This is a genomic window from Streptomyces sp. NPDC088762, from assembly GCF_044750905.1.
Classification (GTDB): domain Bacteria; phylum Actinomycetota; class Actinomycetes; order Streptomycetales; family Streptomycetaceae; genus Streptomyces.
The window spans coordinates 226055-281843 of sequence record NZ_JBIVKT010000010.1 but is presented as its reverse complement, the minus strand read 5'-3'; the positions used below and the strand labels follow the sequence as shown (position 1 = coordinate 281843).

Below are 55789 nucleotides of genomic sequence, written 5' to 3'. Positions count from 1 at the left end.
GCGGGAGGATCATCCTGTGGAACTCACTCTGCTCGGCACCGGCACACCCGAGGGCCTGCCCCGCCCCGGCTGTCCCTGTGCGGCCTGCGCGCTCTCCGTCGGCGTCCGCTCCCGCGCCGCCACGGCCGTCCTCGTCGACGGGGCGCTGCTGCTCGACCTGACCCCGGGGGCGGTGCTGGCCGGCGCCCGGGCGGGACATTCGCTGACCGGCGTACGGCAGGTCCTGCTGACGCACCCGCACGGCGGCCCCGCGGTGGAGCTGCCGCCCGGGCTGCCGGCCGCGGGGCGGGTGCCCGACGGGCGGGAGCTGTCGGTGATCTCCGGCCACCGGGTGCGGGCGGTGCCGATGGACGCGCCGGGCACCGGGTACGAGGTGACCGGCCCGGACGGCAACCGGCTGCTGTACCTCCCGCCGGGCGGGGCGCCCGCGGGAACGAACGGGGCGACCGGGCAGCGGCCGTACGACGTGGTCCTCGCGGACGTGCTGGGCCGGCCCGAGGCCCTGGCCAGGCTGCGGGCGAGCGGCGCGGTGGGCCCGGCCACGGACGTGATCGCCGTCCACCTCGACCACGACACCCCGCCCGGCCGGGAGCTGGAGCGCCGGTGCGCGGCCGCCGGGGCCCGGGCGGTGCCGGACGGGACCACCGTGACCGTCGGGGAGTACGAGGCGGCGGCCGACCTGCCGCGCCGCACCCTGGTGCTGGGCGGGGCCCGCTCCGGCAAGTCCCACGAGGCGGAACGACGGCTGGAGGCCTTCCCCGGGGTCGTCTACGTGGCCACCGGCGGCACCCGCGATGGGGACGCGGAGTGGGCGCAGCGGGTCGGCCTGCACCGGGAGCGCCGGCCCGCGAGCTGGCGTACGGCGGAGACCTGCGATCTGGTGCCGCTGCTGGCCGAGACCGGTCCGCCGCTGCTGATCGACTGCCTGGCGCTGTGGCTGACGGACGCGATGGACCGGGCGGGGGCGTGGGACGACGCGGTCTGGGCCGCGCACGGGCAGACCGAGCTCCGCAAGCGGATGGCGGAGCTGGTGGCGGCGGTGCGCGCGACGCGCCGTCAGGTGGTGCTGGTCAGCAACGAGGTGGGCTCGGGCGTCGTCCCGGCGACCGCCTCGGGACGCCGCTTCCGCGACGAGCTGGGCCGGCTGAACGCGACGGTCGCGGGCGAGTGCGAGCACGTGCTGCTCGTCGTCGCGGGGCAGGCGACCGTACTCAAGGACTAGCCGAGCAACGGCGGGGGTGATCCCGTGGATGCCGCGAGGACGAGCGCAGAGCGCGCCGGGCTGGCCGCCTTCGCCGGGTGCTGCCTGCTGAGCGGCGGCAATGCGATCGGCGTGCGGTTCAGCAACCGCGAACTGGACCCGCTGTGGGGCGCGTCGCTGCGGTTCGGGGCGGCCGCGGTGGTGCTGCTGGCGGTGACGGCCGTCATGCGCCTCGCGCTGCCGCGCGGACGGGCGCTGGCCGGCGCGGTCCTGTACGGGGTCCTCAACTTCGGGGTGACCTTCGCGCTGGCCTACTACGCGCTGGTCCGCGTCCACGCCGGGCTGGGGCAGACGCTGCTGGCACTGGTTCCGCTGGTGGCGCTGCTGCTGGTGGTGGCGCAACGGCAGGAGCCCTTCCGGAAGCCGGCGCTGGTGGGCACGCTCGTCGCGGCCGCCGGGGTCGCGCTGGCCTCGCGGGCTCCGCTGCAGGGCGGAGTGCCGGTGCTGTCGCTGCTGGCGGTGCTGGGGGCCGTGCTGTCCTTCGCCGAGGCGACCGTGCTCGTCCACCGGCTGCCGCCGGTCCACCCGGTGGTGATGAACGCGGTGGGCATGACCGCCGCGACGGTGGTGCTGCTCGCCGGTTCGCTGGCCGCCGGGGACACCTGGCGGCTCCCGCAGCGGACGGCGACGTGGTGGGCGCTGGCCTACATGGTCGTGGCGGGCTCGGTGCTGACGTTCGTCTTCTACCTGGTGGTGGTGCGTCACTGGGGCGCGTCGCGCGCTGCGTACGTCTTCGTCGTCATCCCCGTGGTGACGATCCTGCTCTCCGCCTGGCTCGACGACGAGGAGCTGACGGCGGGTCTGCTGCTGGGCGCGCCCCTGGTGATGGCGGGCGTCCACCTCGGTGCGCTGAGGCCCGGCCGGCACCGGGACACCCCCTGAGGGGAGGGCCTCACCGGCTGTACGCTTCGGCAGATGAGCACGCTGAATCTCGACGACTTCTCCGATCTGATCGAGCGCCCCGACGGGGGCGTGCGACGTGATGCCGAGGAACGCCGTGAACGCCTCTCGGTGCCGCCCGGCGCGCTGGGCCGGCTCGACGAGCTCGCCGAGTGGCTCGCCGCCGCTCAGGGGCGGGTCCCGGTCACGCCGGTCGAGCACCCGCGCGTGGTGCTGTTCGCCGCCGACCACGGGATCGCCTCCGAGGGCGTCTCCGCCCGGGCCGCGTCCACCGGCCACGAGCTGGTGCGGGCCGTGCTCGACGGGACCAGCCCCGTCGCCATCCTGGCCGGCCGGCTCGGCGCCACGGTGCGGGTCGTCGACGCAGGCCTGGACTGCGACCCGGAGCTGCTGCCCGAGGACGTGACCCGCCACCGGGTGCGGCGCGGCAGCGGCCGGATCGACCGGGAGGACGCGCTGACGGTCGAGGAGGCGCAGGCCGCGCTCCGGCTGGGGATGCGGATCGCCGACGAGGAGGCCGACTCCGGTACGGACCTGGTGGTCCTCGGCGATCTGAGCGTCGGCGGCACCACCGTCGCCGCCACCCTGGTCGCCGCGCTGTGCGGCACCGACGCCTCCGTGGTGACGGGCCGCGGCGGGCTGCCCATCGACGACCTCGCCTGGATGCGCAAGTGCGCGGCGATCCGCGACGCGCTGCGCCGGGCCCGCCCGGTCCTCGGCGACCAGGTCGCGCTGCTGGCCGCGGTGGGCGGCGCCGACGTGGCCGCCATCACCGGTTTCCTGCTCCAGTGCGCGGTGCGCCGTACGCCGGTCATCCTCGACGGCGTCGTTTCGGCGGCCTGCGGACTGGTGGCCCAGCGTGCGGCGTTCCGGGCGCCCGACTGGTGGCTCGCCGGCCAGGCGAGCGGCGAGCCCGGCCAGGCGAAGGCACTGGACCGGATGGCACTCAACCCGGTGCTCGACCACGGCGTCACAGTGGGCGAAGGTACCGGGGCATTGCTGGCACTCCCCCTGGTCCAGGCGGCTGCCGCACTCGCGGCGGAACTCCCGGAGCAGGCGGCGCAGGAGCCGACGGCATGAGCCACCGGGGCCCGCGGTCCTGACCAGGCCGCAGTCCCCGGACAGGCCCACCATGGATCGCGACGCCCCATATGATCGCTTTTTATGGGAGAGGTCCGTTTGACCAGCGTAGAGACCGACCGCGGCGCCGTACCGGTGCCGGGACCGGCATCCGGCAGGAAAGAGACCGGCGGCGATTCCGCCGGAAAGGCGGCGGGGGGCGGCCGGGAGACCGGCCGGGGGAGCACCCGCTCACGGCGCAGCGCCGCGCTCGCGGTCTGGTACCTGCGCGCCGTCACCTTCGTCAACTTCCTCAGCGCGGTGTGGGTTTCGCTCGGCCAGGACTTGCGCCGGCACAACATCGAGGACTTCTACACCCCGTACCTGCTCACCGCGGGCTTCGCGTCCGGCCTGTTCTCGCTGATGCTGGCCGTCACCATGGGCCGCCGCAAACGCGCCGCGTGGATCCTGAACCTGGTGCTGGGCGGGATGCTGCTGCTGGCCTTCCTGCGGGCGGCCTTCGCCCCGTGCGTCCAGTGGGGCGACTTCAACCTGTGCTACCCGGAGTTCCGCGAGCACACGCAGAACTGGGTCTCGCTCGTCCTGACCGCCCTGTTCGTCGGCGCCCTGCTGCTGGGCCGCCGGGAGTTCTACGCCAAGGGCGACCGCTCCAACCCGGCGCTCGCCACCGTCGTGGCCGCCACGGGCCTGCTGGTCACCTCGCTGATCGCGGCCCTGCTCGTCGGCGCCACCAACACCGCCGAGGCCGGGGCCGAGGCCACCTTCCTGTCCCGCTGGCGGTACGGGGTGATGCGCCTGATCACCCTGGACCCGGACGCCCAGGCCTACCGCACGATCACCACCCCCGCCTGGGTGGACGTCTTCATCAACGTCATGTCGATGCTCCTGCTGCTCGCGGTGCTGTTCGCGGCCTTCCGCTCGCGCCGCGCCGTCGACCCCCTCTCCGAGGAGGACGAGGAGCGGCTGCGGGCCCTGCTCGCCAAGCAGGGCGACCGCGACTCGCTCGGCTACTTCGCGCTGCGCCGCGAGAAGTCCGTCATCTGGTCCCCCACCGGGAAGGCCGCCGTCACCTACCGCGTCGTCGGCGGGGTCTCGTTGGCCTCCGGCGACCCGATCGGCGACCCCGAGGCCTGGCCCGGGGCCATCGAGCCCTGGCTGGCCGAGGCCCGCGAGCACGGCTGGGTACCGGCCGTGATGGGCGCGAGCGAGGAGGCCGGGCAGATCTACGCCCGGCACGGACTGGACGCGCTGGAACTGGGCGACGAGGCGATCGTCGAGACCGCCGACTTCACGCTGGAGGGCCGCGCCATGCGGACCGTCCGGCAGGCGTACAACCGCGTCAAGCGGGCCGGCTACACGGTGCGGATCCGCCGGCACGCCGACATCCCGGCCGAGGAGATGGACGAGCTGCTGCTGCGCGCCGACGACTGGCGCGACGGCGCGACCGAGCGCGGCTTCTCCATGGCGCTGGGCCGACTGGGCGACCCGGGTGACGGCCAGTGCGTGATGCTGGAGTGCACCGACGGCAACGGCGAGCTGCGGGCCGTGCTGTCCTTCGTACCGTGGGGGCCCAAGGGCCTGTCGCTGGACCTGATGCGCCGTGACCGGGACTCCGAGAACGGCCTGATGGAGTTCATGGTCATCGAACTCCTCGAACGCTCCAAGGAGATCGGGGTCACCCAGGTCTCGCTGAACTTCGCCATGTTCCGGTCCGTCTTCGAGCGCGGTTCGCGGCTCGGCGCGGGTCCGGTGCTGCGGATGTGGCGCTCGCTGCTGAGCTTCTTCTCCCGCTGGTGGCAGATCGAGTCCCTCTACCGGGCCAACGCCAAATACCGGCCGATCTGGGAACCGCGGTTCATGCTCTTCGAGAAGAGTTCGGACCTGCTGCGTATCGGTATCGCGGCGGGCCGGGCCGAGGGCTTCCTGGAAGCACCCGGCCTGCCGAAGTGGCTGCACCGCAGACACCTGGAGACCCGCCGTTGACAGCGTGGACCACCTCCTCACTCGCGGAGTTCGCCCGCCGCGAGTGGGGGCCCCTGTTCCGGACCGTCCGGGACGCGCTCGTCCACGACACGTGGCGGGCGGTCCCCATGACCCTCGGCGCCGTCTGCCTGACCTCGGTCTTCCAGGTCGTGCAGAACACGCCGTGGGGCTTCCAGCCGGTCCAGAACCTGGGGTCGGTCAAAGCGGCCGACCCCCTGTGGCTGGCCCTGCTGCGCACCCCGCTATCCCTGTTCGTGCCCGCCCTGGACCTGCCCGTGTGGGGGGCGCTCGCGCAGATCCTCCTCGTCTTCGGCATCTGTGAGATCTGCATCGGCTGGTGGCGCACGCTGCTGATCGGCTACGTCGCCACGCTCGCCGGGACCACGTACGCCCGGATCGGGCTCTCGCTCGGCCCCGACCACCCCTTCGGCCTGCCCGTGTCCGACCGGATCGTCAACGACACCGGGCCCTCGGCGGCGGTAGTCGGCCTCGCGATCTACGTCTGCTGGCGCTACCGCGCCTACCTCACCGGCACCGCCGTGGTCCTCGTGATGATCGGCGAGGTGCTGATCAAGGACAACCTGGCGGGCAAGGAGCACCTGGCGGCCATCGCCGCGGTCATGGCGGTGTGCGTGGTCCGGGCGCAGTGGGGCCCGGAGCGCTCCCGGCAGCCGCTGGGCCGGCGCCCTCCGCCGGTGGACAGCCGGTAGCCGGTGGCCCGGTGTCCGGTGGGCAGCCGGTAGCCGCCGGCCCGGTGTCCGGTGGCCAGCCGGTAGCCGCCGGCCCGGTGTCCGGTGGCCAGCCGGTAGCCGCCGGCCGGCGCGCGGGCAGGCCGTACCGTATCCGCGTGACGACAGACCTCGGGCGGTTCGCGCCCACCCGGCAGTGGATGCGGGTGCACCCGCTCGCCACCGATGCCGTGCTCGCGTTCGGGGCGCTCGTCGCCATGGTCGTCGGGTCCTTCGCCGATCCGCACGGCCCGCACGGGCCCACCTTCGGAACGCGCACCCCCGAGCCGTTCTCGCTGCTGCTGATGCTGCTCGGGGCGGCCGCCCTGGTCTGGCGGCGCCGGCGGCCGCGCACCGTACTCGCCGTGACCTGCGGGCTCTCGCTGCTGGAGCTGACCACCGGGGAGCCGCGGGCGCCCGTCGCCATGTGCACGGTGATCGCCCTGTACACGGTGGCCTCGCGCACCGACCGGCCCACCACCTGGCGGATCGCGCTGCTCACCATGACGGGGCTGACGGGCGTGGCCATGCTGGCGGGGCCGATTCCCTGGTACGCCCAGGAGAACCTCGGGATCTTCGCCTGGACGGGCATGGCCGCCGCCGCCGGTGACGCCGTGCGCAGCCGGCGGGCCTTCATCGACGCCATCCGGGAACGGGCCGAGCGGGCCGAGCGGACCCGGGACGAGGAGGCACGGCGGCGGGTCGCCGAGGAGCGGCTGCGGATCGCCCGGGACCTGCACGACGTGGTGGCGCACCACATCGCCCTGGTCAACGTGCAGGCGGGGGTGGCCGCACACGTCATGGACAAGCGGCCGGACCAGGCGAAGGAGGCCCTCGCGCACGTACGGGAGGCCAGCCGGTCGGCACTGAACGAACTGCGCGCCACGGTCGGGCTGCTGCGGCAGTCCGGCGACCCGGAGGCGCCGACGGAGCCCGCGCCGGGGCTGGCCGTCCTGGACGAGCTGGTGGACACCTTCCGGCACGCCGGTCTGCCGGTGGAGGTCATCGTGCAGCTGGGGCCGGCGGAGCAGCCGCTGCCCGCGGCGGTGGACCTGGCGGCGTACCGGGTGGTGCAGGAGGCGCTGACCAACGTACGCAAGCACGCGGGCCCGGGGGCCCGGGCGGAGGTCAGCGTGGTCCGGGTCGGCCCCTCGGTGGAGGTGACGGTCCTGGACGACGGCGGCGACTCCGCCGACTCGGCCCCCTACCCCTCCGCCCCCGGCGGCGGCCACGGCCACCTCGGCATGCGCGAACGCGCGGGCGCCCTCGGCGGCTCCTGCTTCACGGGGCCGCGGTACGGGGGCGGGTACCGGGTGCATGCGGTTCTGCCGCTGGGGTAGCGGTGGTCGGTCGGGGGCTCGGCCCGGCTTGTTGCCCGGGCGGGCTTTTGCCCCCTCGAGCCGCCGGGGGCCGGTCGGCGGCTGCCCACCCACCTCCCGGCGGGTCGGGGCGGAGAGCTGGCGGGGCCCGGCGGGGCGGACGGGGACGGCTGGGCGGGACCGGGGAGGCCGGGGCCCCGGCGGGGCGGACGGAACAGCCGGGCGGGACCCGGGGAGGCCGGGGGCCCCGGCGGGGCGGGAGCGGACAGTCGACCGGAACCAAGGAGGTCGGGGCCCCGGCTGGGCGGTCTCAGAGAAGGTATGGGGCTTCCCGTCAGCCTCATCGTCCTTCCGCGTCGGGCCGGCCTGTCAAGGGCGCTCCCTGCGGTCGCGTCGCTTCGCGATCGCCCTCGGCGACCCTTGACAGACCGACCCGCCACGGAAAAACGAAGACTGCCGGGAAACCCCCAAAAGAACGGGCCGGTCGAAGGAGCAGGGACGGCCGTAGTCAGAGATGCGGCGGGCGGCCGGGCGTCGGCCCACCAGGCAGCCGGGCCCGTTTCCGAGCCGCCGGGGCCGATCCACGCATCAGATCGCTACGCGCTCCTCATTTTTCAGCGTCCGGCGACCGTCCTGGGCTGATACCCGCACCAAAAGACGACCAGAGAGTCGTTCGGGGGCGGCCGGCGCGTCAGATCGCTACGCGCTCCCCCTATCTCAGCGTCCGGCGACGGTCCTGGGCTGATACCTGCACCAAAAGACGAACAGAGCAGCTCCGGGCTCGCAGGGCTTGCGCTACTCAGTTTCCAGCGGCTTCATTCAGACGCCGGGCCTTGACCGATGCGGTGTACAGCTCGGAAGTGAGGTCATCCGGGCCGATGCCCAACTCGGCGAGGACGGTCCGGATGTCGTCGAGTGCTGCGAGCACGTCCTTCTCTTCCACCTGGGTCTCCAGCTCAAGGAACGTACCGTCCAGTTCGGGGACCCGGACCAGGGTGGCGAGCATCTGCCGGCCTTGGGCCTGGAAGGCGTAGTTCCTGCACCTCTTCTCGAAGGCGACGGCCGGCACGTAGCCGAGGCCCCGCAGGGTTGCATGGACGGCCTCAGCGTCATCGACACGGGTTTCGTGTTCGGGCTTGGACCCGGATTCCTCATCGACCCTGGCGCCTTTGTAGGTGAGAACGGTGCGGGTCTCATCCGGACCGTGCACGGTCCGGACCCGCAGCTCCTCGTCCCGCGCTTCCAGAGTGCCGTCCACGGTGTCGTAGTAGGTGTCCTGGTACACCTCGGCCCGTCCTGCGGCCCGTTCGTCCAGCCATCGCAGTGTCTCTTGCGGTGCGTGGACGCGTGCCTTCAGCTCCGCTTCGATCATTCGTCAGTCCCCTCTCACACCGTGCGTTCGGCCCCCACGGCGATAGCCTCGAACATGCGCTGGAAACCCCTGAACAACGGGCCGTGCGGGGTTTGCATCACCTTGTAAGTGGCAGATTCATGTCCTTCCCAGCCCGCGTCGAACGCCCCGACGAACATGGTGGAGTCAGCCCGGATCACCCGCCATGTCGGCAGCATGCCGTACCTGTACACCTTGATGTCACAGACCTCGGCAAGCTCACGCAGCCGTGCCTCAGCCAGCCGCACACCACTGGCGAGCGATTCTGCGGACTCGCCGATCTCGGCGGCACGTACCGCAACGGCCGGTGCCTCCGGGTCCAGCAACAGCACCCGGACCCGCAGATGACCCTTCGACCGGGCGAGGTGAGGGCGCAACATTGAGTCATTCAGGCCGACCAGGCCGAGCCCCCGCACCGCGAGAACATCCAGCTCCCTCGCAGTCCGCACCTGTTGTTGTATTTCTTCCCTGGCCGAGGCCTGCGCCGAGTAGACCCGTACCACTTCCGGGAAGGCTGCGAGGTCGAAGGCGGCTCCGCCGGACCGCTGCTCACGACCGGCCGCCAGCCCGAGTAGATGGCGTGCATCGTCCGGCATCTTCAGTCCGTCCGCGACCCTTTCGTACACATCGAGACGCGATACCTCACGGCGGCGATTGATGATCTCGTTCACCCGTGCCTGGGTCATCCCAACTGCCGCAGCAATGCGCGCCTGACTCGCCCCGCCGTACTGCTGCACATAACGGAACACGGCTCCGACATCACGCGCCCGAAGAGCCTGTCGAACGTCTGCCCGCTCCCACGCCCAGTCGGGCAGGGAAACCGGGATGAGTGGTGTGGCCACGATCGACAACCCCCGTCATCTGCCCGCGAGATGGAAAGTCATCTCACCGTGAGATTACCGCCCGGATATCGACCTTGTACGCACTGTCACCGGATTCTCTTTGCATGACACTCGACACCGACCACTCACCTGATGACCCCTGGCCAAGCCGGGAGGGCAGGCCCGAACTCAGCCCAGACCTCCTCGACCGCGCCAGGGTCGGCTGGGAGCGGTTCATCGCCTCCATGGAAGAGCCGTCAGATGCCTGAACGCTACGAGTACGTCCCCCACCACCTCCTCCGCCGACGAGTCCGTGACATCGCCTCCGGCGCCGAGGGCCTACTTATGGCCGTGATCAGCGAGAACGTCTCAGACTCGCTCGCCCACGAACATTGGATGGAGCTCGCCTACATCCGGGGTGCATCCGGCCGCGAGTTCACTACTGCCGTCGAAAACGTCGAGCCCGCATACGACGAGCCTCAGACGGACCGCAGACGTCGAGAAAAGAGGAGCGCGTAGCGATCTGGAGCGCTTGGGTGCTCCGCAGACCGATCTCTCCTCCTAGGCTCATGTGCATGAGTAACAGCGCCCAGCCGAACAGGTCAACGCCACGTCACTCCGTGTCGGTTGCCGGGGTCGTGGTGCGCGATGACGGCCGCTTGCTGGCCATCCGACGAGCTGACAACGGGACGTGGGAGCTGCCGGGCGGAGTGCTGGAGCTGGCGGAAACACCGGAGGACGGGGTGAGACGGGAAGTCCTCGAGGAAACCGGCATCCACGTGGAAGTGGACCAGCTCACCGGCGTCTACAAGAACACCACGGCTGGCGTGGTGGCCTTGGTCTTCCACTGCAAGCCCTCCGGCGGTAGTGAACGCCTCTCCGGTGAAACCACGGCAGTCCACTGGCTCACTCGGCAACAGGTCACCGAACGGATGTCCGAGGTCTACGCAATCCGCCTCTTGGATGCCCTCGACGGCCACGGCCCCCACGTGCGCAGCCATGATGGGCGCCAACTACTCACAGAGCAGCCCAAGACGGCCGCCGGACGCCGAGATATGAGCAGCGCGTAGCGATCTGACGCGCCCACCAACGCCGAATGACTCTCTGGTCGTCTTTTGGTGCGGGTATCAGCCCCGGACGGTCGGCGGACGCTGAGAAATGAGGAGCGCGTAGCGATCTGTCGCGTGGATCGGCGCCGGCGGCCCGGGAACGGGCCCGGCTGCCTGGCGGCCGACGCCCGGCAGCCCGCCGCATCTCTGGCCAGGGCCGTCCCTTATCCCTCGACCGTTCCGTTCTTTTGGGGTTTTCCCGGCAGTCTTCGTTTTTCCGTGGCGGGACGGTCTGTCAAGGGTGGCCGAAGGCCATCGCGAAGCGACGCGACCGCAGGGAGCGCCCTTGACAGGCCGGCCCGCCACGGAAGGACGATGAGACTGACGGGAAAACCCCATACCTTCTCTGAGACCGTCCAGCTCAGACCCCGACCTCCCCGGGTACCGGTCGGCTGTTCGCTCCCGCCCCGCCGGGACCCCCGCCGGGAGGTGGGTGGGCAGCCGCCGACCGGCCCCCGGCGGCTCGAGGGGGCAAAAGCCCGCCCGGACACCAACCCGTCAACACGCCTTCCGCCAAGCCCCCAGTTCGTACTTCTTCTCCAGCGAGCTCAGCTTCAGTTCCTTCGAGCGCCCGCAGAAGCGGCTCGTCGGCAGTTCGTACTCCACGTGGAAGACGGCCTTGCCGGCCTTGATGAACGGGGTCAGCAGCTCGCACTCCTCGTACTGCGCGCACTGTTCGTTCACCGCGAAGTCGAACTCCCCCACCAGCTGCGGGATCTGGTCCAGGTCGTTCTTCAGGCCCACCGCCAGGCCCCGGTCGTGCGCCAGCTTCGCGATCAGCCGGTTATAGCGCAGCTGGTCCTCCGCGGTGAGCGGGAAGCCGGACTCGTTCTGGTAGCCGTCCATGTTGTCCGGTTCAACCGCGTCGAAGCCCTTCTCCCGGCACATGTCGAACCGTTTGGCCATCAGCGGCTCCAGCTCCGCCACCCGGCGGACGTCCAGCCAGCGTTCGCCCTCCCAGCCGTTGCCCTTGCCCAGGAGTTCCTTGGGGAACTGTCCCGCGTCCGGCCGGAAGTCCTCCCAGGCGCCGGTGGAGAGGTAGCAGACGGTCTTGCGGCGGGCCTTCCTCAGGGTGGCCACCTGCTCCTTGGTGGTGTTGAAGCCGTCGACGTCGTACACCGCCGCCTTCACCGACGTGTCGAGCCTGCCGGTGAGCTGCCACTGCCAGCTCACGCCGGGCCGCGGCTGCCACCGCTCCCCCGGCGCCGGGTCGGGCGAGACGTCGTCGGAGTCGGGTTCCACGGACGTGCAGGCGGCCAGGAGCAGCAGCGGTACGAGCAGCAGGAGGCGCAGGCGCTTCACGCGGTGGCCTCCAGCGCGTACGGGAGGGTCCCCCACGGGTGGGCGCCGGTCCCCGGGACCGCGCAGTGCACCCCCGCCCGCCGCGCCTCGGCGAGTTCCGCGGCAGGGGCGCCCGGGGGGACGGCGTAGACGAGGTGGCAGAACCGCTGGGCGGGATGGTCGGCCGTCCAGGGCGGTACGGCGCCCGCGTCCCGGTAGGCGTCCCAGGGGCCCTCGAAGGTGACGAGCAGGTCGGCGAGTGCGGCGTAGCCGGGGTGAGGGTGGACCCCGTGGTTGAGGACGAGGGTGCGGGCCCCCGCGGCCCGGGCGGCGACGGCGAGCCGGCCGTAGTGGGCCAGCAGCTCCGCGCCGGAGGCGGCCTGGTCGAGGAAGGCGCCGTCGGTGCCGTACCAGTCGCGGTGGCGCAGCAGGTCCTGCACCACCGCGGCGTGCGGGCGGCGTCCGTAGTCGGTGTCGGCGTAGCCGAGGACGGGCACCCCGGCCTCGCGCAGCCGTTCGGCGACGCGCGCGAACCGTTCGTCGGGGGCGTCTCCGGGCCCGCTGTCGGGGTTGAGCACCACCGAGTGGAGCCGGCCGGCGGAGCCGATCAGCCGCTCCCAGTCCTCGGGCCGGTCGGCGGGGTGCTCGTAGAGGGGCACCAGCAGCATGGGGTCCTTCTTCTCGTACGTTCTGACGTGGTTCATCGGTGGGCGGTCGCCCGGCCGAGCAGCAGGCAGACCAGGGCGGCCAGCGCGGCGGCGGCCGCGCCCGCCACGACCAGCTGGACCAGCCGGGGCTGTCCCAGCCCGGTCAGCAGGGCCAGGCTCTGGGCGACGGCGGCCGAGGCGCAGACCACGGCCGCGGCCCGGACCGCCCCGAAGGACTGGAGGAGCAGCCCGGTCCACATGACGGCGCCGAGCAGGAGCAGGGTCAGGGCGCGGATCCCGGTCAGCCCGGGCGCGTCCGGCCAGAGCAGGGTTCCGGCCAGGCCCAGGGCCAGCAGCACCACCAGGTAGGCGGCGAGGCACCGGGCCAGGGTCGTGTGCATCCGCCGCCGGAAGGCCCGGGGCGAGCGGGCCGCCCGGAGTCCGGCGAGGCTGCCGCTGCGGAACCGGTGGAGCAGCCATTCGGCGGGTCCCATGCTGAGGGTGAGGGCCACCGCCGAGGGGGCGGCGACGGCCTCGGCGGGACCTCCGGCGAGCACCTCCCCGAGGGCGGCGTACAGCACGAGCAGGCCGGTGCCGAGGCCGAAGACCCCGTAGGGGACGGAGTCCCCGAGGCGGGGTCCGCTCGGGGCGTACTCCTCCTCGGTACCGCGCAGCATCCGCCAGCGCACCGGCCCGGCGCGGCCGGGGCCGCGCTCGGTCCGGCCGCGGATCCGGCGCACGGCGGACCGTACGCCCTCGGCGACGGGCAGTTCCCGTACGGCCAGGGTGCAGGCGGCCAGCAGGGACACCGCGAGCAGGGTCACGCGGACGGGCACGGGCAGGTCCGCGAAGAGGGAGAGCAGCGCGCCGGCTGCCATCGGGCCGAGGGCGGCGAGCAGCATCCGCTCCCGGCCGAGGACGAGCAGGACGGTGGCGGCGCCGACGTAGAGGGCCTGCCCGGCGGCGAAGGCGTACGAGAACGGCGGCCCGCCGGGGACGGCCAGCGCGGCGGCGGTGCCCAGCAGGGACCCGGCGGGGGCGCCGGCGAGCAGGGTCCGCGCGGCGGCGGCCCGGTCGCCGAGGCCGAGCCAGGAGTAGGCGCGGTGGGACAGGGTCTGGTCCCAGACCCAGCCGATCAGTGCCCCGGCGAGCAGGGTCAGCGTCCCGGCGGGCAGGCCCAGGCGGTCGGGCGGGCCTTCGAGCAGGGGGGCGCCGAGTACGTAGGCGAGGCCGGGCAGGGCGAAGATCACCCCGCGGAGCAGGCAGGCGGTGAGGGGGACCTTCCAGGGGTCGGGGGTGTCCGCGGGCTCCGGGAAGGAGCGGGGTACCCGGGCGTAGAGCTCTTCGGCGAGGGTGAAGGAGTCGTGGCGGCCGTAGGCGAGCCGGATGTGCTCGTCGGTCATGCCGTCGGATTCGAGGACGGCGGCGATCTCGTCGGGGTGGACGGCGGCGGCCGCCGGCCCGCCGAGGCGGGTCAGCAGTTCGTCGATGGGGTCGGCGGCGGCCGGCCCTTCGCGGCGGGGCCGCGGGACGGCCGGCAGCGTGTCGGCGGCAGCCGGCCACCCGGGAGGGCCGGATGGCACCGGGCCGGCGGGGCCGGGGGCCACCGGGCCGGGGGCCACCGGACCGGCGGGGCCGGTCGCCCCGGCGCCGCCGCGGTCGGCAGCGGCCGGGTGCGGGGCCGGGCCGGGGCCCGTGCTGCCGGCGGCCCCGGCCGGGCGGGCGGCCCGCTTGTACGCCTTCGCGCCGGCGGAGCCGGGGATCAGGGGGCCGCCTGGGCCCGCGGGCCGCTCGGGCCACGGGGGCTTGAGCCAGAGGGATCCGCTCACCACAGGCTCCCGTCGGCGGCCAGTTCGCGGTACCACGGGTCGGCGAGCCGCCGGGTCCAGTCGTGGCCCTCGCGGACGGGCGGGAGGGGCTGGCCGGCCAGCTCCCGGTAGATGTGCCGGAAGCCGTCCACGGACCGGTGGAGGGTGAACTTCTCCACCACCCGCTTGCGGGCCATCCGGCCTAGCTCGGCGCGGCGTTCGCCGTCGCGGAGCAGGGCGAGGGTGGCGCGGGCCATGGTCTCGGGCTCGCGCGGCGGGACGACGAGGCCGGTGTCGCCGACGGCTTCGCGGACCCCGCCGACGTCGGTGGAGACGGTGGTGCGGCCGCAGGACATGGCCTCGATGATGCTGAAGGGGAAGCCCTCGCTGATGCTGGAGAGCATCACGATGCTGCCTGCCGCGTAGGCCTGGGCGACCTGCTCGATGCGGCCCTCGTAGGTGATGCCGTCCGCGACGCCGAGTTCGGCGGCGAGTTTCTCCAGGCGCAGTTTGTACTCCTCGCAGCCGGCCGGGACCGGGCCGAAGAGCCGCAGTCGCAGGGTGGGCAGCTCCTCGCGCATGAAGGCGTAGGCCCGGATGAGGGTTTCGAGGTCCTTGATGGGGTCGATGCGCCCGCACCAGCTGAGGGTGGGCACGTCGGGTTCGGCGCCGGCCTCGGGGAAGGCGTGCGGGTCGACGCCGTTGTAGACCGTACGGATCCGGTCGGAGGCGGCGCCGCCGCGTTCCTCCCAGCGGCGGTTGTACTGGTTGCAGGGGGTGATCAGGTCGGCCTGCCGGTAGCCCTCGGTGTTGAGTTCGCGGTAGAAGCCGAGCATCAGCGCCTTGACCGGCCAGCGCTGTTCGGCGGTGCGGTAGCCGAGGTAGCGCTCGCGCAGGTAGATGCCGTGCTCGGTGAGGAGGAAGGGCACCTCGTCGAGCTGTTTGGCGGCGAGGGCCGGGAGGGTGGCGAGGCCGCTGCTGACGGCGTGCGCGACGCTGTCGGGCGGGATCCGGACGGCCAGCGGGCGCAGCGCGTGTTCCAGCAGGTCGGTGGCGGTGAGCGCGTCGTGGACGGTGGGCCGGGCGGCGGCGGTGGCGAGGCCGGGGCGGGTCCACACGGCCATCAGCAGGCGCAGGACGGACTCGGAGCGCAGGGCGGGCGCGAGCCGCCCGGCCCGGGCGAGGACGGCGAATTCGCGCAGGGCCTCGGAGAAGCCTCCCCGGGGCGCGGGATCCAGGAGGGAGAGCACGAAGGTTTCGTAGATCTCGGTGAAGCGGCGGTGGGCCCTGCCGCGCGGGCTCCACCGGCGGCCGCGCGCGGGGGGCGGCCCCCAGAGCGGGACGGAGGTGTGCCGGTAGACGTTGCGCGGCAGTTCCCAGGTGACCGGCTCGCGTCCGGAGCCGGTCAGGGCTATGACGTTGAAGTCGACCTCCGGCATGCCGCGTACCAGTTGGTCGCACCAGGTGCTGACGCCGCCGTGGACGTGCGGGTAGGTGCCTTCGGTGAGCATGGTGACATGGCGCCCATGGCTCATGCGGTGTCCCCCCAGGACGTGAAAGGGGCCGGCGCCCGTGATGTCGGTTTACGGAGCGCCGGCGCTAGGTGGTACGCGTGACGGCTTGAGCGGCCGCCGCGGCGGGCTGCTGCCCGTGGGTCAGCTGGGCAGCTTGAGCGTGACGGCGCTCTGCAGCAGCTCGGGCCCGGTCCAGGCGGAACGGTTGCCCGCGTAGGCGGTGCCGAAGTCGGTGGTGCCGAGCAGGAGTTGCTTCTTGGTCCCGTTGGGGGCGGTCACCGGGGCGAGGACCCCCGAGGGCGCCTTGACGGTGACGGCCGTGCCGATGCGGTAGGCGGTGACCTTGCCCTCGGCGAGCGCCTTGTCCCAGGCGGCGCGGCGGCCGAGCTCGACGCCGGTGTCCTTCATGCTCTGGTTGACGATCGGGGCGCTGGGCGCGTACAGCGCGCGGTAGTCGTCCAGGACCCGGTTGAGCACCGGGTAGAGGGTGCGGTCCTCGGCGAGGTTGGACTGGTGGACGTAGTGCGGGCGCGGGTCGTTGGCCAGCACGTGGCGCAGGGCGGTCCGGGCCTCCTGGGGGACGATGTGGTCGAGGTAGCCGGTGGCGGGGTCCAGCGGGTCCGGCAGGCAGGTGGAGGTGGCGGGGTTGTCCTCGCAGACTCCGCTGCCGCCGTCCTCGCGGCTGGTGTAGATCCAGTTGTACTCGTCGGCCATCTCCGCGTTGGTGCCCGTGTTGTAGTACACGTTCATCGGGTGGCGGGGGACGGTGAGGGCGGCGCCGACCGGGCGCTGCAGGGGTTCGCGGGAGTTGTCGCTGCCCGCCCATTTCACGCCGTTGTCGGCGAGCGCGCCGGCCAGGTTGGGGTTGTCCTGGTCCTGCTGCGGGAGGGTTTTGAGGCCCGAGTGCTCGCCGGTGACGAGTTCGGTCCGGTCGGTGACGATGCCCTTGGAGGCGGCCCAGTTGTTGTTGTCGCGGATCTGGGCGGAGATTTCGGCGCGGCTCATCCAGTTGACGGCGCCCTGGGCGTTCTTCGTGCAGGCCCAGGGGATGGTGGTGGTGTCCTGGACGCAGCCGAGGAAGGGGTGCGTGTAGGTGTGGTTCATCCAGCGGTACTTGGCGCGGTCCGCGACGAGTTGTGCAGTGAGGGCGTCGGTGCCGCCGTTTTCCGCCTTCCACTCCTCGCCGGCGCCGGCGTTGAAGAGCATGTCGAGCTTGAAGTTCTTGGACTGCTGCCACTGCGCCGCGTAGACGGCGTCTGCGGCGGTCATCCGGATGGTGCTTTCCTTGCCCTCCCCGCCCGCGCAGGCGTAGTCGCCGGGCGTGCAGTTGAGCTCCTTGTTCCATCGGGCGTCGGGGGCGAAGACGTCGTCGACGTGGACCGCGAAGTAGCTGCGGCTCTGGCCGAGGTGGACGCCCTGGGTGAGCCAGTCGACGATGCCGCGGGCCAGCAGCCGGAACTGCTGCTGGTACTGGTTGTAGCCGAAGGTGACGACCAGTTCGCTGCGGCCGTCGTGCGCGTACTCGCCGACGAGCGAGGCCCGGCCGGAGCCGACGGGTGCGTCGAGGTAGCTGGTGTAGCCGGTCCGCGGCTTGCCCATGAAGCCGTAGCTCTCGGGGACGAGGGCGGAGTTGTCCTCGAAGGCGACCTGTCCGCCGAGGTAGCCGAAGGGACCGGCCTTGCCGGCGGCGGTGACGGCCGCCTGCGTGCCGTCGAGCTGCCCGCTGAAGCCGCCGTTGTCGGTGTACTCCAGGCCCACGCCGGGGTGGGCCCAGGTGTAGGCGTCGACCTGGCGGATCCCGTACGCCGTCTCGTACGCGGCGAGCGCGGCCATCTCGGCGGAGCCCTCGCCGAACGGGTTCTCGTTCGGCAGGACCACGCCCTGGTACTTGGCGCGCGGACGGCCGTCCACCGTGTCGCTCAGGAACCCGGCGTCGATGACCGGGCGGCTGCCGCTGCCCAGCACCACGCGGGTGTAGGGGACTCCGGTGTCCCGCAGCTCGGTGGTGATGGCCTCGACGGAGCTGCCTCCGTCGTCGACGACGAGCACCTTGAGGTCGATGCGCGGCGTCGTGGCCGCCGTGGCGGTGGCGGCGGGTACTGCCACGGACACCAGGGCGGCCGCTGCCATGACGGCGGCGACCCTGTTCATCCGGTTCTTGTTGACCATGTCGGCCTTTCCCCCCGCAGGCGTCCTCGACTCGGCCCTGTGGCGGATGGCCGGGCCGGGGAGGCTCTGTGGAAATCATGCAAAGGAACCCCGCGTCCCCTTGCGAGAGTGGACCGAGTCTTTCGGACCTCGTCAGGTCTACGAGGCAAACCTGGAGCAGAGTCCACAGATGGGTGAACCTGGTGGCCTCTTGATCGAACAACTTGCCAAACCTTCGAGTGCCGTACGGGTGAGAGGCTGCGCGTAGGCTCGTTTCCGGTGGCCGTCGGGCCGGAATACGATCGCTGCGGATGGCCGTCCACCCACTCGGCCCACACACACAAACGGAAGCGAGACTTCACCACCGTGACTGCTCTGACTCTCAGCACTGCCGGCGCGGCGACGCTGCGCGCCGACGCCCTCGTCGTCGGTGTCGCCAAGGGCCCGAAGGGGCCGGTCGTCGCCGCGGGCGCCGAGGCCGTGGACAAGGCGTACGACGGAAAGCTCGCCGCCGTGCTCGACGCGCTCGGTGCCTCGGGCGCCGAAAGCGAGGTCACCAAGCTCCCGGCCCCGGCGGGCCTGAAGGTCCCGGTCGTGCTGGCGGTCGGACTGGGCTCCCTCCCGGAGAAGGACGAGTCGTTCGACGAGGAGGTGCTGCGCCGCGCCGCCGGCGCCGCCGCCCGCGCCCTGCACGGTTCCAAGAAGGCGGCCTTCGCCCTCCCCCTGGACGACGCGTCCGCCGTCACCGCCGTCGCCGAGGGTGCGCTGCTCGGCGCCTACGCCTTCACCGCCTACCAGGGCGGCGAGAAGAAGGGTTCCGGCAAGAACGGGGGCCCGAAGCAGCCGCTCTCCGAGGTCACCCTGCTGGGCGCCAAGCCGCGCGACAAGGAGCACAAGGCCGCGGTCGAGCGCGCCACGGTCGTGGCGGACGAGGTCAACATCGCCCGCGACCTGGTCAACACCCCGCCGAACGACCTGACCCCCGAGGCCTTCGCCGCGGTCGCCTCCGCGACCGCGAAGGAGCACGGCATCAAGGTCCAGGTGCTCGACGAGAAGGCCCTCGTCAAGGGCGGCTACGGCGGCATCATGGGCGTCGGCAAGGGCTCCGAGAACCCGCCGCGCCTGGTGAAGCTCTCCTACACCCACCCCAAGGCGGAGAAGACCCTGGCCTTCGTCGGCAAGGGCATCACCTACGACTCGGGCGGCATCTCCCTGAAGCCGGCCGGCCACAACGAGACGATGAAGTGCGACATGGCCGGCGCCGCCGCCGTCTTCGCCAGCGTCGTCGCCGCCGCGAAGCTGGGTCTCCAGGTCAACGTCACCGGCTGGCTCGCGCTCGCCGAGAACATGCCGTCGGGCTCCGCCGTCAAGCCCGGCGACGTGCTGCGCATGTACAGCGGCAAGACCGTCGAGGTCCTCAACACGGACGCCGAGGGCCGCCTGGTCCTGGGTGACGCGCTGACCAAGGCCTCCGAGGACGCCCCGGACGCGATCGTCGACGTGGCCACCCTCACCGGCGCCATGGTGCTGGCGCTCGGCAACCGCACCTTCGCGGTCATGGGCAACGACGACGCCTTCCGCACGTCGATCCACGAGATCGCCGAGGAGGTCGGCGAGTCCTCGTGGCCGATGCCGCTCCCCGCCGAGCTGCGCAAGAGCATGGACTCCCCCACCGCCGACATCGCCAACATGGGTGAGCGGATGGGCAGCGGCCTGCTGGCCGGCCTCTTCCTCCAGGAGTTCGTCGGCGAGGGCATCACCTGGGCCCACCTCGACATCGCGGGCCCCGCCTTCCACGAGGGCGCGCCGTACGGCTACACCCCCAAGGGCGGCACCGGCTCGGCCGTGCGCACCCTGGTGCGGCTGGCCGAGCGCACGGCCACGGGCGACCTGGGCTGACGCACGACCGGGGAATGTGAGACACGCCTCAGGCCTTGATCGAACGCCCGATCAAGGCCTGAGGCGTGTTCACCCACGACGAAATCCGTAGGTTTCTACGCAGCGGTACCCCCCGGTTCGTTCAGAACGACCTGCCACATAGTGGGCCCGGCGTCCCGCGTTCCCGCGACAAATGCGAAGATGGGTTCTCGGCAGGACAGGGCCCCCACCACAGGGCCGAAGAAACAAGCGGCCGATTACCAGCCGCCGCCCGGTCACAGAGGACCGGTGCCCGGCGCACATGCATGGAGGACGTGACGTGGCGAACGACGCCAGCACCGTTTTCGACCTAGTGATCCTCGGCGGTGGCAGTGGCGGTTACGCCGCGGCTCTGCGCGCATCCCAGCTGGGTCTCGACGTTGCGCTGATCGAGAAGAACAAGCTCGGCGGCACCTGCCTGCACAACGGCTGCATCCCCACGAAGGCTCTGCTGCACGCGGGCGAGATCGCGGACCAGGCCCGTGAAGCCGCCCAGTTCGGTGTCAAGGCCGCTTTCGAGGGCATCGACATCGCGGGTGTGCACAAGTACAAGGACGAGGTCATCTCGGGCCTGTACAAGGGCCTGCAGGGCCTGGTCGCCTCCCGCAAGGTGACCTACATCGAGGGTGAGGGCCGCCTCTCCTCGCCGACGTCCGTCGACGTGAACGGGCAGCGCATCCAGGGCCGCCACGTCCTGCTGGCGACCGGCTCCGTGCCGCGCTCGCTGCCGGGCCTGAACATCGACGGCAACCGCATCATCTCCTCGGACCACGCGCTGGTACTGGACCGCGTGCCCGAGTCCGCGATCGTCCTGGGCGGCGGCGTCATCGGCGTCGAGTTCGCCTCGGCGTGGAAGTCCTTCGGCACCGACGTGACCGTCGTCGAGGGCCTCAAGCACCTCGTCCCGGTCGAGGACGAGAACAGCTCGAAGCTGCTGGAGCGCGCGTTCCGCAAGCGCGGCATCAAGTTCAACCTCGGCACCTTCTTCGACAAGGCCGAGTACACGGAGAACGGCGTGCGCGTCACGCTGGCCGACGGCAAGACCTTCGAGGCCGAGGTGCTGCTGGTCGCCATCGGCCGCGGCCCCGTCTCGCAGGGCCTGGGCTACGAGGAGCAGGGCGTCGCGATGGACCGCGGCTACGTCCTGGTCGACGAGTACATGCAGACCAACGTGCCGACCATCTCGGCGGTCGGCGACCTCGTCCCGACCCTGCAGCTCGCGCACGTCGGCTTCGCCGAGGGCATCCTCGTCGCGGAGCGTCTGGCCGGTCTCAAGACCGTCCCGATCGACTACGACGGTGTCCCGCGCGTCACGTACTGCCACCCCGAGGTCGCTTCCGTCGGCATCACCGAGGCCAAGGCCAAGGAGATCTACGGTGCGGACAAGGTCGTCGCCCTGAAGTACAACCTGGCGGGCAACGGCAAGAGCAAGATCCTGAAGACCGCGGGCGAGATCAAGCTCGTCCAGGTCAAGGACGGTGCCGTGGTCGGCGTCCACATGGTCGGTGACCGGATGGGCGAGCAGGTCGGCGAGGCCCAGCTGATCTACAACTGGGAGGCCCTGCCGGCCGAGGTCGCGCAGCTCATCCACGCGCACCCGACCCAGAACGAAGCGCTTGGCGAGGCCCACCTGGCCCTGGCCGGCAAGCCGCTTCACTCCCACGACTGATCGTCCCGGGCGCGACGACCACTTCCGCACTTTCGTAAGGAGCAACAGAAACCATGTCGGTTTCCGTAACCCTTCCGGCGCTCGGCGAGAGCGTCACTGAGGGCACTGTCACCCGCTGGCTGAAGGCCGAGGGCGAGCGCGTCGAGGCCGACGAGCCGCTGCTCGAGGTCTCGACCGACAAGGTCGACACCGAGATCCCGTCGCCCGTCGCCGGCATCCTGGCCTCCATCAAGGTCGCCGAGGACGAGACCGTCGAGGTCGGCGCCGAGCTGGCCGTCATCGACGACGGCTCCGGCGCGCCGGCCCCCGCCGAGGCCGAGACCGTCGCCGCGCCCGAGGCCGCGGCCGCGCCGGCTCCGGCCGCCGAGGCCCCCGCGGCTCCGGCCCCGGCCGCCGAGGCCCCGGCTGCCGAGGCTCCGGCCGCCGGTGCCGCGTCCGGTACCGATGTCGTGCTCCCCGCCCTGGGCGAGTCCGTCACCGAGGGCACTGTCACCCGCTGGCTGAAGCAGGTCGGCGAGTCGGTCGAGGCCGACGAGCCGCTGCTCGAGGTCTCCACGGACAAGGTCGACACCGAGATCCCCGCGCCGGTCGCCGGCACGCTGCTGGAGATCCTCGTCGGCGAGGACGAGACCGCCGAGGTCGGCGCCCGTCTGGCCGTCATCGGTGTCGCGGGTGCCGCTCCGGCGGCTGCCCCGGCTCCGGCCGCTCCGGCTCCGGCCGCCGCCCCGGCCCCCGCGGCCGCTCCGGCTCCGGCTCCGGCTCCGGTCCAGGCCGCTGCTCCGGCCGCCGCGCCGGCTCCTGTCCAGGCCGCCGCCCCGGTCGCCGCTCCGGCTCCGGTTGCCGCTCCGGCCCCCGCGGCCGCTCCGGCCGCCCCCGCCGCCCCGGTCTCCGCCGGTGACGAGGGCGCGTACGTGACCCCGCTGGTGCGCAAGCTCGCCACGGAGTCCGGCGTGAACCTGTCCACGGTCTCGGGCACCGGTGTCGGTGGCCGTATCCGCAAGCAGGACGTCCTGGCCGCCGCCGAGGCCGCCAAGGCCGCCGCTGCCGCCCCGGCTCCCGCCGCTGCCGCCCCGGCCGCCGCCAAGGCCCCGGCCGCCGCGGTCTCCGAGCTGCGCGGCCAGACGGTCAAGATGACCCGCATGCGCAAGGTCATCGGCGACAACATGATGAAGGCCCTGCACTCGCAGGCGCAGCTCAGCTCCGTGGTCGAGGTGGACATCACCAAGATCATGAAGCTGCGCGAGAAGGCCAAGGCCGGCTTCCTCGCCCGCGAGGGCGTCAAGCTGTCCCCGATGCCGTTCTTCGTCAAGGCCGCCGCCCAGGCGCTGAAGGCCCACGCGGTCGTCAACGCCCGGATCAACGACGACGAGGGCACCATCACCTACTTCGACTCGGAGAACATCGGCATCGCCGTGGACTCCGAGAAGGGCCTGATGACCCCGGTCATCAAGGGTGCGGGCGACCTCAACCTGGCGGGCATCTCCAAGGCGACCGCCGACCTGGCCGCCAAGGTCCGTGGCAACAAGATCACGCCGGACGAGCTGTCGGGCGCGACCTTCACCATCAGCAACACCGGCTCGCGCGGTGCCCTGTTCGACACGGTCATCGTGCCGCCGAACCAGGTCGCCATCCTGGGCATCGGTGCCACGGTGAAGCGCCCGGTGGTCATCGAGACCGCCGAGGGCACCAACATCGGCATCCGCGACATGACGTACCTGACCCTGTCCTACGACCACCGTCTGGTGGACGGCGCGGACGCGGCCCGGTACCTCTCGGCCGTCAAGGCGATCCTCGAGGCCGGCGAGTTCGAGGTCGAGCTCGGTCTCTGACCGAACGGCCTGTAACCAGCCTCACTGTCGGCGCCCCCGTCCGGGATACTCCCGGGCGGGGGCGCCGCCGTATTGTCTACGCATCAGCCCCGGACCCACCCTGCACACCCCCTCAGGAGATGAACCGCCGATGATCACCCCACCCGTCGTGCACTCGCTGCGCGAGCAGATCCGCGAGCACATCGTGGAGGGGATCGTCAGCGGGCGCTGGAAGCCCGGTGAGCGGATCGTGGAGCGCCGGATCGCGGTGGAGCTGGAGGTCAGCCAGACCCCGGTACGGGAGGCGCTGCGCGAGCTGGAGACCCTGCGGCTGATCGAGTCGGCACCCAACAAGGGTGTGCGCGTGCGGAATCTGTCCGCGGCGGACCTGGAGGAGATCTACCCGGTCCGGGCCGGTCTGGAGCAGATCGCCGCGGAGCTGGCCGCGCCCAGGCTGGCCGCGGACACCACGGCCCTGGAACCGCACGTCGCGGCCCTGTGGGAGGCCGACCGCAGCGAGGACGGCACGGCGCAGGTGCGGCACACGGTGGGCTTCCACCGGGAGCTGGTGCGGGCCGCGGGGAACAGCGTGCTGCTGCACACCTGGGAGAGCCTGGGCATCGAGGTGTTCACGGCCCTGTCCATCCGGTGGCTGGGAACGGTCCAGAAGTCCTACGCGGAGGAGCACGAGGCCCTCGTCGAGGCGTTCCGGGCACGGGATCCGGACATCGGCGTGCTCGTGAAGCGGCACGTCCTGGGCTGCGCGCCGCGCGCCTGACGCGCCTGTCCGGACGGGGCTTGCCGAGGGCTGACGAGGCCTGACGAGGCCTGAGGACGATCTGGCGAGGGGTCTCGCCGGTGCCGGATTGCACCGATTTGACCGGCACCGGGTGCCTGATTCTCTGGCACCCGGTGCCGACTTTCGCCAGATCGACGGGTCTTCGTCACTTTTATTTGATCGATCATCGATCAGCGATTTACAGTCGTCCCGGACCTCAACCAGGTCCGACGACCCTGTCCTGCCCGTCAGGGATTTTCTTCACCACCTCTCCTTTGTCCGGAAGGCGGCGCACACCGATGTCCGACCCCGTAGGAAAGCTTCCGAGCGAGCTCGACCAGCTCCCGGACCGCGACACCGAGGAGACCGCCGAATGGGCGGCCTCCCTCGACGCCGTCGCCAAGGCCGCCGGTACGCGCCGCGCCGAATACCTGCTCCGCCGCACGCTCCAGCACGCCGAGGCCGCCGGCCTCGCACTGCCGAAGCTGCTGGAGACGGACTACGTCAACACCATCCCCACCTCCGCGGAGCCCGAGTTCCCCGGTGACGAGGCGATGGAAGCCAAGATCACCGCGTGGAACCGCTGGAACGCGGCCGCCATGGTGACCCGCGGCTCCAAGTACGGCGTCGGCGGCCACATCGCCACCTTCGCCTCCGCCGCGTGGCTGTACGAGACCGGCTTCCAGCACTTCTTCCGCGGGAAGGAGGCCGACGGATCGGGCGACCAGCTCTACATCCAGGGCCACGCCTCCCCCGGCATCTACGCCCGCGCCTTCCTCGACGGTCGCGTCTCCGAGCAGCAGCTCGACAACTTCCGCCAGGAGTCCGGGGGCAACGGCCTGCCGTCCTACCCGCACCCGCGGCGCCTGCCGTGGCTGTGGGAGTTCCCCACGGTCTCCATGGGCCTCGGCCCGCTCTCCGCGATCTACCAGGCGCGCTTCAACCGCTACCTGCAGAACCGGAACATCAAGGACACCTCCAACTCGCACGTCTGGGCCTTCCTGGGCGACGGCGAGATGGACGAGCCCGAGTCGACCGCCGCCCTGGCCCTGGCCTCGCGCGAGCAGCTCGACAACCTGACCTTCGTCATCAACTGCAACCTGCAGCGCCTCGACGGTCCGGTCCGCGCCAACTTCCGCGTGGTCCAGGAGCTGGAGGCCCAGTTCCGCGGCGCCGGCTGGAACGTCATCAAGTCCCTGTGGGGCTCCGCCTGGGACGAGCTGTTCCAGCTCGACACCACGGGCGCCCTGGTACGCCGCCTGCGCGAGGTACCGGACGCGCAGTTCCAGACGTACGCGACCCGCGACGTGGCCTACATCCGCCAGCACTTCTTCGGCGTCAACGCCGAGCTCGTGCAGCTGGCCGGTGTGCTCTCCGACGCGAAGATCGCCGAGTGCTTCCACAGCTCCCGCGGCGGCCACGAGCCCCGCAAGGTCTACGCCGCGTACAAGGCCGCCCTCGAGCACAAGGGCGCTCCGACGGTCATCCTCGCGCAGACCGTCAAGGGCTACACACTGGGCGCCGGGTTCGAGTCGAAGAACGCGAACCACCAGATGAAGAAGCTGACGATCGACGAGTTCAAGGACATGCGTGACCTCCTTGGCCTCCCGATCCCGGACAGCGCCTTCGCCGACGGCCAGGTCCCGTACGGCCACCCGGGCGCGAACAGCCCCGAGGTCCAGTACCTGAACGAGCGTCGCGCGGCCCTCGGCGGCCCGGCCCCGGCCCGCAAGGTCCACCACGTGGCCCTGCCCGCCCCGGCCGAGCGCTCCTTCGCCCCGCTGATCAAGGGCTCCGGCAAGCAGGAGATGGCCACCACCATGGCCTTCGTCCGCCTGGTCAAGGACCTGATGCGGGACAAGGAGACCGGCAAGCGCTGGGTGCCGATCGTCCCCGACGAGGCCCGTACCTTCGGTATGGAGTCCCTCTTCCCGTCGGCCGGCATCTACTCGCCGCTGGGCCAGACGTACGAGCCGGTCGACCGCGACCAGCTCATGTACTACAAGGAAGCCAAGGACGGCCAGATCCTCAACGAGGGGATCACCGAGGCCGGCGCCATGGCCGACTTCATCGCCGCCTGCACGTCGTACGCGACGCACGGCGAGCCGATGATCCCCTTCTACATCTTCTACTCGATGTTCGGCTGGCAGCGCACCGCCGACCAGATGTGGCAGCTCGCCGACCAGCTCGGCAAGGGCTTCATCGTCGGGGCCACCGCCGGCCGCACCACGCTGACCGGTGAGGGCCTGCAGCACGCGGACGGCCACTCGCACCTGATCGCGTCCACGAACCCGGCGTCGCTGAACTACGACCCGGCCTTCGCGTACGAGATCGCGGTGATCGTCAAGGACGGCCTGCGCCGGATGTACGGCGAGAAGCCGGAAGACGTCTTCTACTACCTGACGGTCTACAACGAGCCGAAGGTGCAGCCCGCCATGCCGGAGGGCGTGGAAGAGGGCATCCTCAAGGGCCTCTACCGCTTCAACACGGCGGCCGACCTGGCGGAGGCGGCCCCGGCCGCCGACGCGCCGAAGGTCCAGCTGATGGCCTCGGGTACGGCGATCCACTGGGTCCTGGAGGCGCAGAAGCTGCTCGCCGCCGACTGGAACGTGGCCGCCGACGTCTGGTCCGCGACCTCGTGGGGCGAGCTGCGCCGCGACGCGCTGGAGTGCGACGAGGCGTTGCTGCGCGGCGAGGTGCGCACCCCGTACGTCACCCGCGCGCTGGAGGGCGTCGCCGGCCCGGTCCTGGCCGTCTCCGACTGGATGCGCCAGGTCCCGGACCAGATCAGCCAGTGGGTCGAGCAGGACTACACCTCGCTGGGCACGGACGGCTTCGGCCTCTCCGACACCCGTGAGGGCGCCCGCCGTCACTTCGGTGTCGACGCCCAGTCGATCGTGGTGGCCGCGCTGGCCCAGCTCGCCCGCCGCGGCGAGGTCCCGGCGTCCTCCATCAAGGAGGCCCGGGAGCGCTACGGCCTTTAGGCCCGAGCCCGTCCGACCGTGAGGCGGCCCGTCCCTTCGGGGGCGGGCCGCCTCATGTGCTCTGCTGCTGCGGGATCCCGTCCTCCGGCAGCCGGCCGGCCGCCACCGCCTCGGCGACGAGCTCCGCCAGCATCTCGCGGACGGAAGTCAGCTGCGCGTTGATGGAGTCGCGGCGGTGGGTGAGGGCGGCCAGCTCGCGCTCGGACTTGGTGCGGACGTCGGCGGCCTTGGCGTTGGCGTCGGCGAGGATGTCCTCGGCCTGGCGCTGCGCGATCTCCACCGTCTGCCGGGCCCGGCGGGCGCCGTCGGTACGGAGCTGCTCTGCCTCCAGGCGCAGTTGCTCGGCGCGGTGTTCGATCTCCGCGAGGCGCTTCTCGGCCTTGGCCTGCCGCAGGGCCAGGTCGCGCTCGGCCTGCTCGCGGCGCTTGGCCAGGAGGGTCTCGAAGTCCGAGGCCGCTTGGGCGGCCTTGGCGCGGGTCTCCTCGAAGAGGGCGTCGGCCTCCTCGCGCCTGGCGCGGACGTCCTGCTGGGCCTCGGCACGGACGGCCCGGATGTCGCGTTCGGCCCGCTCCCGCATATCCGCGATCTCCCGTTCGGCCGCGGCGCGCATCCGGGCCACCTCGGCCGCGCCGTCCCCGCCGCCCGGTACGGCGGGTGGCTGGGACGGGGGCTGACGGTACGCGGCCAGGAGGCGGTCCAGCTCGCGGACGACGGTGGCCGCGTCGGGCGGGCGGTGGGCGGGGTCCTTGGCCAGGAGGTGCATCACCAGGTCGGTGAGGCCGGCGGGGGCCGGGCCCGCGGGGAGGGGGCGGGGCTGTTCGTGGACCTGCTGGTAGAGCAGGGCGTGGGGCGCGGCGTTCGTGAAGGGCGGGTGGCCGGCGAGGCCCTCGTACAGGAGGCAGCCCAGGCTGTAGAGGTCGGCCCGGTGGTCGATGCCGGAGTCGCCCCGGCACTGTTCGGGGGACATGTACGCGAAGGTGCCCATGGCGGTGCCCGTGACGGTGAGGTCCGCGACGCGCAGCGTCTCGCCGAGGAACTTGGCGAGCCCGAAGTCCAGGACCTTGATCACGCCGCCGGAGGTGAGCATCACGTTCTGCGGCTTGACGTCGCGGTGGACGATGCCGCGCCCGTGGGCGGCGGCGAGGGCGGTGGCGATCTGGCCGCCCCAGTGGGCGATGTCGTACCAGGGCACGGGCGTGGCCCCGCGGAACAGCTTCGTGAGGGTCTCGCCCTCGATGCGTTCCATCACCAGGTAGAGGTACCGGCGGCCGGCGAGCAGGGTCTCCCCGCAGTCGTGGACGGTCACCGTGTGCCGGTGCGGGAGGGCGGCCGCCGAGCGCACCTCGTGCATGAAGCGGTGTTCGATCTGGGTGGTGTCCATACCCGGCACGGCGTGGACGAGTTTGGCGGCGACCGGCCGCATCATCCGCGTGTCGAGGGCGCTCCAGACCTCGCCCATGCCGCCCCCGCCCAGCGGCTTCTCCAGCCGGTATCGGCCGTCGATCAGTTCCCCCTGCATCGCACCCCTCCGCGACCGTTTCCGCACCCGTCGGGTTCGAGTATGCGGCCGGGCGGGGGGTCGGACACCGGCCTTTGGCCGTATGCGAGGTGGCGGCGCGGGGTCGGACCCGTGATGCTGGAGCGGTGATGGACGAGACGGAGTTCTGGGAGATCGTCGACAGCACCCGCGAGGCCGCCGAGGGCGACCCCGAGGAACACGCCGAGCTGCTCGTGGAGCGGTTGGCGCAGCTCGATCCGGACTCCGTCCTCGACTTCGCCCGCCACTTCGAGTCCCGGTACAACCGGGCGTACACCTGGGACCTGTGGGGGGCCGCCTGGGTGCTGCTCGACGGGGCGAGCGACGACGCCTTCGACTTCTTCCGCTGCTGGCTGATCGGGCAGGGCCGGGAGGTCTTCGAGGGCGGGGTGCACGATCCGGACCATCTCGCGGAGCTGCTGGGCGACTTCGACGAGGAGATCGACGGGGACGGCGAGGAGCTGGGGTACGCGGCCGACGAGGCGTACGAGCAGCTGACCGGCGCGGTGGCGCCGGACCTGGGCGTGCCCCTGCAACCGGCGGAGCCGGAGGGCACCCCGCTGGACTTCGAGAACGAAGCCGTGCTGGCGGAGCGCTTCCCCCGGCTCTGGGAGCGTTTCCGCTCCTAGGCTGCTGCCTACTGCCTGCTGCCCGGTGCCTGGCGCCGGCTCAGTAGTGCGTGCCGCCGTCGATGCGGATCTCCGTACCGGTGATGAAGGCGCCGTCCTCGGAGCCCAGCATCGCGACGACGCCGGCCACGGTCTGCGGGCCGGCGAAGCCCTGGCCGAGGGCCGGGGCGAGCTTGGTGAAGAGGGACCAGTCGGTGTCCTCGGGCAGGCCGGGGCCGTTGCCGGTGGTCATGCCGCTCTCGATGGAGCCGGGCGCGACGGAGACGAAACGCAGGCCCTGCTTGCTGTACTCGGCGGCCAGGGCGTGGGTCATGGACTGGATGCCGCCCTTGCTGGCCGCGTAGGCGGACATGTAGGGGTGGGCGAAGGACGCCGAGGTGGAGCTGAAGTTCACGACGACCGGCTGCTCGCCCGCCAGCAGGGCCGGGAGGGACTCGCGGATCATCAGGAAGGTGCCGGTCAGGTTGACCGCGATGACCTTGTTCCAGAGGTCGAGCGTGGTCTGCTGGGTGTGCGCGGAGCGCAGGATGCCCGCGGCGTTGACCAGGACGTCGATACCCGTGAGGGCGTCGACGGCGGCGGCGACGCCCGTCTTGACGGCGGCCTCGTCGGATATGTCGAGGACGGCGGTGGTCAGGCGGGCCTGGTGGCCGTCGGCGGCGGCCCGGTCGGCGGTGGCCTTGAGGCCGGCCTCGTTGACGTCCACCGTGTGGACCCGGCCGCCTTCGGCGAGGATGCGGTGGACGGTGGCCTGGCCGATGCCGGAGCCGCCGCCGGTGATGAGGACGCGACGTCCTTCGTAACGGTTCATGGGCGGAGCGTACCGAAGCACTGACACGTTTTGCCAGGGTGGCGCAGAATGCAGTTACGTCGGGGTCCGGGAGGTACGCTTCACCCCGTGAATTCCCCTCGCCCGTACTCTCCCCAGGCCGGTCCCGGAGTGCAGTCGCTGACCGAGCGCCGCAAGGCCGCGACGCAGCTCGACATCGCCCGCGCGGCCTGCGCGCTGTTCGCCGAGCACGGTCCCGACGGCACGACCGCCGAGGACATCGCCCACCGGGCGGGCGTGGCACTGCGTACGTTCTACCGCTACTTCCGCAACAAGCAGGACGCGGTGGCGCCGCTGCTCGCGGTCGGCGGTGATGCATGGCGGGCCCTCCTCGCCGAGGAGGCTCCGGGCACCCCCCTCGCCGAGGCCCTGGAGCGGGCGGTGACCCGGTCGCTGACCGGCGCGCAGGCGGTCGAGGAGGGGCTGGAGGTGACCCGCGGCCTGCTGCGCGCGGCCGCCGGCGATCAGGCCCTGCGCGCGGTCTGGTACCGGGTGAACCAGGACTCCGAGGAACACCTGGTCCCCGTGGTGGCCCGGCTGGCCGGCCCGGACGCCGACCCGCTGGGCGTCCGCCTGATCGCCGCGGCGGCCACCGACGCGATCCGCATCTCCCTGGAGCTGTGGTCGGCCACGGACGCCCCGGTCACCGGCCCCGGCTCCCCGGCGGAGCTCGCGGTCCGCTGCCTGCGGGACCTCACGAGCGCGATGCCCCTGCTCCGCTGAGTCCGGCGGAGCAGGGGCATCGCCCGAGTGCGTCAGCGGCCGTTGCCCCAGCTGCCGCTCCAGTTGCCGGAGTTGTCCCAGTTCCCGGAATTGTTCCAGTTCCCGGAGTCGTTCCAGTTCCCGGAGTCGTTCCAGTTCCAGGAGTCGTTCCAGTTGGAGTTGCGCCAGCCGGCGTCGTCACGCCAGGTGGAGTCGTTCCAGTTGCCCCAGTCGCCCCAGTCGTCGCGGTAGCCCCCGACGCCGCCGACCCGTCCGTCGTCCCAGCACCACCTGGGCACGTCGCGCCAGTCCCGGTTGCAGCATTCGTCCCAGCGCCCGTTGTTCCAGTCGCATCGCCAGTTGCCGCCACCACCGCCACCCGCGACGGTCGAGGCCGCGGCGCCGGCGACAGGCAGAAGCCCGATGGCGATGCCCGCAGCCCCTGCCATGGCTGCCGCAACGATCCTACGGCGCATTTCCATGCACCTCCGAACATGTCGCTTATAGGGCCTTCAGGTCATTTCCACCCTCACTCGCCCATGCGGCCCTGTCAAAGCGGAAAGGCCCCCCGCCGCTCTCCGTGGAGAGTGGCGGGGGGCCTCCCAGCAGGCTCTTTAGAGGTCGAAGTACAGCTCGAACTCGTGCGGGTGCGGACGCTGGGCGATCGGGGCGATCTCGTGCGTGCGCTTGTAGTCGATCCAGGTCTCGATGAGGTCCGGGGTGAAGACACCGCCGGCCAGGAGGTACTCGTGGTCCTCCTCCAGGGCCTTGAGGACGTCCTCGAGGCTGGTCGGGACCTGCGGGACGCTCGCGTGCTCGTCGGGCGAGAGCTCGTAGAGGTCCTTGTCGATCGGCTCCATCGGCTCGATCTTGTTCTTGATGCCGTCGAGGCCCGCGAGGAGCAGCGCCGAGAAGGCGAGGTACGGGTTCGAGGACGGGTCCGGCGCGCGGAACTCGACGCGCTTGGCCTTCGGGTTCGAGCCCGTGATCGGGATGCGCATGGCGGCGGAGCGGTTGCGCTGCGAGTACACCATGTTGACCGGCGCCTCGAAGCCCGGCACCAGGCGGTGGTAGGAGTTCACCGTCGGGTTGGTGAAGGCCAGCAGCGACGGGGCGTGCTTGAGGATGCCGCCGATGTAGTAGCGGGCGGTGTCCGAGAGGCCCGCGTAGCCGGCCTCGTCGTAGAACAGCGGGTCGCCGTTGGCCCACAGCGACTGGTGCACGTGCATGCCCGAGCCGTTGTCACCGAAGATCGGCTTCGGCATGAAGGTCGCGGTCTTGCCGTTGCGCCAGGCGACGTTCTTCACGATGTACTTGAAGAGCATCAGGTCGTCGGCCGCGGCCAGCAGCGTGTTGAACTTGTAGTTGATCTCGGCCTGGCCACCGGTGCCGACCTCGTGGTGCTGGCGCTCGACCTGGAGGCCCTGGGCGTCCAGCTCGAGGGAGATCTCGGCGCGCAGGTCGGCGAAGTGGTCGACCGGGGCTACGGGGAAGTAACCACCCTTGTAGCGGACCTTGTAGCCGCGGTTGTTCTCCTCGGAACCGGTGTTCCAGGCGCCGGCCTCGGAGTCGATGTGGTAGAAGCCCTCGTTCGCGGAGGTCGCGAAGCGCACGCTGTCGAACACGTAGAACTCGGCCTCGGGGCCGAAGAACGCGGTGTCGGCGATGCCGGTGGAGGCGAGGTACGCCTCGGCCTTCTTCGCGATGTTGCGCGGGTCGCGGCTGTAGGCCTCACCCGTGATCGGGTCGTGGATGAAGAAGTTGATGTTGAGCGTCTTGTCCTTGCGGAACGGGTCCAGGCGCGCGGTGGTGATGTCGGCACGCAGCGCCATGTCGGACTCGTGGATCGCCTGGAAGCCGCGGATGGAGGAGCCGTCGAAGGCGAGCTCCTCCGCCGGGTCGAATGCCCGAGCCGGGATGGTGAAGTGCTGCATCACACCAGGCAGGTCGCAGAAGCGGACGTCGACGAACTTGACGTCGTTCTCCTCGATGTACTGCTTCACTTCGTCGGCGTTCTGGAACATCCAACTCCTCCTACTCCCGGTCCCCGGGGGAGGGACGGGCTTTATAGCTCGTGGTGCGTCAGTGCGGTGCCGCACGCTGACCCGACCATAAGCAGACGGGATTTCTCAAGCATGACCCATTTGTTTCGCACAAGTTAACCAGGGTCCCGTCCGAAGGTCGCGAGACGCCACCGGTACCGTGGTCGGGTGGACAACAGGCAAGCACTCGGATCGTGGCTCTCCGGCCCCCGCGCGGCCGCCGAGGACATGGGCATCGACTTCGGTTACCCGGGCCGCCGCTTCGGCATGCCCGAGCAGGGGCCCGGATCGATGGCCCGGTTCGGGCGGCGGCTGGGCGCCATCGCCCTCGACTGGATCGGCTGCGAGGTGATCGCCTACGGCCTGATCACGCGCGGTGGCGACATGAACGCGCTGGCCAACTGGACCTACGTCCTCTTCCTGGCCCTGACCCTGCTGACGGTCGGCACCGTGGGCTTCACCCCCGGCAAGCGGATCGTGGGCCTGCGGGTGCTCGCGGAGGACGGCAGCCGTCTGGGTCTCGGCCGGGTCCTGCTGCGCACGCTCCTGCTGGCCCTGCTCGTCCCCGCGCTGGTCCGGGACAAGGACGGCCGCGGCCTCCACGACCGACTGGCGCGCGCCGTCCAGGTCCGCATCTAGAGCGCAGAACCGGATCGCGCCGCAGGTGACGGCGCAGGTGACAACGTAGGGGCGCCCCCGAACCGCTCGGTTCGGGGGCGCCCCTACGTCGTATACGAAAAGCAGGTGATCCGGTCAGCGCATCTTTCCGCCGCGCGGCATCCGCATGCCCTTGGGCATGGGGCCCTTCGGCAGGGGCATGTTCGACATCAGGTCACCCATGGCGCGCAGCTTGTCGTTGACCTCGGTGATCTGCGGGCCGGCCAGCACGCGCGGCAGCTTGAGCAGGGTGGTGCGCACCTTCTTGAGCGGCACCTCGCCCTCGCCCGTGCCCACGATGAAGTCGTGCACCGGCACGTCCGGCATGATCCGGGCCAGCTTCTTCTTCTCGTTGCCGAGCAGCGGCTTCACGCGGTTCGGGTTGCCCTCGGCGATCAGCACCACGCCGGCCTTGCCCACGGCGCGGTGGACGATGTCCTGCTGCCGGGTCATCGCAACGGCCGGGGTGGTCGTCCAGCCCCGTCCCACGTTGTCCAGTACGGCCGCGGCCGCGCCCGGCTGTCCCTCCATCTGCCCGAAGGCAGCCCGCTCGGCCCGTCGCCCGAAGACGATCGCCATCGCGAGGAACGCCACCAGGAAGCCCAGGATGCCCAGGTAGACCGGGTGGTCGATCAGGAAGCCGATCGCAAGAAAGACACCGAAGGTGACGATTCCCACGCCCGCGACGATCAGACCGACCTTCGGGTCGGCCTTGCGCGTCATCTTGTAGGTCAGGGCGATCTGCTTCAGTCGCCCGGGGTTCGCAGCAGTCTCTGCGTTTGACTTCCTCGCCATAGAGCGAAGTTTACGTGGCCTGCGGGGTCCGGGTCGCCGCGGCCTCAAGTACGTGTTCGGTTTCGACCCGGTCCTTGGCCCTGCGGCGGTCCTCGAGCACGGCCGCCCAGGCGTTGCGGCGGGCACCGCTCATGAGCAGCGACTCGATGCCCCGGAAGGCATCGGACAGGGTCGGGATGGCGATGGCGCGTACGGGCGCGGCCTGCATATGTCGATCCCCTTCACGGAACTCACGTCGTCAGTGCGGTTGCGGTGTGTGGATCCAGCGTCACTGATTGGTGTTACCAGCGCATGGCCGGACGGTCAAACGTGATGAAACATATACGCGGCCCGCCGGGCTCTTCCTTGAAAGAGCCTAGGGGCCGCGTCGATGCAGTGTTACCCGTTGGTAGTATTTTGTGCGTGAGTTCACACAGTCCGGGGGGTAGCGCGCGTCACACGGTGACGGCCGCACCGCCTACGCCTCCGCCTCAGAGGGCCGCGCGCTTCTCCATCGCCTGCTGGTACAGGCGTCCGGCCCGGTACGAGGAGCGGACCAGCGGGCCCGACATCACGCCGGAGAAGCCGATCTCCTCGGCCTCCTTCGCCAGCTCGACGAACTCGGCCGGCTTCACCCAGCGCTCGACGGGGTGGTGCCGCGGCGAGGGGCGCAGGTACTGGGTGATGGTGATGAGCTCGCAGCCGGCCTCGTGCAGGTCCTTCAGGGCCTGCGAGACCTCCTCGCGCTCCTCGCCCATGCCGAGGATCAGGTTCGACTTGGTGACCAGGCCGTAGGCGCGCGCCTGGGTGATCACGTCGAGGGAGCGCTCGTAGCGGAAGGCCGGGCGGATCCGCTTGAAGATCCGCGGCACCGTCTCGACGTTGTGCGCGAAGACCTCGGGTCGGGAGGCGAAGACCTCCTCCAGCAGCTCCGGCACCGCGTTGAAGTCGGGGGCCAGCAGCTCGACCTTGGTGTGGCCGCCCTCGCGGCCGGCCGTCTGCTGGTGGATCTGGCGCACGGTCTCCGCGTACAGCCAGGCGCCGCCGTCGGCCAGGTCGTCGCGCGCGACGCCGGTGATGGTGGCGTAGTTCAGGTCCATCGTGACGACCGACTCGCCCACGCGGCGCGGCTCGTCGCGGTCCAGGGCCTCGGGCTTGCCCGTGTCGATCTGGCAGAAGTCACAGCGCCGGGTGCACTGGTCGCCACCGATGAGGAAGGTGGCCTCGCGGTCCTCCCAGCATTCGTAGATGTTCGGACAACCGGCTTCCTGGCACACCGTGTGCAGTCCTTCGCCCTTCACCAGGGCCTGCATCTTGGTGTACTCGGGACCCATCTTCGCCCGGGTCTTGATCCACTCGGGCTTGCGCTCGATGGGGGTCTGGCTGTTCCGGACCTCCAGGCGCAGCATCTTGCGTCCGTCGGGTGCGACTGCGGACACGACCGGCTCCCTGTGACTTTGATTCTTCGGCGCCCACCAGGGTACGCCCGTAATTTCATACGCTCTTACGTCGGCCAACCTGCGGGGGGCCGGACGCATTCCCCGCCCGCTAGGCGCCCGCCGGCTGCTCCGCCTCCCGCTCTATCTCCCGGGGCCGCAGCTCGGCGTGCTCCAGTACGTCCTTCAGGTGCCGTTCGATCACGGGCAGCACCTCTGCGATGGTGACCTCGCGGCCCAGTTCGTACGAGAGCGAGGTCACACCGGCGTCCCGGATCCCGCAGGGGATGATCCGGTCGAACCAGGTGCTGTCGGGGTTCACGTTGAGCGAGAAGCCGTGCATGGTGACGCCCTTGGCGACGCGGATCCCGATCGCGGCCAGCTTGCGGTCTTCGCGGCGCTGGCCGGCGTTGGACGGGGCGTACTCGGGGCCGTTCAGCCGGGCGTCGAACTCGTCGTCGTGCATCCGGGGGTCGAAGTCGAGGGACAGGCCGCCGATCTTCGGGCGTTCCTCGACGGGGTCGCCCAGAACCCACACCCCGGAGCGGCCCTCGACGCGGGTCGTCTCCAGGCCGAACTCGGCGGCCGTGCGGATCAGCGCGTCCTCCAGGCGGCGAACGTGGGCGACCACGTCCACCGGGCGGGGCAGCTTCATGATCGGGTAGCCGACGAGCTGGCCCGGCCCGTGCCAGGTGATCTTGCCGCCGCGGTCCACGTCGACGACGGGCGTGCCGTCGAGCGGGCGCTCGCTCGGGTCGGTCCGCCGGCCCGCCGTGTAGACGGACTGGTGCTCCAGCAGCAGGCAGGTGTCCCCGATCTCGTCCGCGAAGCGGGCGGCGTGCACCCGGCGCTGCTCTTCCCAGGCTTCGGTGTACTCGACGAATTCCGGCCCGAAGCCCAGATGCACAAACCGGAGATCAGTCACCGCAGCGCCTCCTCGTTGAACCTGCTGTGTGCACGTATCGCACTCAGCAAGGGTACGGCGGCCCCTCCGGAGGTCCCTCCGGGGGCCCGGGCGCCGGCTCCGGCAGGGCCGACGGGGGTTCCGGCAGGGCCGGCGGGGGTTGCGGCGGCGGCCCGGGGAGCTGTTTCGGGCGGCGCCGCCCCTTCGGCGGCCGGTCGGGGTCCTCGTCCTCGCGGGGCAGCCGCCGGTGCCCCTCCGAGTGGTCGTTGACCCAGCCGCACACCCCGCAGGCGTACCGCCCGTCGAGCCCCGCGATGTAGGTGCCGCAGCGCCGGCACTCCGCCTCCGTCAGCTCGGGCGGGGGCAGCGGAGCGGTGGATTCGGGCCGCTCCTCGGGGAGGTGCGGCCCGTGGGGCCGGCGGGTCATGGGCGGCAGCGTACGCGGGGGGAGGGGGTCAGTCCGTAAAGAGCCCTACCGATTCTGCACACGATCGGATGAATGTGGGACAGAGAGGACGGCAAGAGGGGAGTTCGCCGCTACATTCACGCCGTTCACAGGGCCGGGACTCCGGTCCGTCACGTCAGGAAACCGTGGAGCCGATGACGGAACGACCTGCCCAGCGCGTCCCCAACCGGCAGCTCGCGGCGCTGATCGCGGAAGCCGGGTTCTCCAACGCCGGGCTCGCCCGCCGCGTCGACCAGCTCGGCCTGGAGCACGGTCTCGATCTGCGGTACGACAAGACCTCCGTGACCCGGTGGCTGCGCGGGCAGCAGCCGCGCGGGACGACCCCCGCGCTGATCGCGGAGGTCTTCACCCGGCGGCTGGGGCGGCGGCTCTCCGCGCAGGACCTGGGGCTGGACGCCTGCGCGCCGGTGTACGCGGGGCTGGAGTTCGCGGCCACCCCGGAGGAGGCCGTGGACATCGCGAGCGGGCTGTGGCGCAAGGACTCCGGCTCCCACGCCGAACTGCGGAAGATCGCCTTCACCCCGGCGGGGCTGGTCGTGCCCAGCCGTGACTGGCTGATCGGGCGGGCCGACGAACGGGTGGGCCGCGGCGCCCATCCGACGACACCGCCGGACGCCGCCCGCGTCCCCGTGCAGGGGCGCGTCTCGGTGCCCCGCCAGCGGCAGATCGACCGCGGTCCCGGGCAGCGGGTGACGAGCGGGGACATCGCGGCGCTGCGCTCGGTGAGCGAGCTGTTCCGCACCCTGGACCACGCCTACGGCGGCGGACACGCCCGCCAGGCCCTCGTGCGGTACCTGGAGCACGAGGCCGAGCCGATGCTCCGCGGGACCTACGGGGAGACCACCGGACGCCGGCTGTTCTCCGCCGCGGCCGATCTGACCCGGCTCGCCGGCTGGACCTCGTACGACATCGCCGCGCACGGGCTGGCCCAGCGGTACTTCGTGCAGGCGCTGCGCCTCGCGCAGGCGGCGGGCGACCGGCCGTACGGGTCCTACGTGCTGGTCACGATGAGCCGGCAGGCGGTGTACCTGGGGCACGGCCGGGAGGCGGTGCAGCTGGCCCGCGTGGCCCAGCAGGGCGTGGGCTCCGGTCCCCCGCCGGTGGTGCAGGCGCTGCTGCATGCGGCGGAGGCGCGCGGGCACGCGGTCCTCGGCGAGGTGCGGGCTTCGACGGCCTCGCTGGTGCGGGCCGAGCGGGCGCTGGGTGCGGCCCGGCCGGGGGACGACGTACCGCACTGGGCCCGGTTCTTCGACGAGGCGCAGCTGGCGGACGAGTTCGGGCACTGCCACCGGGACCTCCAGCAGTACCGGGCGTCGGCGCAGCACGCGGAGCGGTCCCTGCAGCTGCGGGCGCCGGGGTACGCGCGGTCGCGGCTGTTCTGCCGGGTGGTGCTGGCCACGGCGCGGCTGGGGCTGGGCGAGCTGGACCAGGCGTGCGCGCTGGGCGCGGAGGCGGCGCAGCAGGCGATGGAGATGCGGTCGGTGCGCGCGGTGGAGTACGTACGGGACTTTGAGCGGCGGCTGGAGCCCTACCGGGACGCCTCGGCGGTGCGTACGTACCGGGACCGGGTGGCGGCGCTGTCGTGAGGTGCCGCGGGCGACGGTAACTGCGGGCGCCCCGGGCGACGGTAACGATCTTCGCGCACCCCTGGCGTGAAGATCATCCGGCGTGCGACCGTCCGCGCATGAGAGATTCGACGCGACGCAAGATCGGCACGATCGCCGGCGTGTACCTGGCCATCGCGCTCCTTCCCGGCATCACGGTCGACGGCGAGGGCATCGACGTGGCCCTCGTCGGGCTCATGGCCGCCGCCGTGCTGGTCGTGGTGGGGCAGATCGTCCTGATCAGCCCCAGCTCGGACTGGCGCGGCGGCTCCCCGGCGGCCGTGCTCGTCCTCGTCGTGCTGGGCTTCGTCCAGGACTTCCTGCTGTGGCTGCTGGTCTCCTGGGCCCTGCCGGAGATGGGGGCGCGGCTGGAGGTGTCGGGCCTCGGCACGATGGCGCTGGCGGCCCTCCTCACCCGGAGCCTGGCCCTGGCGCTGGTGATGCTGCTGCCGCCGAGCCCGGAGCACTACGAGGGCGCCGGGGCGGAGGCGGCCTGACGCAGGGCTGAGGCATCGCCGCGCACGCAGGGGCCCGGTCCGGTGACATCCGGGCCGGGCCCCTGTCGTGGGTGGTTCTCAGGCCGCCACCGGAAGAGCGGGCTCCGGGGCCACCGGGAGCGGGATGCCGAAGTCGCGCAGCACGGCGGTGGTGGCGCGGCGGGCGGAACGCAGGGCGCCCTGGACGGTGTTGGTGTCCCGGTGGTCCCCGCACACGTACAGGCCGGCCAGGACGCGGACCGGGCGCCGCAGGTCGTGGGGCGGGGGCATGGCGGGTACCGCCTCCGGGGTGTGGTGGACGGCCAGCAGGTCCCAGTCGCGGGTGGGGGTGTCGTAGAGGCGGGCGAGGCGCGAGGCAACCGTGCGCGGGGGTGGGGGCGGGCCGAGCACGGTGGTGGTGACCAGGCTCCGGCCGGCCGGGGCCCGCGTCGGGTCGACGGCGCTCATCACGGTGGTGTGGCAGACGGGCCACTCGGGGTCCGCGTCGAGGAGCAGCGAGCCGTCCCAGGGCACGGGCGCGGCGGTGGCGTGGTGCAGGACGGTGACCTCGTGGAAGCCGGGCACCCGCAGGCCGGGCAGGAGTTCGGCGGCGGCGCGGGCGCCGGTGGCCAGGAGGACGGAGCGGCAGCCGAAGTCGCCGTGCTCCTCGGTGGTGACCAGGTTGGTCGCCACCGAGCGGACCCGGACCCCGGTGCGGACGGTACCGGCCGGCAGGGCGGCGGCGAGGAACTCGGGCAGCGTCGCCGCGCCGCCCTCGGGCACGGCGAGGCGGCCGCGGGCGAAGCCGCGCAGGGCGAGGTCGGCGACCCGGCTGGAGGTGGTGAGCTCCGGGTCGCGGAGCAGGGCGGCGAGCAGCGGCCGGAGCACCCCGTTGAGGGTGCGCGGCGGCAGACCGCGCGAGCGCAGGGCGGCCAGCGCGGTGCGCTCCGGGCGGGCGAGCAGGCGTTCCTCGGGCAGGGCGGCGAGCCGCCCCAGCGCGGCGCTGAGCCGTGCCTGGTCGAGGGAGCCGCTGGCCAGGGCGCGGGCCGGGGTGAGGGCCCCCGCGCGGAGCTGTTTGCCTTCGGCGTGGACCAGGACCCCGGGCGCGAAGGGGCGCAGGGGCAGGGCCGACAGGCCGGGGGTCCGGTGCAGTTCGGTGTACGAGGTGTTGAGCAGCTGCCCGAGCCGGTCCAGCCGGAATCCGTCGGCCGAGACGGTGGCCATCCGGCCGCCGGGGTCGCCCGCGGCCTCCAGAACGGTGACGGCGACCCCCGCTGCGATCAGGTGGTGCGCGGCCGCGAGTCCTGAGACTCCGGCTCCTACGATGACGACGTCCGCATTGAGCACGTGCCCCTCCCCGAGGTCGGCGCGGCTGTGTGGGGATCCTCCTTCCCCCAACCGGCTCCAGGGGAACCCAAGTTGGTTGGGGTATTGCGGTCATCTCCGGTCGCACGGCGGTCGCATCCGGGTCACAAACGGTCGCACGCCGGTCGCACGGCCCGGCTATCCGGTGCGGAGCGAAGCCCGGATGGCCTGCTCGATGCCGGGGTCGTGGAAGACGAAGCCCGAGTCCAGCAGGCGGGTGGGGCGGGCCCGCTGACTGCCCAGCACGTCCGAGGCGAGCTCCCCGAGCACGAGGCGCAGGGCCACCGCCGGTACGGGCAGCACCGCGGGCCGGTGCAGCACGCGGGCCATGGCGGCCGTGACCTGGCGGTTGGTCAGCGGCTCGGGGCCGGTGAGGTTGACCGGGCCGGAGAGGGAGGGGGTGTCGATGATGTGGCGCAGGGCCGCGATCTCGTCGCGCAGCGAGATGTACGGCCAGTACTGGCGGCCGTTGCCGAGCCGGCCGCCGAGGCCGGCGCGGAAGAGGGGGAACATCCGGCCCCAGGCCCCGCCGTGGCCGGCGACGACCAGGCCGGTACGGGCGAAGGCGGTACGGATCCCGGCCGCGCGGGCCGGCTCCGCGGCCGCCTCCCACTCGACGCAGACCTGCGCGAGGAAGCCGTCGCCCGCCGGCGAGTCCTCGTCGACGACCCGGTCGCCGGCGTCGCCGTAGTACCCGACGGCGGACCCCACGACGAACACCTGCGGGGGCTGCTCCAGCGCGGCCAGCGCCCGGGCCATCGCGGCCGTACCGAGGACCCGGCTGTCGCGGATCTGCTTTTTGTACGCGGCTGTCCACCGGTGCTCGCCGATCCCGGCCCCGGCCAGATGCACGACGGCCGCGCAGCCGGTCAGCGCACCGGGATCGACGTACCCCCGCACGGGATCCCACCGCGCCTCGTCCGCCCCGGCGGGCGCCCCCCGCACGAACCGCACCACGTCGTGCCCGTCCCCCCGGAGGGACCGCACGAGGGCACTGCCGATGAGCCCGCTGGAACCGGTGACCGCGATACGCATACCCCCATCCTGCCGGGTCGCTGCGCTGGCTCGGCCGGATCGGGGGCGGGGCGCGCGGCTCGCCGCGCGGGCTCGGGGGCGCGTCGCGGCATGCGCCACCCGCGGCGGAACCGTACGGGCCCGGAAGCGGGCCCCCTCACCCCCCGCCGGGGAGGCCCCGGGCTCCGCCCGGACCCGCGCCTCAAACGCCGGCGAGGCTGACATTGCGCTCCGCGCAATCCAGCCGGGTCGCTGCGCAGGCTCGGGCGGATCCGGGGCGGGGCCCGCGGCTCGCCGCGCGGGCTCGGTGGGGCGCGTCGCGGCATGCGCCGCCCGCGGCGGAACCGTACGGGCCCGGAAGCGGGCCCCCTCACCCCCCTGCCGGGGAGGCCCCGGGCTCCGCCCGGACCCGCGCCTCAAACGCCGGCGAGGCTGACATTGCGCTCCGCGCAACCCAGCCGGGCCGCCGCTCAAGACACCGGCTCAGCCGGAGCCAGCCCACCCCCGCCCACACTCGAGGCACCGGATCAAGCGAAGCCACCTCCTGCCCGCGCGGGGCGTTTGAGGCGCCGGTTCAAGCAAAGCCGCCCCGTGCCCCGCGGGCGTTTGTGGCACCGGATCAAGCGGAGCCACATCCAGCCCCGCCGGCGATTGAGGCGCGGGGTGCGGGGCGGAGCCCCGGGGGCGGGCGGAGCCCGGCCCGCACCGCCGGCCACGCAGACCGGGCGCAGCCTCACCGCCCTTCCCAACGCTCCACACGCCCGATCAAGCGGAGCCACACCCAGCCTCGCCGGCGATTGAGGGGCGGGGGTCAGGTGGTGCCGAGCCAGGTGCCTACCGCGTAGGTGACGGCCATGGCCAAGGCGCCGCCGACCACGTTGCGGCCGACCGCGCGGAGCGCCGGCGCTCCGCCGAGCCGGGCACTGATCACCCCGCACAGCGTCAGCGCCGCCAGCACCGCCCCCACGGTCACGGGCACCCGCTCCGACGGCCCCGGCAGCACGATCGCCAGCAGCGGCAGCAACGCCCCCACCGTGAAGGCGACCAGGCTGGCCAGCGCCGCATGCCACGGATTGGCCAGCTCGTCGGGGTTGATCCCCAGCTCCACCCGGGCGTGAGCCCGCAGCGCGTCCCGCTCCGTCAGCTGCTCGGCCGCCTCCCGCGCCAGCTCCCGGCTCAGCCCCCGCCCCATCAGCAGCTCGGTGAGTTCGTCCAGCTCCGCCTCCGGCTCCTCCGCCAGTTCCCGCCGTTCCAGATCCAGCGCCGCCCGTTCCGAATCCCGCTGGGAGCTGACCGACACGTACTCCCCCGCCGCCATCGACAGCGAGCCCGCCAGCAGTCCGGCCACCCCCGCCGCCAGGATCGCCGAGCGCGAGGTGGTGGCCCCGGCCACGCCCACCACCAGGCCGGCCGTGGAGATGATCCCGTCGTTGGCGCCGAGCACCCCCGCCCGCAGCCAGTTCAGCCGCGTGCTGATCTCCCCGCTCTGCGCACCGCCCCCGGCGCCGTGGGCCTCGAGGTGCGCGGGCGTCGGGGCCGCCTTGGCCGGGGCCTCACCCGGGCCTTCGTTTACCGTCACGCACACCACTGTCGCGGCCAGGACCGCCGCGGGCCACCCGGTGGACCGGTCCGGGGTGCGCGGGCACCGCCCCCGTACCAGGGTGGAGGTGTGAAACGCGGACGCGGGGAGCCGGGCTGGCTGCGCGGGGCGCCGCCGCCGCGCTGGGCCCGGTTCGCGCCCGCGGTGGCCCTCGTGGTGCTGGTCCTCGCCCAGAGCCTCACCCCCGGCGACGTGGAACTCGGCTACTTCCTGGCCGGTCTGCCGCCGGTGGCGGCCTTCGCGTACGGGGCGGCCGGGACCGCGTTCTTCGCCGCCCTCGTGCTCTTCCTGCTGGGCGTGCCCAGCCTCGGCATCTCCCACGCCCGGGGCGCGGACCTCGCCACGGTGGCCACGGTCGGGCTGCTGAGCGTGGTGATCGCCTGGGTCCGGCGGCGCCGGGACGCGCAGCTGGTCAGCGTACGGACGGTCGCGGAGGCGGCGCAGCTGGCGGTCCTGCCGCCGGTGCCGGAACGCGTGGGTCCGGTGGCCTGCTCCGGCCTCTACCGGGCGGCCCAGCGCGGCACCCTGGTCGGCGGGGACCTGTACGACGTACGGGCGGGGCCGTACGGAGTGCGGGCGCTGGTCGCGGACGTGCAGGGGCACGGCCTGGCGGCGGTCGGCACCGTGGCGGCGCTGGTCGGGGCCTTCCGCGAGGCGGTGCTCGACGACGCGGAGCTGTCAGCCGTCGCGGCCCGGCTGGACCGGCGGCTGACGGCGGACGCGTCCGCCGCGTCCGTGGAGCGGCCCGAACTGTTCGCGACGGCCGTGCTGATGGAGTTCCCGCCCGGGCTGGACCTCGTACGGATCGTGTCGTGCGGGCACCCGCCCGCCCTGCGCCTGCGCGGGCGGCTGGTGGAGGAGGTCGCCGTGGAGCCTGGTCCGCCGCTGGGCCTGGGGCTCGGGGGCCAGCTGCCCGCGCAGGTCGCGGAGCTGCCCGTACGGCCCGGGGACCGGTTCCTCTTGCACACCGACGGGGTGACCGAGGCCCGGGACGCGGCGGGGCACTTCTATCCGCTGGCCGTGCGGGTGCCCGTACTGGCGACGGATCCGGCGGGCCTGGTCGAGTCGGTGTGGCGGGATCTGGTGACCTTCACGGGCGGTGGACCACGCGACGACGTGGCCCTGCTGCTGCTCTGCCAGGACGGATGACCACTCCGTGCCGGTCCTGCCGGTCGGCACGGAGTGGGTGAGGGCCGGTGGCCGGTGGCCGGTGGCCGGTGGCCGATGGCCGATGGCCGACTGTCACGCCTCCTGGATGAAGGCGCGCACCATCTTGCAGGTGACATTGGACGGCCGGTGGATCCCCGTCCGGACGGCCATCGTCCGGATCTTCCGGTTGGTCGCGCGCCGGGCGTCGTACGTCCCCGAGTCGAGCAGGGATATCGCCAGGCGCATCGCCTTCAGACGGCGGTTGTGGCTCTCGTACCACTCGCGGGGCAGACCCGCCGGCAGCGGCTTCTTCTTGACGTGCTGGATGGTGGTGGCAGTGGCCATCTACAGCCTCCCAAACGGTAGTTGGCTTCCTGTCGTTCTCCCTCGATTTTACCGGCGACCACTGACAGAAGCCCCTGGCCAGACCGGCTCCCGACCACGCTCTGGATAGGCTGGGGGCCATGGAGATCTGGATCAATCCCGCCTGTTCCAAGTGCCGCAGCGCGCTGACCCTGCTGGACGCCGAGGGCGCCGACTACACCGTGCGCCGCTACCTGGAGGACGTCCCCTCCGAGGACGAGATCCGCGACGTGCTCGGCCGCCTCGGACTGGAGCCGTGGGACATCACGCGCACCTCGGACCCGCTGGCCAAGGAGACGGGCGTACGGGACCTGCCGCGCGAGGAGACCGACGAGGCCCGGGCCCGCTGGATCGCCCACCTGGCCGCGCACCCGAAGCTGATCCAGCGTCCGATCATCACCGCCGAAGACGGCACGGCCGTGGTCGCCCGCTCCGAGGAGGCGGTCCGGGACGCGCTGTCCCGCAACGGCCGGTCCTGACTGCCCCTCAGCCCTGGACCAGCCGCCGGGCGATCTCCTCGGCCGCCGTGAGCGGCAGCCCGTGGTGTGAGACTCCGGAGAGTACGTCGATGCGCGCGCCCGGCAGCGCCGCGGCGGCGGCCCGGGCCGCGCGGGCGGCGTCGTGGCAGCGGGCACGCTCGGCGAACAGGACGTGCACCGGCAGTTCCCCCGGTCCGGAGACCCCGGCGAGGTCGGGGCGCGGGCCGGTGACCGGCCGGACGGCGGGGAAGCGGGCGGTCTCGTCCTGGAGCCGCAGCCAGGCCGGGTCGAGCGCGGCGCCACCGGTCTCCCAGGCCAGGAACGACCGGATCCGCCGCGGGGTGGGCCGCACCAGCATGGGCAGCGCGCGCAGTACGTAACCGGGGCGGAGCCCGGTGAACACCTGGGTCGGGTCGAGCAGGACGAGGCGGCCGAGCCGGGCACCGTCGCGGGAGGCGGGCTGGGAGCCGGAGCGCGCGGCGGGCTGGGAGCCGGAGCGCGCGGCGGAGTGGGTCGCGCCGGGGACGGCGTTACGGGCGGCGTAGTGGGCGGCGTAATGCGCGGCGATCCACGCCCCGTACGAGTGTCCACCGAGGGTGAGGGCCTGCCGGCCGGGGCCGCCGGCTTCGCCGAGGAGCGCGTCCAGCACCGCGTCGAGCCAGCCGACGAGGTCCCCGGTGGTCCGTACCGGCCGTCCCGGCGCGGGGACACTGAGTCCCGGATCCCCCACCAGGTCGACGGCGTGCACGCGGTGTCCGCGGGCGAGCCCGGCCGCGGCGCAGGCACCCCACACGGCGGAGGTGGCTCCGCCGCCGGGGAGCAGGACCAGCGGCGGCGCGCTCAGCGGGCCGCAGCTGTTGACGCGGGTGAGGCCGTACGGGGTGGGCAGCTCGACGGCCTCCACCCGCCCGGGCCACTGGCCGAGGGCGGTGTCGTAGGCGGCACGGAAGGACGCCCTTGCACGCGCACGCGCACTCGCACTCGCACTCGCAGAGCCGGTCGGCATGGGGGCTCCACCTCCAATGTCTCGAAGCGCGATAATCTCGCTCAGCGAGAGATATCAGATCAGGCGGCCGGAGGCCATGTGGACGACAACCGGGAACCCGACCCACTGCACCTGGTGCACCTCCTCCGGGCGGTGACCGTCGAATTCGGGCTGCGGCAGGCGGAGTTCGCCTCCCGCAACGGCATGCATCCGACCGACGTACGCGCCTTGATCTGCCTGCTGGACGCGGCCCGAGCCGGCGAAGCGGCCACCGCGGGCCTGCTCGGCACCCGTCTGGGCCTCAACTCGGCGGGCACCACCGCCGTGATCGACCGGCTGGAACGGCTCGGCCACGTGGCCCGGATCCGGGACGACCACGACCGCCGCCGCATCCTGCTGCGCGTGGAGCCGGAGGCGATCCGTCTGGGCCGAGAGTTCTTCGGCCCCCTGATCGACGGGCTGCTCCAGGTGCTGGACTCCTTCGCCCCCGCCGAACGGGAGACCATCCGCCGCTTCCTGACGGCCGCGCACACCGTCTTCGCGGCGGAGGCGGGCGCATGACGTCTCGCGGGGCGGGCGGAGGGGGCGGCTTGGGCTCGGAGGCGGGGGTGGGGTCCGGAGCGGGGACGGGGGCCGGAGCCGATCTGCACTTGGAGCTCCGCGTAGAAGGGGCTCGGCGGGCCGCCCTTGCACAGGCGCTGCGCGACGCCGTACGCAGCGGCCGACTGGCGGGCGGAACCCGGCTGCCGCCCTACCGGACCCTGGCCGCCGACCTCGGACTGGCCCGCAACGCCGTCGCCGACGCGTACGCGGAGCTGGTCGCCGAGGGATGGTTCACCGCCCGCCAGGGCTCCGGAACCCGGGTCGCGGAAGGGGTGGCGGCCGCGGCCGCACCGGCCGCACCGGCGGGACCCGCCCCCGAACGCCCCCGCTTCGACCTCCTCCAGGGCAAACCCGACCCGGCCTCCTTCCCGCGCGGTCCGTGGGCCGCCAGCGCCCGGCGGGCCCTCGCCGCGGCGCCCACCGAGGCCTTCGGACCCGGCGATCCGCACGGCCGCCCGGAGCTGCGGCGGGCGCTGGCCGGCTATCTGTCCCGGGCACGGGGCGTGCGTACCGGCCCGGAGAACATCGTGATCTGCTCCGGCTTCGCCAACGGCCTGCGCCTGCTCGCCTCGATCCGGCCCCGGGACTGGGCCGTCGAGGCGTACGGACTGCCCTTCCACCACGGAATCCTCGAAGCCGCCGGGGTCCGCCCGCACCCCCTTCCCGTAGACGGGGACGGGGCCCGGACCGACGAAGTCCCGGCCCGGGCCCGCACCCTGCTCCTCACCCCGGCGCACCAGTTCCCGACGGGCGGCCGCCTGCTGCCGGCCCGGCGCGCCGCCGCCGTGGAGTGGGCGCGTACCGCCGGCGGGCTGATCGTGGAGGACGACTACGACGGGGAGTTCCGCTACGACCGCAAGCCGGTCGGCGCCGTACAGGGACTGGCCCCCGACCACGTGGTGTACGCGGGCTCGCTCAGCAAGAGCCTGTCGCCGGCGCTGCGCCTCGGCTGGCTGGTCCTCCCCGAGGACTTGGTCGGTCCCGTCCTGGCGGCGAAGGGGCTCCGCGAGTCCTGGGCGAGCGCGCTGGACCAGCTGGCCCTGGCCGACTTCATCGAGTGCGGCGGCTACGACCGGCACGTGCGCCGCATGCGCCGCCACTACCGGGACCGCCGCGACCAGCTCGTCTCCGTACTGGCGGCCCGCGCCCCGGAGGTCCGGGTGACCGGCATCTCGGCGGGCCTGCACGCGGTCGTGGAACTGCCGCCGGGGCGCGAGGCCCCGGCCCTGGCAGCCGCCGAGGCCGCGGGCCTGGCCCTGGACGGCCTCTCCTCCTACCGCCACCCGGCCGCGTCCGGCCCCTCCCGCGAGGGCTTGGTGGTCGGGTATGCGGCACCTCCGAACGCGGTTTTCGGGAGGGCTGTGGGGGTGTTGGGGGAGGTGGTGAGGGGGCTTGAGGGAGGGGGTGGGTGAGGGGTGGATCGGGGGGGAGGGGCGGGGCCCCAATTGCTCGGAAGTGGTGAGGGTTTGGGGGTTTCCCGTCAGTCCCATCGTCTCTCCGGTTCGGGCCGGTCCCTCAAGGGCGCTCCCTTCGGTCGCGTCGCTTCGCGATGGCCTGCGGCCACCCTTGACCGACCGACCCGAACCGGAAAGCCGAAAGACTGCCGGGAAGCCCCCAAAAGAACGATCCACGGGTCCACGCCCATATGCGGGCCCGCCAGGGAGCAGACGACCCCGCTCCCCCAGACCGGCCAGGGTCAACCATGAGGGCTGGACGGCGCCCAGGCCCGGGCGCCCATGCGGCCCCGAGCCCGGGCCCGCGAGCAGGCATGTTCCGGGCCACGGGCGGCTCTACCTGCACCAAACGGCGGCGAGAAGACCCTCCGGACCCGCGAGCGCGTCAAATCGCTACGCGCTCCTCATTTCTCGGCGTCCTGCGGCCGTCTGGGGCTGGACATAAGCCGCCCAAGATCGCTACAAGCGTCTCCGAGACCGCGGCAGCGGGTTGTTTGTCCCTATTTGGTGGCTGGTTGAGGGGCGTGAAGCGCCTAGATGGAGTGAGAGGTTGGGAAAACCGGTCTCAGGCTCCGCCTGGGCAAGTCGGGCGAGTTGGGCGAGTCAACGGAGGAGCCACTGCCTGGTCAGGGCCATGACTTCGGCTCGGGAGCGGCCAGGGTGGTCGGCGGCGATGAAGTGGTAACCGATCCGGAGGGAGAAGGCGAGCATGCAGCGGACCTCGACTTCGTCCTCGTCGGGGCAGAAAGAGCGGAACAGGGAACGCAGGTAGTCCATACGGCGGTTGTCGCAGCGCCGCAGGCGCTGGGCGACCTGTTCGTCGCGGCGGGCCCAGTCGCGGATCGCGAGGTCGGCCGCGACGCCCGTCGTCGGGCCGTCGGCGGACGAGGCGATCGCGAAGAGGCGCTCCAGTTTGGCCCTCGCGTCTCCGCCTCCGCTCTCGACTTGTTCGATCACCGACTCGGTGACCCCGCGCTCCCAGGTGTCGAGCATCTCCGTGAGCAGCGCGCCCCGGTTGTCGAAGTAACCGTAGAAGCCGCCTTTGCTGACGCCGAGCGCCTGTGCCAGCGGTTCGATCCGGACGGCCTCCGGGCCGCCGGCTGCCAAGGCTCTGAGGCCTTCCTCGATCCACTTGCCGCGAGGCGTCCGCGTCACGCCCATGGTGTTCCTCCCTCGTCTATACGGTGCCGTATAGAAGGTGCTAGCTTGATCTATACGGCATCGTATAGATAGGGGCCAACGGATGAGACTCCCCGTGACTGCGCACACCTCCCGCCCCTGGCGGATCCATGAGATCGCCGGTGACTTCCACGTCGAGGACGTGTGGGCGCTCCCGACCCCAGGCGGTCCCGACGACCTCGCGCGGCTGGTGGACCAGTTCACCCACGGCACCGGAGAGCCCATCTCCGGCCCGATCCCGCGCATGCTCTTCGCGATCCGCTGGAAGCTCGGCAAGCTCTTCGGCTGGGACGAGGCCGGCTCCGGGGTCGGCACCCGCGTGGACTCGCTCCGGAACCGACTGCCCGAGGACCTCAGGGAGGGGCCCCGGGGTGCGGACCTCGGCGCGGTCCCCTTCACGTCCGTCTACCAGACCCACGACGAGTGGGTGGCGGAGATGGGCAACCGGACGGTGCACGGCCTGATGCACATCGGCTGGGTACTCGACGGAACGGGCGGCTACCACGGCCAGATGGCCGTCCTGGTCAAGCCGAACGGCTTCCTCGGCACCGTATACATGGCAGCCATCAAGCCCTTCAGGTACCTCGGCGTCTACCCGGCCCTGATTCGGGGCATCGGCCGCGAGTGGCAGGCGAACACCAGGCGGCCCGCAGACGCCGAGACGTGAGGAGCGCGTAGAGATCGATCGCGGCTTATGTCCAGCCCGAGACGGCCGCAGGACGCTGATAAATGAGGAGCGCGTAGCGATTTGACGCGCTCGCCGGTCCGGAGGGGCTTCTAGCCGCCGTCTGGTGCGGGTAGAGCCGCCCCCGGCCCGGAACATGCCTGCCGGCGGGGCCGGGCTCGGGCATGGTGCGCGCGCCCAGGCGCCGTCCAGCCCTCATGGTTGGCCATGGCCGGATTAGGGGAGCGGGGTCGTCTGCTCCCTGGCGGCCCCTCATATGGGCATGGACCCGTGGATCGTTCTTTTGGGGGCTTCCCGGCAGTCTTTCGGCTTTCCGGTTCGGGTCGGTCGGTCAAGGGTGGCCGCAGGCCATCGCGAAGCGACGCGACCGAAGGGAGCGCCCTTGAGGGACCGGCCCGAACCGGAGAGACGATGGGACTGACGGGAAACCCCCAAACCCTCACGGATTCCGGGTAAGTGAGCCCCCGCACCCAGCAGTGATGAGTGCGGCGTCAAGACCCCGCCCAGCCGGGAGTGCCTCTCTTCACCTCGCCCCCACGTCCGTCCCGCGTAGGGTGGCCCGAGCAGCAAAACGGGACGTACCGCACCAAAGGGACCCATCGTGAACGAGCAGCCGCAGCCGCAGCACCAGCCGCAGCCCGCCGCCGGTGGGCACCCGCATCCGCCGCGCCGGCGGGGCACCGACTGGATGTTCGGCGGGGTGTACGGGACGGTGCTGGCCAGTGGGCTGTTGGCCGCGCTGCACCGGGAGGGCGGGGACTACACGCCGTTCTACGACGCCAGCTGGGTGCTCGTCACGGCCACCACCGCCGGCCTCGCGCACGGGTACTCGCACCACATGTCCGCCCACCAGCGGGGCTCCGCGCTCCATCGGTGGCAACCGTTCGCCCGGGCGCTGTGGAACGAGTGGCCCATGATCGTGGCCGCCCTGCCCACCGTCCTGCTGCTGGTGCTCGCGGGGCTCGCCGGCTGGGACGAGTACGGGGTCACCTCCGTCGGCCTCGCCCTCAACACCGCGCTGCTCTTCGCCTGGGGTTCCTTCGTGGCGCTCCGGGTCGGCTACCGGCTCCACTCCGCGCTGCTCATCGGCCTGGCCGACGCCGCCATCGGGCTCGCCATCATCGTGGCCAACGCCCTCATCAAATAGGGAGCTGCCCCTCCGCCTCCGCCAGAAGCTCCGTCAGCCGGGCTCCGAACTCCGCCCCCCGCGGGTCCGGCACCCCCGTCCGGGCCGAGGTGAGCAGGGCGTCCAGGGCGCGCCCGTAGGCGCCCGGGACGTCGCTCCAGCCGGGCAGCGCGTGAACGCCTTCGGTGCCGCGCAGTTCCAGGCCCACCCCGGCGGCCTCGCGCGGGGCGCCCAGGCTGAGTACGGCGGTGCTGGCCGCGCCGGAGGCGTGCCGGAGGGCCAGCTGGACCACGTCGGAGGGGCCGCGGGTGGCGCTGAGGGCGGTGACCTCCCCGAGGATCGGGATCAGCACGGAGAGCGCGTGGGGGCCGACGTCCCACAGGCCGCCCTTGGCCTTGCGCCAGGGCGAGTCGGCGTAGGCGCTGGGCGTGCCGTCGGGCGGGAAGACGGCGCCGAGCCAGTGCGCGGAGGCGGTGAACCAGCCGGAGCGCCCGGCCTGTTCCGCGACCCAGCCCGCGGTGGGCTCGGCGAAGCGCAGGGTGAGGAAGACGACGGAGGCGACCTCGTGCCGCGCCACGGCTGCGGCGACGGCCCGGGCGTCCTCGAGGGTCGTCGCGACGGGCTTGTCGAGCAGCAGGTGGCAGCCGGCGGCGGCCGCGCGCACGGCGAGCGGGGCCTGGACGTCCGGCGGCAGGGCGAAGGCCACCACGTCGCAGTCGGCGAACAGCGCCTCGGGGTTTTCGTACACCTTCACGCCGTACTCGCCCGCCAGCTCGGCGGCGGCTTCGGGCCGGCGGCCCCACACTCCGGCGAAGTCGGAGCCGGTGTGCGCGGCGAGTGCGGGGGCGTGCGTACGGCGCGCCCAGGGGCCGGTGCCCATCAGTCCGACCCGGGGTCGGGGGCCTGCGGGGACCGGCTGGGCGGCACCCTCGACGGGGCTCGTCACGGGGGTCACGGCGGGGGTCGCGACGGCACTCTCGACGGGGTCTCCGGCAGAGGTCACATCAGACAAAATGCTCATCCGACCAGTCTGCCCCACCCGGACGGACGCTCCGCCCCCAACCCGCTGCCGACCCGCACAACCCACCCGACCTGCGGCGTAAACGTCGGTAACACGGGGTTCACACACGGGCAACGGAAGGGAAATCGCGGCGGGGCACGCTGCGGTCGACACCGCAGCGATGAAGCAGCGACCAGCAGCACCCGCAGAGTCTGAGGATGGGGCCCGTGAGCTACAAGGCTGAGTACATCTGGATCGACGGCACCGAGCCGACGGCGAAGCTTCGCTCCAAGACGAAGATCCTCGCGGACGGCGACGCGCTGCCGATCTGGGGCTTCGACGGATCGAGCACCAACCAGGCCGAGGGCCACGCCTCCGACCGCGTGCTGCAGCCGGTCTTCTCCTGCCCGGACCCGATCCGCGGCGGGAACAACGTCCTGGTCCTGTGCGAGGTCATGAACATCGACATGACCCCGCACGAGTCGAACACCCGCGCGCTGCTGCGTCCGATCGCCGAGGAGTTCGCGGAGCAGGAGCCGATCTTCGGCATCGAGCAGGAGTACACCTTCTTCGACGGCTCCCGCCCGCTCGGTTTCCCGGTGAACGGCTTCCCGGCGGCGCAGGGCGGCTACTACTGCGGTGTCGGCTCGGACGAGATCTTCGGCCGTGAGATCGTCGAGAAGCACCTGGACCACTGCCTGGCGGCGGGCCTGAGCATCTCCGGCATCAACGCCGAGGTCATGCCCGGCCAGTGGGAGTTCCAGGTCGGCCCGGTCGGCCCTCTGGAGGTCTCGGACCAGCTGTGGATCGCGCGCTGGCTGCTCTACCGCACCGCCGAGGACTTCAACGTGTCGGCGACGCTGAACCCGAAGCCGGTGAAGGGCGACTGGAACGGCGCGGGCGCGCACACCAACTTCTCCACGAAGGCGATGCGCGAGGACTACCGCGCGATCATCTCCGCGTGCAAGGCGCTGGGCGAGGGCAGCAAGCCGCTGGACCACGTGAAGAACTACGGCGCCGGCATCGACGAGCGCCTGACGGGTCTGCACGAGACCGCCCCCTGGAACGAGTTCAGCTACGGCGTCTCGGACCGCGGCGCCTCGGTCCGCATCCCGTGGCAGGTGGAGAAGGACGGCAAGGGCTACATCGAGGACCGCCGCCCGAACGCCAACGTGGACCCGTACGTGGTGACCCGCCTCATCACGGACACCTGCTGCACGGGCCTGAAGAAGGACGGCCTGGTCTAGTACCGGCACACCGGCCCTGCCTGGCCCCCGGGCCCATGACCCCCGGGCCGCTGATCGGCACACGCGGCGCCCGTTCTCCCTCCGGGGAGGGCGGGCGTTCCGCTGTTGCCGGTGGGACGGATCGGTCCACGATGCGATACGGGGCCGCCGGAGCGACGAGGTGCGGGCGACCGGCCGTTGACGATATGTCTGGGTTGTGACCGTCCGGCGAACATGTGATCGCGGAATTTGAGATTCCGATCCATTAGTTGAGACAAGGTCTGCCCCGGGCGCCGCACATCTGCTTGAATGACGCCATGGCCAGCCACTCGCACACCTCGTCAGGTCGCAGCGACCTCGAGCCGTTCTGGCCGTCCCGTCAGGACCACGATTTCGACCGGGTGTGTTGCCGCGCGAAGAACGCGCCGGCCCTCTAAAGCCTCCGGGATCTCCCACCTGACCTTCCCCGAGGCCTTCGGTCTGCGCGGTACGACATCGATGACGCACGTGCGTACGTCTCCTGCCGGCCCTCCGCGTGAAAGAGCTGACCACTCATGGCGAACACCCGTTCCCTCGTTTCTGCCGCCTCCGCTGCGACCTCCACCCCTCCCCTGACCTTCCCTCCCAGTCCCCGCCACCGGCTGCGGGCCGTGGACCGGGACGAGGTGGCCCGGGTCGTGGACCTGCTCCCGCCCGGTGCCACCTGGCTGCCCGCGCCCCAGCACACGCTGCCGGCCCTGCCGGGCCATCCGCCGATGGTCGGCTACCTGGTCCTGGTACCGGCCGACCAGCAGCCGCCGATCGCCTTCGCCCCGCAGGCGGTGGCCACCCCGGGACCGTCGGCTCCCCCGGCCGCTCCGGCCCCCCAGTCCCCGGCCGCCGTGGGCGACGCGCTGGTCCGCATCGACTCGGCGCGGCGCACCGCCGAGGTCGACGGGCACGTACTCGACCTGACCTACCTGGAGTTCGAGCTGCTGGCCCACCTGGTGAAGCACCCGCACCGGGTGCACAGCCGGGACCAGCTGGTGACCACCGTCTGGGGCTACGGCCACGTCGGCGACGGCCGGACCGTGGACGTCCACATCGCCCGGCTGCGCCGCAAGCTGGGCGCGTCCCACCGCGGCGCCATCCAGACCGTGCGCCGGGTGGGGTACAAGTACGCCCCCTGAGCGGCCTGTTGAACAGGTGCGGGCGGGCCGGCGGCCCGTACCCCCGGCCGGGGGACGGGCCGCCGGCCCGCTGCCGCTGCTACGGGGCCGGCGTCGGGGCCTGCGTGCGGCGCCTGACCGCGAAGCCCCACAGGGCGTCGGCCACCAGGAACGCGACCAGGCTGAGGCCGAGCAGCGGGACGAACCAGCCGACCACCGCGGTCGCCGCGGCCAGGGGCAGCAGCACGGTCACCGGCAGCTTCCGCCAGGCACCGCGGGGCTGGGCACGTCCGGCGGAGAACACGCGGTCCTTGGTCGGCCGGCGCAGCCACCACATCCGGTAGCCCCAGAAGACGAGGAACATCAGCGCGACGGCGAGCGCGGCGAGCGCCAGCTGGTTGACGAGTCCGAAGGTCTGGCCCATGTGCAGGTCGATGCCGAAGCGGGTCATCTTGGCGAGCAGCGGGTAGTCGGCGAAGCGCAGCTCGTCCATGACCCGGCCGTCGGCGGGGTCGATCGAGACGGCGTCCAGGTGCACCGGCACCTGCTTGTCCTTCTCCTTGACGACGTACCCCTTGCCCTGGGCCGGGAGCGTCACCTGGAGGTACTCGGTCACGCCTGCGGCGCGGGCGGCCGCGACGGCGCGGTCGATGCCGACGTCGGCGGTCGGGGCGGGCGGCGGCATTTCCATGCCTTCGGTCATGACGTGGCCGGCGTGCTCGTCGCCGGCTGCGGCGCCCGGGCCGGGGGTCAGCTTCGCGGAGACGGCGGGGGTGGCCCCGCCGAGGCGGTCCTGGAGCCGGCCGATGTTCTCGCCGGCGTACTTCGACCAGGTCAGGCCGGTGGCGGAGAGGGCGACGAGTCCGGCGACCGACCAGAGCCCGACGGCCCCGTGCCAGGACAGGGTCCGGCGGCGTCCGGTTGCCGCACGGTCGGGGCGGAGGAGGTCGGCCGTGCGCTTGCGCCGGCGGCCGACCCACAGGGCGAGCCCGCCGAGGGCGACCACCCACAGCCAGCTCGCGGCGAGCTCGCTGTAGTTCCGGCCGAACTCCCCGAGCTGGAGGTTCGAGTGGAATTCGCTCAGCCAGGCCCGCAGCGGGAGCGCGTCGCCGGAGGTGGTGAGCTGTCCGCGCACCTCGGCCGTATACGGGTCGACGAACACGGTGAGGGTCCGGCCCTCCTCCAGCCCCGGGGCCTCCATGACCACGCGGG

The 55789-nt window shown here is 72.3% G+C and carries 51 protein-coding genes (1 of these 51 only partly in view); 27 read left to right on the top strand and 24 right to left on the bottom strand.

All coding sequences use genetic code 11. The features are described from left to right. Positions 1 to 16: 16 nt before the first annotated feature. From ACIP5M_RS23200 to ACIP5M_RS23175, 6 genes are all read left to right on the top strand, one after another. Complete coding sequence (locus ACIP5M_RS23200; protein WP_401199916.1) at positions 17 to 1222, top strand: bifunctional adenosylcobinamide kinase/adenosylcobinamide-phosphate guanylyltransferase; 1206 nt, start codon at positions 17 to 19, stop codon at positions 1220 to 1222. A gap of 24 nt (positions 1223 to 1246) precedes the next feature. Beyond that, on the top strand, positions 1247 to 2143 hold the full coding sequence (locus ACIP5M_RS23195; RefSeq protein ID WP_401199914.1) for a DMT family transporter: 897 nt from the start codon (positions 1247 to 1249) through the stop codon (positions 2141 to 2143). A gap of 33 nt (positions 2144 to 2176) precedes the next feature. Next, a complete protein-coding gene (gene cobT / locus ACIP5M_RS23190; RefSeq protein ID WP_401199911.1) occupies positions 2177 to 3241 on the top strand; it encodes a nicotinate-nucleotide--dimethylbenzimidazole phosphoribosyltransferase in 1065 nt (354 codons plus the stop codon). An 84-nt stretch (positions 3242 to 3325) separates the two neighbouring features. Beyond that, positions 3326 to 5224, top strand: a complete 1899-nt coding sequence (locus tag ACIP5M_RS23185; protein ID WP_401199909.1) for a phosphatidylglycerol lysyltransferase domain-containing protein — start codon at positions 3326 to 3328, stop codon at positions 5222 to 5224. Next, entirely contained in the window at positions 5221 to 5934 is a 714-nt protein-coding gene (locus tag ACIP5M_RS23180) for a hypothetical protein (protein WP_401199906.1), read from the top strand. Before ACIP5M_RS23185 ends, ACIP5M_RS23180 begins: the two co-directional genes overlap by 4 nt. Positions 5935 to 6113: 179 nt before the next feature. Further along, positions 6114 to 7292, top strand: coding sequence for a sensor histidine kinase (locus ACIP5M_RS23175; protein ID WP_401199985.1), 1179 nt, complete (start codon positions 6114 to 6116; stop codon positions 7290 to 7292). A gap of 778 nt (positions 7293 to 8070) precedes the next feature. Here the strand turns inward: ACIP5M_RS23175 and cyaB are convergent. Together cyaB and ACIP5M_RS23165 are read right to left on the bottom strand one after the other, a co-directional pair. Next, entirely contained in the window at positions 8071 to 8643 is a 573-nt protein-coding gene (gene cyaB, locus ACIP5M_RS23170; protein ID WP_401199904.1) for a class IV adenylate cyclase, read from the bottom strand. Positions 8644 to 8657: 14 nt separating this feature from the next. Next, on the bottom strand, positions 8658 to 9503 hold the full coding sequence (locus tag ACIP5M_RS23165; protein ID WP_401199902.1) for an XRE family transcriptional regulator: 846 nt from the start codon (positions 9501 to 9503) through the stop codon (positions 8658 to 8660). A gap of 104 nt (positions 9504 to 9607) precedes the next feature. On the opposite strand from ACIP5M_RS23165, the gene ACIP5M_RS23160 reads away from it, so the two are divergent. From ACIP5M_RS23160 to ACIP5M_RS23150, 3 genes are read left to right on the top strand one after another with little or no spacing between them, the layout of a single operon-like run. Continuing rightward, entirely contained in the window at positions 9608 to 9751 is a 144-nt protein-coding gene (locus tag ACIP5M_RS23160) for a hypothetical protein (protein ID WP_401199899.1), read from the top strand. After that, positions 9744 to 10001 carry a hypothetical protein gene (locus tag ACIP5M_RS23155; RefSeq protein ID WP_401199896.1) on the top strand — a complete coding sequence of 86 codons (258 nt, stop codon included), beginning with the start codon at positions 9744 to 9746 and terminating at the stop codon, positions 9999 to 10001. Before ACIP5M_RS23160 ends, ACIP5M_RS23155 begins: the two co-directional genes overlap by 8 nt. Positions 10002 to 10057: 56 nt before the next feature. Continuing rightward, the gene (locus ACIP5M_RS23150; protein ID WP_401199894.1) at positions 10058 to 10552 is read left to right on the top strand and encodes an NUDIX hydrolase; all 495 of its coding nucleotides are present in this window, start codon (positions 10058 to 10060) and stop codon (positions 10550 to 10552) included. Between the two features lie 537 nt (positions 10553 to 11089). Here ACIP5M_RS23150 and ACIP5M_RS23145 read toward each other — a convergent pair. The 5 genes from ACIP5M_RS23145 to ACIP5M_RS23125 form a co-directional block, all read right to left on the bottom strand. After that, positions 11090 to 11893 (bottom strand): endo alpha-1,4 polygalactosaminidase, encoded by an 804-nt coding sequence (locus ACIP5M_RS23145; RefSeq protein WP_401199892.1) that lies wholly within the window; start codon positions 11891 to 11893, stop codon positions 11090 to 11092. Continuing rightward, on the bottom strand, positions 11890 to 12576 hold the full coding sequence (locus tag ACIP5M_RS23140; protein WP_401199889.1) for a spherulation-specific family 4 protein: 687 nt from the start codon (positions 12574 to 12576) through the stop codon (positions 11890 to 11892). Before ACIP5M_RS23140 ends, ACIP5M_RS23145 begins: the two co-directional genes overlap by 4 nt. After that, positions 12573 to 14102, bottom strand: coding sequence for a hypothetical protein (locus tag ACIP5M_RS23135; protein ID WP_401199983.1), 1530 nt, complete (start codon positions 14100 to 14102; stop codon positions 12573 to 12575). The genes ACIP5M_RS23140 and ACIP5M_RS23135 overlap by 4 nt, the downstream gene beginning before the upstream one ends. A 242-nt stretch (positions 14103 to 14344) precedes the next feature. Beyond that, the gene (pelF, locus tag ACIP5M_RS23130; RefSeq protein ID WP_401199888.1) at positions 14345 to 15862 is read right to left on the bottom strand and encodes a GT4 family glycosyltransferase PelF; all 1518 of its coding nucleotides are present in this window, start codon (positions 15860 to 15862) and stop codon (positions 14345 to 14347) included. Between the two features lie 120 nt (positions 15863 to 15982). Next, positions 15983 to 18010 carry a hypothetical protein gene (locus ACIP5M_RS23125; RefSeq protein WP_401199886.1) on the bottom strand — a complete coding sequence of 676 codons (2028 nt, stop codon included), beginning with the start codon at positions 18008 to 18010 and terminating at the stop codon, positions 15983 to 15985. Between the two features lie 345 nt (positions 18011 to 18355). Between ACIP5M_RS23125 and ACIP5M_RS23120 the strand changes: the two genes are divergently transcribed. The 5 genes from ACIP5M_RS23120 (at position 18356) to aceE (ending at position 27145) form a co-directional block, all read left to right on the top strand. Further along, the gene (locus tag ACIP5M_RS23120; RefSeq protein WP_401199884.1) at positions 18356 to 19888 is read left to right on the top strand and encodes a leucyl aminopeptidase; all 1533 of its coding nucleotides are present in this window, start codon (positions 18356 to 18358) and stop codon (positions 19886 to 19888) included. A 298-nt stretch (positions 19889 to 20186) separates the two neighbouring features. Continuing rightward, positions 20187 to 21575: a dihydrolipoyl dehydrogenase gene (gene lpdA, locus ACIP5M_RS23115; RefSeq protein ID WP_401199882.1), complete on the top strand. Its 1389-nt coding sequence runs from the start codon at positions 20187 to 20189 to the stop codon at positions 21573 to 21575. Positions 21576 to 21628: 53 nt separating this feature from the next. Next, positions 21629 to 23404 carry a 2-oxoglutarate dehydrogenase, E2 component, dihydrolipoamide succinyltransferase gene (gene sucB / locus ACIP5M_RS23110; RefSeq protein WP_401199879.1) on the top strand — a complete coding sequence of 592 codons (1776 nt, stop codon included), beginning with the start codon at positions 21629 to 21631 and terminating at the stop codon, positions 23402 to 23404. 133 nt (positions 23405 to 23537) lie between these two features. Beyond that, the gene (locus ACIP5M_RS23105) at positions 23538 to 24161 is read left to right on the top strand and encodes a GntR family transcriptional regulator (RefSeq protein ID WP_401199980.1); all 624 of its coding nucleotides are present in this window, start codon (positions 23538 to 23540) and stop codon (positions 24159 to 24161) included. 299 nt (positions 24162 to 24460) lie between these two features. Next, positions 24461 to 27145 carry a pyruvate dehydrogenase (acetyl-transferring), homodimeric type gene (gene aceE / locus ACIP5M_RS23100; protein ID WP_401199877.1) on the top strand — a complete coding sequence of 895 codons (2685 nt, stop codon included), beginning with the start codon at positions 24461 to 24463 and terminating at the stop codon, positions 27143 to 27145. A gap of 52 nt (positions 27146 to 27197) precedes the next feature. On the opposite strand, the gene ACIP5M_RS23095 is transcribed toward aceE, so the two are convergent. Further along, entirely contained in the window at positions 27198 to 28664 is a 1467-nt protein-coding gene (locus ACIP5M_RS23095) for a protein kinase (RefSeq protein WP_401199875.1), read from the bottom strand. 125 nt (positions 28665 to 28789) lie between these two features. On the opposite strand from ACIP5M_RS23095, the gene ACIP5M_RS23090 reads away from it, so the two are divergent. Then, the gene (locus tag ACIP5M_RS23090; RefSeq protein WP_401199872.1) at positions 28790 to 29311 is read left to right on the top strand and encodes a DUF4240 domain-containing protein; all 522 of its coding nucleotides are present in this window, start codon (positions 28790 to 28792) and stop codon (positions 29309 to 29311) included. Between the two features lie 40 nt (positions 29312 to 29351). On the opposite strand, the gene ACIP5M_RS23085 is transcribed toward ACIP5M_RS23090, so the two are convergent. Further along, on the bottom strand, positions 29352 to 30122 hold the full coding sequence (locus ACIP5M_RS23085; RefSeq protein WP_401199870.1) for an SDR family NAD(P)-dependent oxidoreductase: 771 nt from the start codon (positions 30120 to 30122) through the stop codon (positions 29352 to 29354). 87 nt (positions 30123 to 30209) lie between these two features. Between ACIP5M_RS23085 and ACIP5M_RS23080 the strand changes: the two genes are divergently transcribed. Then, positions 30210 to 30863 (top strand): TetR/AcrR family transcriptional regulator, encoded by a 654-nt coding sequence (locus ACIP5M_RS23080; RefSeq protein ID WP_401199867.1) that lies wholly within the window; start codon positions 30210 to 30212, stop codon positions 30861 to 30863. A 32-nt stretch (positions 30864 to 30895) separates the two neighbouring features. Here the strand turns inward: ACIP5M_RS23080 and ACIP5M_RS23075 are convergent, their stop codons facing one another. Together ACIP5M_RS23075 and glnA are read right to left on the bottom strand one after the other, a co-directional pair. Next, on the bottom strand, positions 30896 to 31291 hold the full coding sequence (locus ACIP5M_RS23075) for a hypothetical protein (RefSeq protein ID WP_401199864.1): 396 nt from the start codon (positions 31289 to 31291) through the stop codon (positions 30896 to 30898). A gap of 165 nt (positions 31292 to 31456) precedes the next feature. Next, the gene (gene glnA, locus ACIP5M_RS23070) at positions 31457 to 32866 is read right to left on the bottom strand and encodes a type I glutamate--ammonia ligase (protein WP_401199863.1); all 1410 of its coding nucleotides are present in this window, start codon (positions 32864 to 32866) and stop codon (positions 31457 to 31459) included. Positions 32867 to 33052: 186 nt separating this feature from the next. Between glnA and ACIP5M_RS23065 the strand changes: the two genes are divergently transcribed. Then, on the top strand, positions 33053 to 33523 hold the full coding sequence (locus ACIP5M_RS23065; RefSeq protein ID WP_401199861.1) for an RDD family protein: 471 nt from the start codon (positions 33053 to 33055) through the stop codon (positions 33521 to 33523). 114 nt (positions 33524 to 33637) lie between these two features. Here the strand turns inward: ACIP5M_RS23065 and ACIP5M_RS23060 are convergent, their stop codons facing one another. The 5 genes from ACIP5M_RS23060 to ACIP5M_RS23040 form a co-directional block, all read right to left on the bottom strand. Beyond that, positions 33638 to 34336, bottom strand: a complete 699-nt coding sequence (locus ACIP5M_RS23060; RefSeq protein ID WP_401199859.1) for a DUF4191 domain-containing protein — start codon at positions 34334 to 34336, stop codon at positions 33638 to 33640. A 10-nt stretch (positions 34337 to 34346) separates the two neighbouring features. Then, complete coding sequence (locus ACIP5M_RS23055; RefSeq protein ID WP_360875458.1) at positions 34347 to 34544, bottom strand: hypothetical protein; 198 nt, start codon at positions 34542 to 34544, stop codon at positions 34347 to 34349. A gap of 262 nt (positions 34545 to 34806) precedes the next feature. Further along, a complete protein-coding gene (gene lipA, locus ACIP5M_RS23050) occupies positions 34807 to 35754 on the bottom strand; it encodes a lipoyl synthase (protein WP_401199857.1) in 948 nt (315 codons plus the stop codon). Positions 35755 to 35863: 109 nt separating this feature from the next. Next, a complete protein-coding gene (gene lipB, locus ACIP5M_RS23045; protein ID WP_401199856.1) occupies positions 35864 to 36676 on the bottom strand; it encodes a lipoyl(octanoyl) transferase LipB in 813 nt (270 codons plus the stop codon). A 43-nt stretch (positions 36677 to 36719) separates the two neighbouring features. Next, complete coding sequence (locus tag ACIP5M_RS23040) at positions 36720 to 37082, bottom strand: hypothetical protein (protein ID WP_401199855.1); 363 nt, start codon at positions 37080 to 37082, stop codon at positions 36720 to 36722. 173 nt (positions 37083 to 37255) lie between these two features. Between ACIP5M_RS23040 and ACIP5M_RS23035 the strand changes: the two genes are divergently transcribed. Together ACIP5M_RS23035 and ACIP5M_RS23030 are read left to right on the top strand one after the other, a co-directional pair. Beyond that, a complete protein-coding gene (locus ACIP5M_RS23035; RefSeq protein WP_401199853.1) occupies positions 37256 to 38707 on the top strand; it encodes a regulator in 1452 nt (483 codons plus the stop codon). A 98-nt stretch (positions 38708 to 38805) separates the two neighbouring features. Continuing rightward, positions 38806 to 39222, top strand: coding sequence for a hypothetical protein (locus ACIP5M_RS23030; RefSeq protein WP_401199851.1), 417 nt, complete (start codon positions 38806 to 38808; stop codon positions 39220 to 39222). Between the two features lie 78 nt (positions 39223 to 39300). Here ACIP5M_RS23030 and ACIP5M_RS23025 read toward each other — a convergent pair whose 3' ends face one another. The 3 genes from ACIP5M_RS23025 to ACIP5M_RS23015 form a co-directional block, all read right to left on the bottom strand. Further along, positions 39301 to 40548: an FAD-dependent oxidoreductase gene (locus ACIP5M_RS23025; protein WP_401199850.1), complete on the bottom strand. Its 1248-nt coding sequence runs from the start codon at positions 40546 to 40548 to the stop codon at positions 39301 to 39303. A gap of 156 nt (positions 40549 to 40704) precedes the next feature. Then, on the bottom strand, positions 40705 to 41601 hold the full coding sequence (locus ACIP5M_RS23020; RefSeq protein WP_401199848.1) for a TIGR01777 family oxidoreductase: 897 nt from the start codon (positions 41599 to 41601) through the stop codon (positions 40705 to 40707). 790 nt (positions 41602 to 42391) lie between these two features. Then, positions 42392 to 43159 (bottom strand): VIT family protein, encoded by a 768-nt coding sequence (locus ACIP5M_RS23015; RefSeq protein ID WP_401199847.1) that lies wholly within the window; start codon positions 43157 to 43159, stop codon positions 42392 to 42394. Between the two features lie 90 nt (positions 43160 to 43249). On the opposite strand from ACIP5M_RS23015, the gene ACIP5M_RS23010 reads away from it, so the two are divergent. Beyond that, entirely contained in the window at positions 43250 to 44329 is a 1080-nt protein-coding gene (locus ACIP5M_RS23010) for a PP2C family protein-serine/threonine phosphatase (protein WP_401199845.1), read from the top strand. A gap of 93 nt (positions 44330 to 44422) precedes the next feature. On the opposite strand, the gene ACIP5M_RS23005 is transcribed toward ACIP5M_RS23010, so the two are convergent. After that, a complete protein-coding gene (locus ACIP5M_RS23005; RefSeq protein ID WP_215140646.1) occupies positions 44423 to 44674 on the bottom strand; it encodes a hypothetical protein in 252 nt (83 codons plus the stop codon). Between the two features lie 119 nt (positions 44675 to 44793). Between ACIP5M_RS23005 and ACIP5M_RS23000 the strand changes: the two genes are divergently transcribed. Next, entirely contained in the window at positions 44794 to 45171 is a 378-nt protein-coding gene (locus ACIP5M_RS23000) for an ArsC/Spx/MgsR family protein (RefSeq protein ID WP_401199843.1), read from the top strand. Between the two features lie 7 nt (positions 45172 to 45178). Here ACIP5M_RS23000 and ACIP5M_RS22995 read toward each other — a convergent pair whose 3' ends face one another. Next, entirely contained in the window at positions 45179 to 46177 is a 999-nt protein-coding gene (locus ACIP5M_RS22995; protein WP_401199842.1) for an alpha/beta fold hydrolase, read from the bottom strand. A 78-nt stretch (positions 46178 to 46255) separates the two neighbouring features. On the opposite strand from ACIP5M_RS22995, the gene ACIP5M_RS22990 reads away from it, so the two are divergent. Both ACIP5M_RS22990 and ACIP5M_RS22985 read left to right on the top strand, forming a co-directional pair. Continuing rightward, complete coding sequence (locus tag ACIP5M_RS22990) at positions 46256 to 46717, top strand: MarR family transcriptional regulator (RefSeq protein ID WP_401199840.1); 462 nt, start codon at positions 46256 to 46258, stop codon at positions 46715 to 46717. Beyond that, positions 46714 to 48171: a PLP-dependent aminotransferase family protein gene (locus ACIP5M_RS22985; protein WP_401199838.1), complete on the top strand. Its 1458-nt coding sequence runs from the start codon at positions 46714 to 46716 to the stop codon at positions 48169 to 48171. The genes ACIP5M_RS22990 and ACIP5M_RS22985 overlap by 4 nt, the downstream gene beginning before the upstream one ends. Positions 48172 to 48816: 645 nt before the next feature. On the opposite strand, the gene ACIP5M_RS22980 is transcribed toward ACIP5M_RS22985, so the two are convergent. Beyond that, the gene (locus tag ACIP5M_RS22980) at positions 48817 to 49374 is read right to left on the bottom strand and encodes a TetR/AcrR family transcriptional regulator (RefSeq protein ID WP_401199836.1); all 558 of its coding nucleotides are present in this window, start codon (positions 49372 to 49374) and stop codon (positions 48817 to 48819) included. 82 nt (positions 49375 to 49456) lie between these two features. On the opposite strand from ACIP5M_RS22980, the gene ACIP5M_RS22975 reads away from it, so the two are divergent. Both ACIP5M_RS22975 and ACIP5M_RS22970 read left to right on the top strand, forming a co-directional pair. Continuing rightward, positions 49457 to 50059, top strand: coding sequence for a DUF2867 domain-containing protein (locus ACIP5M_RS22975; RefSeq protein WP_401199835.1), 603 nt, complete (start codon positions 49457 to 49459; stop codon positions 50057 to 50059). Positions 50060 to 50678: 619 nt separating this feature from the next. Beyond that, the gene (locus ACIP5M_RS22970; protein WP_401199833.1) at positions 50679 to 51224 is read left to right on the top strand and encodes a hypothetical protein; all 546 of its coding nucleotides are present in this window, start codon (positions 50679 to 50681) and stop codon (positions 51222 to 51224) included. On the opposite strand, the gene ACIP5M_RS22965 is transcribed toward ACIP5M_RS22970, so the two are convergent. Beyond that, positions 51217 to 52083, bottom strand: a complete 867-nt coding sequence (locus ACIP5M_RS22965; protein ID WP_401199977.1) for a Gfo/Idh/MocA family protein — start codon at positions 52081 to 52083, stop codon at positions 51217 to 51219. The genes ACIP5M_RS22970 and ACIP5M_RS22965 overlap by 8 nt on opposite strands. A 347-nt stretch (positions 52084 to 52430) precedes the next feature. Between ACIP5M_RS22965 and glnII the strand changes: the two genes are divergently transcribed. Together glnII and ACIP5M_RS22955 are read left to right on the top strand one after the other, a co-directional pair. Next, on the top strand, positions 52431 to 53450 hold the full coding sequence (glnII, locus tag ACIP5M_RS22960; RefSeq protein WP_401199831.1) for a glutamine synthetase: 1020 nt from the start codon (positions 52431 to 52433) through the stop codon (positions 53448 to 53450). A gap of 533 nt (positions 53451 to 53983) precedes the next feature. Continuing rightward, complete coding sequence (locus tag ACIP5M_RS22955; RefSeq protein WP_401199830.1) at positions 53984 to 54598, top strand: winged helix-turn-helix domain-containing protein; 615 nt, start codon at positions 53984 to 53986, stop codon at positions 54596 to 54598. A 79-nt stretch (positions 54599 to 54677) separates the two neighbouring features. Here ACIP5M_RS22955 and ACIP5M_RS22950 read toward each other — a convergent pair whose 3' ends face one another. Beyond that, positions 54678 to 55789 carry the 3' portion of a PepSY-associated TM helix domain-containing protein gene (locus tag ACIP5M_RS22950; RefSeq protein WP_401199828.1) on the bottom strand. 352 nt of this gene lie beyond the right edge of the window, so only the last 1112 of its 1464 coding nucleotides appear in the window; its start codon lies off the right edge, out of view — the gene reads right to left on this strand; the stop codon is at positions 54678 to 54680.

Bases quoted from the DNA above. Each gene is read 5' to 3' on its own strand.
- ACIP5M_RS23040 (WP_401199855.1), bottom strand. From the start codon at position 37,082: ATGACCCGCCGGCCCCACGGGCCGCACCTCCCCGAGGAGCGGCCCGAA.
- ACIP5M_RS23075 (WP_401199864.1), bottom strand. From the start codon at position 31,291: ATGGCAGGGGCTGCGGGCATCGCCATCGGGCTTCTGCCTGTCGCCGGC.
- ACIP5M_RS23060 (WP_401199859.1), bottom strand. From the start codon at position 34,336: ATGGCGAGGAAGTCAAACGCAGAGACTGCTGCGAACCCCGGGCGACTG.
- ACIP5M_RS23140 (WP_401199889.1), bottom strand. From the start codon at position 12,576: ATGAACCACGTCAGAACGTACGAGAAGAAGGACCCCATGCTGCTGGTG.
- ACIP5M_RS23000 (WP_401199843.1), top strand. From the start codon at position 44,794: ATGGAGATCTGGATCAATCCCGCCTGTTCCAAGTGCCGCAGCGCGCTG.
- ACIP5M_RS23185 (WP_401199909.1), top strand. From the start codon at position 3,326: ATGGGAGAGGTCCGTTTGACCAGCGTAGAGACCGACCGCGGCGCCGTA.
- sucB (WP_401199879.1), top strand. From the start codon at position 21,629: ATGTCGGTTTCCGTAACCCTTCCGGCGCTCGGCGAGAGCGTCACTGAG.
- ACIP5M_RS22995 (WP_401199842.1), bottom strand. From the start codon at position 46,177: ATGCCGACCGGCTCTGCGAGTGCGAGTGCGAGTGCGCGTGCGCGTGCA.
- cobT (WP_401199911.1), top strand. From the start codon at position 2,177: ATGAGCACGCTGAATCTCGACGACTTCTCCGATCTGATCGAGCGCCCC.
- ACIP5M_RS23030 (WP_401199851.1), top strand. From the start codon at position 38,806: ATGAGAGATTCGACGCGACGCAAGATCGGCACGATCGCCGGCGTGTAC.
- ACIP5M_RS23150 (WP_401199894.1), top strand. From the start codon at position 10,058: ATGAGTAACAGCGCCCAGCCGAACAGGTCAACGCCACGTCACTCCGTG.
- glnA (WP_401199863.1), bottom strand. From the start codon at position 32,866: ATGTTCCAGAACGCCGACGAAGTGAAGCAGTACATCGAGGAGAACGAC.
- ACIP5M_RS22985 (WP_401199838.1), top strand. From the start codon at position 46,714: ATGACGTCTCGCGGGGCGGGCGGAGGGGGCGGCTTGGGCTCGGAGGCG.
- ACIP5M_RS22975 (WP_401199835.1), top strand. From the start codon at position 49,457: ATGAGACTCCCCGTGACTGCGCACACCTCCCGCCCCTGGCGGATCCAT.
- ACIP5M_RS22980 (WP_401199836.1), bottom strand. From the start codon at position 49,374: ATGGGCGTGACGCGGACGCCTCGCGGCAAGTGGATCGAGGAAGGCCTC.
- aceE (WP_401199877.1), top strand. From the start codon at position 24,461: ATGTCCGACCCCGTAGGAAAGCTTCCGAGCGAGCTCGACCAGCTCCCG.
- pelF (WP_401199888.1), bottom strand. From the start codon at position 15,862: ATGAGCCATGGGCGCCATGTCACCATGCTCACCGAAGGCACCTACCCG.
- ACIP5M_RS23035 (WP_401199853.1), top strand. From the start codon at position 37,256: ATGACGGAACGACCTGCCCAGCGCGTCCCCAACCGGCAGCTCGCGGCG.
- ACIP5M_RS23175 (WP_401199985.1), top strand. From the start codon at position 6,114: ATGCGGGTGCACCCGCTCGCCACCGATGCCGTGCTCGCGTTCGGGGCG.
- ACIP5M_RS23085 (WP_401199870.1), bottom strand. From the start codon at position 30,122: ATGAACCGTTACGAAGGACGTCGCGTCCTCATCACCGGCGGCGGCTCC.
- ACIP5M_RS23155 (WP_401199896.1), top strand. From the start codon at position 9,744: ATGCCTGAACGCTACGAGTACGTCCCCCACCACCTCCTCCGCCGACGA.
- ACIP5M_RS23055 (WP_360875458.1), bottom strand. From the start codon at position 34,544: ATGCAGGCCGCGCCCGTACGCGCCATCGCCATCCCGACCCTGTCCGAT.
- ACIP5M_RS23125 (WP_401199886.1), bottom strand. From the start codon at position 18,010: ATGGTCAACAAGAACCGGATGAACAGGGTCGCCGCCGTCATGGCAGCG.
- ACIP5M_RS22965 (WP_401199977.1), bottom strand. From the start codon at position 52,083: ATGGGCACCGGCCCCTGGGCGCGCCGTACGCACGCCCCCGCACTCGCC.
- ACIP5M_RS23005 (WP_215140646.1), bottom strand. From the start codon at position 44,674: ATGGCCACTGCCACCACCATCCAGCACGTCAAGAAGAAGCCGCTGCCG.
- ACIP5M_RS23160 (WP_401199899.1), top strand. From the start codon at position 9,608: ATGACACTCGACACCGACCACTCACCTGATGACCCCTGGCCAAGCCGG.
- cyaB (WP_401199904.1), bottom strand. From the start codon at position 8,643: ATGATCGAAGCGGAGCTGAAGGCACGCGTCCACGCACCGCAAGAGACA.
- ACIP5M_RS23095 (WP_401199875.1), bottom strand. From the start codon at position 28,664: ATGCAGGGGGAACTGATCGACGGCCGATACCGGCTGGAGAAGCCGCTG.
- ACIP5M_RS23020 (WP_401199848.1), bottom strand. From the start codon at position 41,601: ATGCGTATCGCGGTCACCGGTTCCAGCGGGCTCATCGGCAGTGCCCTC.
- ACIP5M_RS22955 (WP_401199830.1), top strand. From the start codon at position 53,984: ATGGCGAACACCCGTTCCCTCGTTTCTGCCGCCTCCGCTGCGACCTCC.